Consider the following 55836-nt stretch of genomic DNA (forward strand, 5'->3'; position numbering starts at 1 on the left):
ACCTGCCAGAGTCCCGTCACTCCGGGGCGCACCAACAGCCGGCGCTTGACCCGACCGTCGTAGGCTTCGACCTCACGCCGCAACGGCGGACGCGGACCCACCACGCTCATCTCGCCACGAATGACATTGAGGAACTGCGGCAACTCGTCGATGCTGAACCGACGCATCACCTTGCCGATACGGGTGACCCGCGGATCGTCCTTCATCTTGAACAGCGGACCGGCACCCTCGTTCTGCGCCAGCAACGTGTCGACCATCTTGTCGGCATTGGTCACCATCGAGCGGAACTTGATCATCCCGAACGGCGTGCCGTCGATGCCGATACGCTCGGCCTTGTAGAAGATCGGACCCCGATCCTCGAGCTTGATGAGCAGGGCGACGACCGCGAACACCGGAGCCAACGCCAGCAATGCCAGGCTTGCGAACGCCAGGTCGAAGATCCGCTTCCCCGAGCGCTTGGCCCCGTGGTAGCTGGGCTTCTCCACGTGGATCAGCGGCAGACCGGCGACCGGGCGCATCTCGATCCGCGGACCGGCCACATCGACCACACCGGTGGCGACCACCAGGTCGGTGTCGAGCGGCTCGAGCTGCCAGACCAGATCGTGCAACCCCTCGCTGCCCAGGGTTTCGGTGGCGGTGACCACCACCGAGTCCGCCCCCGACAACTTGAGTGCTTCGACGACGGAGTGTTCGTCGCCGTAGATGGTGATCTCCCGGCCGTCGACATCGATCACATCACCGGGGGCACCCGAATAACGGGGCACACAGACACCGACGACGCGGTAGCCCTCGCCGTCCTTGCGGGAGAAGGTGCGGGTCATATGCCGCACCGCTCGCGCGCCACCCACAACGAGTACCGACGTGTGGAAGTCGCCCCGAGCACGCTTGCGCGCGATCACCTTCCGCCACACCCAGCGCGACAGCAGCAAACCGGCAAGACCCACCGGCAGAGCGATGGCAAGAAAGCCGCGCGCGATCTGCTCGTTGGTGATGAGCGCGATGATGGCGATGGTGCCGAACATGGCGAGCGTCGCCGAGATGACCCGCTGATACTCGTCGTAACCGGCACCGATGACGCGACGCGACCGCGTGCGGAAGAGGCTCAGTGCGCCCAACCACGCAACGATGATGGTCGCGGAGGTCAACGAGTACTCGAGTTCTGCGCCCTCCCCGGCGAGCAAGAGTTCCTCGGATCCGAACCGCACCCACTGCGCCAGCAGCACGGACAACACAACGACGAGCGCGTCCGTGACGTAGAGCCGCTTCACGTAGGCGTTCTGCCACTTCCACCGATTGACGCCGGTGCCGGGCAACGCGTCCGCGGGGGCACGTTTCGGTGCACCCCGCGGAGCGTCGGACGGGTCGAGCCCTCGATCATCGACCGTCGTCATCCCGCAGTCCTCCCCATAAGTGGTGTCTCCTCCCCGAGACAAAACTTTCCCGACGAGTCCAGGCCCCGGCGCTGGAACCGGACTCGAGCGAGCGTTACCCGAACTATCCCTAAGAAATAGCTGAGCGTTACGTGTGAATTGAAGTCTTGTCGCAGATCAGCCGGGAAATCCAGACTCTGTTCGGTAGCCGGTGATGCGGTCGCGTCGTGTGTTCGGTTGAATCCCTTGGGCTTCGAGTCCGTCCACCTGGGCGTAGTCCGATCGATGGAAATACCCAGAGTGATGATCATCACGTTTATGTGAAGTTCTTCTCCAACCCGGAACCCGATCGATTCACCAGGATCGAGGAGAGCCGGGCGCCGAATAGTGTTACTTCGAGTTTGCGAAATATCAAGCGCCCTCTGCCGGGTGGTGAGGACACCACGCGGCCCGCGCAGCCCGACCGTTCGCCTATCAAAGGTGAAAGGCTGACGCGCCGAAGCGGGACTCGCCCGGCGTGTTGCAGGGGCGAGCCTCGTTTCAGCGCGCGAGGGTTCGGCCGACACCCGGAACCGTGCTGCCGGACGCCCGCTCCATTCATGCCGATAGCCGGAGATATGGTCGGGATAGGCTTCGGTATCGCTAGCGAGAGCCCTGAGGAGAACTGTTGAGCACCCTCCAGACCCTTGATCGCGGTCTACGTGCGCTGGACATCGTGTCCCAGCGACCAGGGGGGATTTCGGTCGCGGAACTCTCGGCCGAACTGGAGGTCGCTCGGGCCATCGGCTATCGAATCGTCGCGACGCTCGAAGCACACTCGCTCGTAGCCCGAATGCAGGACGGCCGGATCAGACTGGCGGTGGGAGCCGCACTACTCGGTTCGCGCTTCCGTCCCCGCTTGCGCGAGGTGACGCAACCGCTCCTGCGAGACCTGGCTCAGCAGACATCGGCCACTGCTTTCCTGTCGACCCTCGAGGGCGACGAGTGCGTAGTGATCGCGGTGGCCGAACCCGATTCGGGCATCCTCCGGGTGGGCTACCGAGTCGGCACCAGACATCCCGTGTCCAAGGGCGCGGCCGGTATCGCCATCCTTGCCGGTCGCCCCGCATCGGAGTCCGACACCGACGCGATCCGACGCGCACGCGAGGACGGCTTCAGCATCACCGCCGGCGAACTCGAACACGGCGCTGTCGGCGTGGCAGCCGGCGTGCGCTCTCCCGTCGACCATGAGGGCATGGGATTCGAGGCGAGCGTCGGCGTTGTCGCGATCGAAGGTCTCGATACCGACGTTGCGGCAGCCGCCGTTGTGGCGACCGCCGCACGGATCAACAGCCTGCTCGATACCTGACCAGTACAGCCGCACTCGAGGACGCCCGCTGCGGGCGTCCTTTTTTTGTGCCCTCAGCACAGAGATCCAACCCCGGCGTTGACGTCGAGTGTGACCACCGTTACCGTCTTAGTGTGCGTTCAACGAACAAATGTGTTCGTTAAAAGTAAATCCGCAGTTCGCAGATGGAGAGCATCATGACGAGTCAGTCGATCGGCACCGCCCTCGACACCCCGCAACCCGCCGCGGAGAGCCGCTGCCCCATCGACCACACCGCCTTCACCTCCCCTACCGGCTGCCCCGTCTCCCCACGCGCCGCCGCCTTCGACCCCTTCACCGGGCCGTACCAAGTGGACCCGGCCGCATCCCTGCGCTGGTCCCGCGACGACGAACCCGTCTTCTACAGTCCCGAACTCGACTACTGGGTGGTCACCCGCTACGAAGACGTCAAAGCCGTCTTCCGCGACAACGAACTGTTCTCGCCCGCGATCGCGCTCGAGAAGATCACCCCGACCTCCGAGGAAGCGAACGCCGTCCTCGCCCGCTACGGCTATGCCATGAACCGCACCCTCGTCAACGAGGACGAACCCGCGCACATGCCGCGCCGCCGTGCGCTGATGGAACCGTTCACCCCCGCCGCGCTTGCGCACCACGAGCCGATGGTGCGCCGCCTGACCCGTGAGTACGTCGATCGTTTCATCGACACCGGACACGTCGACCTCGTCGACGAGATGCTCTGGGAGGTTCCGCTTACCGTCGCACTGCACTTCCTCGGGGTGCCCGAAGAAGACATGGACACCCTGCGCGAATACTCGATCGCGCACACCGTCAACACCTGGGGGCGCCCGGCTCCCGAGCAGCAGGTCGCCGTCGCCGATGCCGTCGGTAAGTTCTGGCAGTTCGCCGGCACCGTTCTCGACAAGATGCGCAAGGATCCCAACGGGCACGGCTGGATGCCTTTCGGAATCCGCGTTCAGCAGGAACAGCCGGACGTCGTCACCGACTCCTACCTGCACTCGATGATGATGGCCGGCATCGTCGCCGCGCACGAGACCACCGCCAACGCCTCCGCAAATGCCTTGCGGCTGCTGCTCGAACATCGCGACGTGTGGGAGGAGATCTGCGCCGACCCGAGCCTGATCCCCAACGCGGTCGAAGAATGCCTACGTCATTCCGGATCGGTAGCGGCGTGGCGGCGTCTCGTCACTGCGGACACCACGATCAACGGTGTCGCCATTCCTGCCGGGGCGAAACTGCTGATCGTGAACTCGTCCGCGAACCACGACGAACGGCACTTCGACCAGGCCGACGACTTCGACATCCGGCGCGACAACGCCAGCGACCATCTCACCTTCGGGTACGGCAGCCACCAGTGCATGGGAAAAAACCTCGCACGCATGGAGATCCAGATCTTCCTCGAAGAACTGACCCGCCGCCTGCCACATATGGAGCTGGTCCCGGATCAGGAATTCACCTATCTGCCCAACACCTCGTTCCGCGGACCCGATCATGTGTGGGTTCGCTGGGATCCGACGCGCAACCCCGAACGAGCCGATCCGGAATTGCTGTCCCTTCAGCAGCCGGTCAAGATCGGCGAACCGTCGAAGAACACGATCGCTCGCACGATGGCCGTGACCGACCTCGAACCCGTTGCCGACGACACCCTGCTGATCACCATGCGCGACACGAGCGGGCGGCCGCTGCCGAAATGGTCCGCCGGGTCGCATATCGACGTCGACTGCGGTGCAGTGTCGCGACAGTACTCACTGTGCGGTGACCCGAACGACCGCAACACCTTCCAGGTGGCCGTTCTCCACGATCAGGAGAGTCGGGGCGGGTCCCGGTGGATCCACACCGAACTTTCCGTCGGCGACACGCTTCGGGTGCGGGGTCCCCGCAACCACTTCAAGCTCGACCCCGACGCGAAACGGTATGTCTTCGTCGCCGGTGGCATCGGCATCACCCCGGTGATCGCGATGGCCGATCAGGTCAAGGCCGCCGGAGGCGACTACGAGATCCATTACGCCGGACGCTCACGCACCTCGATGGCATTTCTCGACCGTCTCGCACGCGACCACGGCGATCGGGTCCGGCTCTATCCCGGCGACGAAGGCACCCGCATGGACCTTCCCGCTCTCTTCGCCGACCCGGAAGAGGGCACGCAGGTGTACTCGTGCGGTCCCGAGCGTCTGCTCTCCGCACTCGGCGAGGCCACCGCACATTGGCCCGACGACACCCTGCACGTCGAACATTTCTCATCCACGCTCGAAGAACTCGATCCCTCCAAGGAGCACGGCTTCGAGGTAGTGCTGAAGGATTCCGGCATCACCGTCCCGGTCGCTGCCGACCAGACAGTGCTCCAGGCACTTCGAGCCGCCAACATCGACGCGCAGAGCGATTGTGAGGAAGGCATCTGCGGCGCCTGCGAGGTACCTGTCCTCGGCGGCGAGGTCGACCACCGCGACCTGGTCCTCACCAAGGCCGAGCGCGCAGCCGGAAAAACCATGATGACCTGCTGCTCCCGCGCATGCGGCGACAAGCTGACCCTCCAGCTGTGACACAGCAACCCTCGAAACTGATCCGAAAGGCACGACATGACCACCATCGAGCAGTCGGGTACGCCGTCCGTCCCACCGGACTCCGGCACACCGACCACCAGAACCCCGTTCAAACGGGTTCTGGCCGGCAGCATGGCCGGCGCCGTCCTCGAGTGGTACGACTTCGCGATCTACGGCATCCTCGCCGCGACCGTCCTCGGCCCTCTGTTCTTCCCCAGCGGCAACCCGGTCGCCTCCTTGTTGATGGCACTGGCGACCCAAGGCCTCGGGTTCGTCGCCCGGCCCCTCGGCGGCATCGTCTTCGGTCATCTAGGTGACAAGTTCGGACGCAAACCCATTCTGGTTGCAACGTTCCTGATGCTGGGAGGCGCGACCGCCGCGATCGGACTGCTCCCCACCTACGGCCAGATCGGGATCTGGGCCACCGTCGCCCTGGTCGTCCTGCGCATGATCCAGGGCTTTGCCCTCGGTGGCGAGTTCGGCGCCGCAGTGATCCTGGTCAGCGAATACGGCGAACCCAAACGACGCGGATTCTGGGCGGCGTGGCCGCAGTCCGGAGCGCCGGCCGGTACCGTCCTGGCCACCGTCACGGTCGGCATCCTGGCGGTCGTCTTCCCCGGGGACGCATTCGACAACTGGGGCTGGCGCGTCGCCTTCCTGCTCGCCGTGCCCCTGCTCATCATCGGCTTTCTGATCCGACGGGGTGTCGAGGAATCTCCGGTCTACCAGGCCGCACAGGCGAAGGCCGAGTCCGCCGAGGACAAGGCTGCACGCAAGGAATCGTCCAGCATCATCGAGGCGCTGCGTAAGCCGCGCCCGTTGCTCCACGGCCTCGGCATGCGCCTGGGCGAGAACATTGCGTTCTACGTCTACACGATCTTCGTCATCGCGTACGCCACGACCTATTTCGACTACACCCGCGGCGCGATCGTCACCACCGTCGCCTTCGCATCGGTGTGCCAGTTCCTCGGCATGATCGGCGGCGGATGGTGGTCCGACCGGGTGGGACGCAAAATCGCGATGCTCGTCCCGGCCGTCTCGCTCATCATCTGGGCGCCGATCTTCTTCTCCCTGGTGCACACCGAGAACATGACCGCGCTCGGTGTGGGTGTGTGCGTCGGCGCATTGCTGCACGGCATGCTTGCGGGTCCCGAAGCCGCATGGATCACGGAACTCTTCCCCACCAAGTACCGCTTCGCCGGTTCGTCGCTGGTGTTCCAGGGCTCGTCGATCATCGCCGGGGCTCCTGCCCCGTTCATCGCGGTGTGGCTGGTCGACCGCTTCAGTGCCACCGCAGTCATCGTCTATCTGGTGATCACCATGTCGATCACCGTGATCGCCGTGGCCACCAGTCGCGAGACGAAGGGTGTCGATCTCGACAAGCTCGACGATCTCTACTGAGCACGCCTCATCGAGAATTGGCACGCTGAAACGAGGTTCGCGTCGGCAACACGCCGCGCGAGCCTCGTTTCGGCGCGTCAGCTCGGATCTGGGGTTCTTTTCAGGAAGCTGAAGAAACCGGGCGTGTGCACCTCACGCAGACGCGTGAGTTTGCGGTAGGAGATCAGCCAGACACCGTCGACCTTGCGGTACTCCTCGTGGTAGTGCCCCCAGCCGTGCAGCGACTCCTCGACGCCGTCGTTGTCCCACCACAACTCGTCCTCCATCGCCCAGACGCCGCGCGCGCTCGTGGCTGATTCGAGGACGATCTCGGGGCAGTGGCCGTGGTGCGCCGAGGTGATCGACACGGGTCCGTCGAGGAAGTTGCTGATAGCGCGTGTGAGTGCCTCGCGTCCGACTACACGGCCGGGCTGTTCGCCGGTGCGGGGCTGCTTGTCGCTGGGGAGTCCGCCCCACGTCTCGCTCACCACGTCCTCGGTGTGCAAGGTGGGGTACAGCTCCCACTGCTTGGTGTCCATCACCCGCAGCCGGGCCGAGAAGACCTGCTGGATCTCGTGGACGGCGAGAAGCTGTTCGGCCGCAGACAGGTCGCTGGTCGGGCGGTCCGTGGTCTCGGTCATGGCGATCCTTCCGGAGCGGGCGGTCACCTCCCCTGCCTACCGGTCCTCGGACGGAAACTCCTGCGACGTCCCGTTGATCGGAACAACCGGCATCCTCGCGCGGTGAAACGGGTCCGGCGCGGCGTGTTGCAGGGGCGAGCCTCGCTTCATGGCGTCAACATGAGCGCGGGACCCCTCCGAGTTGCCCAGGATGTTCCGTTCAACGGAAACACCGGTGCGCGCTCACATCACAGCTGGGACTGTTCGACACGCCACACCTGCACAGCGCAGGTCGCTCCGATTCGCGGAGCACCCCTCCACGTAGTCCCGGCTCGTCAGCAGCCGATTCCCAGGAAGAGTCACCGTCATGGGTCAGGTATTGGACAGGATCATGCAGCACGCGGACGAGATCCGCAGTGAAGGCCTCGTCGGCGACGAACAGATGCGGCTGTCGGACATCTCGGCGAAGCACCTGCGCGATTCCGGCATCATCCGCATGTTGCAGCCGAAGGAGTTCGGCGGCTCGGAAGCACACCCCCGCGAGTTCGCCGAGACCGTCATGTCCCTCGGTGCTCTCGACGGTGCGACCGGCTGGGTGGCCGGCATCGTCGGTGTGCACCCGTGGGAGCTCACCTTCTTCGACACGAAGGCCCAGGAAGAGATCTGGGGCGACGACAACGACATGTGGATGGCGTCGCCGTACGCACCGATGGGTGTCGCGGTGCCCGTCGACGGGGGTTACATCCTCAACGGTCGCTGGTCGTTCTCGTCGGGTACCGACCACTGTGGTTGGGTCATGATCGGCGCAGCAGTCGGCGACAAGGACGGCAACCGCACCGGGCAGGTCCTGCACGTGCTGCTCCCCCGCTCGGACTACGAGATCGACGCGGACAGCTGGAACGTCATCGGTTTGCGCGGCACCGGGTCGAAGGATCTGATCGTCAAGGACGCGTTCCTGCCCGAGTACCGCACGATCGACGCCGACATCGTCCTGAGCGGAAACGGCTGGCGGCACGCGGGTCGCGACGAGACGCTGTACAAGTTCCCCTTCTCGTACATCTTCCCGCTGGGCATCACCTCGTCGCTGATCGGCATGACCGAGGGTGCGCTGGCCTGCTACGTCGCCGCACAGAAGGAGCGCGTTCAGGTCACCGGTGTCCCCATCAAGGAGGACCCGTACGTCCTGTTCGCGATCAGCGAGGCAGCCGCCGAGATCTCCGCGTCGCGGCTCGCGCTCCTCGAGACCGTCGACCGGTTCTGGGACAAGACCGACCGCGGTGAGGAGATCAGCTTCGAGGAGCGCGCCATCGGCCGGCGCACCCAGATCTCGTCGGCGTGGCGTGCGGTGCGGGCGATGGACGAGATCTTCGCGCGTGCCGGTGGCGCGGCGGTGCACCTGAAGACGCCGATGCAGCGCTTCTGGCGCGACGCGCACGTCGGTCTGACCCACGCCATCCACGTGCCGGGCATGATCTACCACTCCGCAGCTCTCACTCAGCTCGGTGGCGACCCGCAGGGTCCCTACCGCGCAATGATCTGATCCCCTTCGACATTCGAGGACGACGACATGACTGAACTGAGAGGTCTCGGTTACCTCCGCATCCAGACCCAGGACGTGCCGCGCTGGCGCGCCCTGCTGCTCGACGGGCTCGGCATGGCCGAGGGAACCGGCCCCGAGGCCGACGGCTTCTACGCCCGCATCGATGAGCGCCGCTCGCGCATCCAGGTGCTGCCCGGCGATTCCGACAAGGCACTGGCCGTGGGCTGGGAGGTGCGTGACGAGTTCGCGCTCCAGCGCGTGCGTGAGGCTGTCGAGAAGTCGGGACGCACCGTAGAGGTGCTCTCGCACAAGGAAGCGACCTACATCGACGCCGAGGGCGCCATCGCGTTCGAGGATCCGGCCGGAACCCGCCTCGAGGTGTTCTTCGGTCCGGTGCTCGACCACAGCCCTGTCGTGACGCGGTTCGGTGGACGCTGGGTGACCGGCGGCCTCGGCCTGGGCCACGTCGTGCTGCCGACGGCGAACTTCGCCGAGACGTACGAGTTCTACACGCAGGTGCTCGGTTTCCTGCCGCGCGGCTCGATCCGTCTCGATGAGGACGGTCTCGTGCGCGTCCGATTCCTCGGCATCAACGAGCGGCACCACAGCCTCGCGCTGTGCCCGGCTCCGCCGAACGAGGAGCCCGGACTGGTGCACCTGATGACCGAGGTCGACACGCTCGACGCGGTCGGTCAGGCGCTCGACCGGGTGAACAAGCTCGACTTCTCGATCTCGTCGACGCTCGGCCGGCACACCAACGACAAGATGATCTCGTTCTACGTTCGTGCACCCGGAGGCTGGGACCTCGAGTTCGGCACCGAGGGCATGCTCGTCGACGAACGTCACTACACGTCCGAGGAGATCACCGCGGACGCGTACTGGGGCCACGACCAGTCGGGATCCGAGCCGTTGAAGGCGTTCCTGCCACCCACTGCCTGACACCCCTCGGTCCGTCCGACGAATGCACCGCGACTTCCGGTCGCGGTGCATTTTCGTTGTTCTGAAATTCGTTCTTCCGGGAAGCTCCGAGTGGCGCTACAGTCGTAGATACTCATTGATCGGTCGATCAATCAACGAATATGCCACGGAGAAGACCATGCCCGAAGTCCTCCCCACCCCCTCATCCGTCATGGACCGTCTCGACCTGCTGCTCGAACCGTTCCGCGACACGGACGGCCTCACCCTCACCGAGCTGTGCCGACGGACAGGCTTCCCCCGTTCGTCCGCTCATCGGATGCTTCTCCAACTCGTGCGGGTCGGGTGGATGCGTCGCAGCGGCACCACCTATCACCTCGGCCCGAAGATCGTCGAGCTAGGCGCCCTCGCGCAGGCACACGACCGCATCCACAGCGCCGCTCTCCGCTCGATGTACGCGCTGCACCGCGAGACCGGACTGGCCGTCCACCTGACCGTCCTCGACAACGATCAGGTCGTCTACCTGGAGAAAGTGAGTGGCGCGCAGGTCACCGACAGCACGTGGGCGGGCCAGCGGCGCCCTGCCGAGGACACCGTCGCCGGCCTGGCGCTGCTGGCCCGACGCGACGGAGCCCACCCCGCCCTGACGGGCAGTAACGGGCACTCGCTCGTCGGCGGTGTCGTACACGGAGGCGAGTGCTTCCGGCACGCCGTCGCCGCCTTCGCTGCGGGCGACGGCGAGATCGCCGCGCTGTCGCTGGCCGGCCCGGTCGAGGCGATAAGCGAGGACGCGGTCCGGCGGTTGCGTCGGGCAGCCGACCATCTGGAGACGACTTTGACCGCGTGACGCCACACCCCGTCAACCGATCTGCTGATCAATCGATCAGTCGATGATCTCGATGCATTGCGAGGATCCCATGACACTCGACGACGAGTTCTCCAACGCCTTCATCGCCCGCGTGGCCGGACTGCTGGACGAGTTCCACACCGGCAATCGGCTCACCCTCTCCGAGCTCTCGACTCGCACGGGTCTGCCACGCTCGTCCACCCATCGCTTGCTCACCCAACTCATCGAGCACGGCTGGGTGAGCAAGCGCGGCAAGACCTACGCCCTCGGACGCACACCCCTCGAATGGGGCGCGTTGGCACGGAGCCACGACCGTCTGCACCGAGCGGCCCATCCCGTCCTGCACGACCTGCATTCGGCGACGGGTCTCGTCGTGCATCTGGCCGTCCTCGACGGTGGCGATGTGCGCTACGTCGACAAGGTCGGCCGCGGACCTCTCGCGCTCCCCTCGCGCATCGGTGGACGGCAGCCGGCACATCGCACCGCACTCGGAAAAGCCCTTCTGGCCCACACCCGACTACACGCCTCCCATCCTGCAACAGGATGCACGTACCCCACTGCGCCCAGGGCCGAGAACTTGCTGTCCCGCAACGAGATCGCACGTATCCGCGAACGACATGTCGCGCACGAGCGCGAGGAATCGGTGCCGGGTGTCGCGTGTGTGGCGGCGCCCATCGGAAACGGGCAGACATGCGTGGGAGCACTGTCCGTGACAGGTCCCGTCGACATCGTCGACACCGTCGGCCTGGCCACCCCGGTCCGGCTCGCGGCGCGAGCGGTGTGGCGTGCCCTGTCCCCGAGCGATTCTCGGCCACATCTCGGTCGATCGGTGGGTCAGCGCACCAACGCCTGACCACCGTCCACCGGGAGTGAGTGGCCCGTGATGTAGCGGGCGGCCTCACTGCACAGGAAGACGACGGCGGGCCCGATGTCGGTTTCGGGATCGCCGAGTCGGCCGAGCGGAATCGAACTCGCGTACGCGGCCGCTTCTTCCGGCTCGCGTTCCGCCCACTCCTGCATGGCTACCGAATCGGCGAGCGGCAAAATCGAATTGACACGGATCCCGTCCGCCGCCCACTCACAGGCGGCGGTGCGGGTGAGAACCCGGATCGCCTCCTTCGCAGCGGCGTATCCGCCCGTCCCCGAGGGGTTCCACCGGATACCGGCCGCCGATCCGAGATTGACGATCGAACCACCGCCGCACAGGTGCGGATGGCATGCCCGCATCATCCGCCAAGTGGCGGTCGGACCGGACTCCATACCGTCGCGGTACACGGCTTCGGCGAGTTCCAGCAGCGTTCCCGGAGCGGGTGTTTGCGCGTTGTTGACCAGGATTGTGAGTCCACCGAACTGTGCAACCACCTCGGCGACGGTCGCATCCACGGCTGCCGGGTCGGTTACGTCGCATACGTACGGCACCGCACGACCACCCCGTGCCTCGATCTCGACCGCGGTGGCACCGATCGTCTCCGCGGTGCGCCCCACGACGGCCACCGAGGCTCCGGCGGCGGCGAGCGCGAGCGCAATCCCCCTCCCGATACCCTGACCTGCGCCGGTCACGAGAGCTGTGGCGCCTGCCAGCGGGGTAGCGGGAACGATCGGGTCCATCCGGGACACGGCCATGCATACTCCTGAAGACGTGAAGAACATGAACCCATTGATCGGTTGATCAATGGGTGTGGCAGAATACGGTCCGAACCAGGCCTGTACGGGCCTTACGAGAGGACGACGGTGGACCCGCAGGAGCGAAAGCGGCAGATACTCGACCGGTCGGCGGAGATCTTCGCCCGCAAGGGTGTCACCGCCACCACCATCCGCGAGATCGCCGATGCGGTCGGTGTCTACTCCGGAGCGCTCTACCACTACTTCCCGTCCAAGGAAGCGATCGTCACCGAGCTCATCCGCGAGTACATCACCGACCTCAACGAACGGTGCCGCGAGGTGCTCGCTCGGTCACTACCGCCGGTCGAGCGACTCGAAGCCTTCACACAGATCGCGCTGGAGACCTCCGAGGACTATCACGGCGCGACCTCCATCTGGCGACGCGAAGGCGAGTACATGCGCGAGCGCGTCGTCGAGGCCGACATGGTCTCCTCGGCCGACGCCATGGAAGTCGCATGGCGCGAGGCCATCCGGGACGGCATCGCGGAAGGGGTCTTCCGCACCGACATCGATCCCGAAGCGTTCCGGGAACTGATCTACGACGCGGTCTGGCATGCCTCCCGCTGGTACCGGCCCGGACCGAACCGCACCCTCGCCGATCTCTCGCGCACCATCGTGTCGTTGTTCGTCGACGGCTTCCGCCGACGCGACACATGATCCGTCCCGCCGCGTACGGCGGGACGGATCATCGGATCACTCCGCCGAACCGGTGAGGTTCTCCTCGACCTCCTTGTGCCACGACTCGAGCGCACGGGAGGTGTCCACCTCGAACTCGAAACGCTGGGTCATGTCCGGTGTGACGTCCTCGAGGTCGACGTAGAACTGGTTGTACCAGCGACGCAGCTGGTAGACCGGGCCGTCCTCCTCGGTGAGGAGCGGATTCTCGATGCGGGACTTGTGCTTCCAGATCTCGATGTCCTGGGCGAACTGCTCCTCGAGACCGTCGGTGAACATCGTCGCCATCTCGGCGGCCTGCTCCTCGGACATGCCCTCGATCTTCTTGACGATGGTGCCGAACTGCAGCACGAACGAATTGTTCGTCACCGGATAGTGGCAGTTGATGAGCTTCGACTCGATGGTCGTGCCTTCGGAGACCGTGTAGATGGTGTCGAGCATGAAGGACGGACCGTAGTAGAAGGCATCCGAGATGGTCTGTGCCTCCGGAAGGTCCATCTGCACACCGGTCTTGATGTCGTCGCGCCCGTAGGAGCGCATGTGCTGGCCGGCGATGTGCCCGTCGAAGACGTTCTTGAAATACTCGGGCATCTGGAAGTGCACGTAGAAGAAGTGCGCCATGTCGACGACGTTGTCGACGATCTCGCGGCAGTGCGATCCCTCGACGTGGATGGTCGTCCACGTCCAGTCGCTCCACTGCCCGTCCTCGTAGCCATCGATCTCGGGGATCGCGAGTTCGGGAGTGGGCTCACTACCCTGCGGGCAGTGCCAGACGAACAGAACGCCGTTGCGCTCCATCGTCGTCCACGCCTTGGTGCGGCCGAGCTTCGGCGTGCGGCGCGCGTACGGCACGGCCTCGCAACGGCCCTGTCCGTTCCAGCGCCAGTCGTGGAACGGACAGGCGATGGTGTCACCCTTGATCTCGCCGCGAGCGAGGTTGCCACCCATGTGTCGGCAGAAGGCGTCGAGCACGTGCAACTTTCCGGCCGTGTCGGCGAAGACCACCAGGTCGGTGCCGAACACCTTGACCTGGTGCGGCTTTCCGTCGCGGAAGTCCTTCGCGAGGCCGATGCAATGCCATCCGCGCGCGAAACGGGTGGGGTTGGTACCTGGATCGATGTTGCGGATCTCGATCCGCTCCTGAGGGACGGTCATGTTTTCTCCTGCGCTGACGAGAGGTGAAGGGGCTGACGAGGGTCGAAGGCGAACGACGGTCACCGGGCTGGGGCGACCGTTTCCGTGGAAGCGAGAGGAGCGATCGCAGGATCGATCCGGTGCCCGGTCCGGATCACACCGTCGGCCACCGCCTCGTCCACCGTGCGGTCGAGTGCCTCGCAGCGCATCACGTAAGCACCAGGATCAGCGGTTGCCGCGGCCGCGATCTCACGGCACGACTGTCTGGCCTCGTCGGACCACTGGATGCTGGTATGAGCGGGGCTGTACTTCGCGACGAGCACGCGAGCGTCACAGGTGTGACAGGCGAGCGACTGCATGTTGCCGATTCCCTTCCTCGGATACACCGAGACTAGGAACCCAGGTGTGGGCAGCGACACAGCTTTTCAGCCCAGCGGGACAATCGGGGTTCTATCGAACGCGCGGCGACTTCGGCGCGGTGAAACGGGGCTCGCGCGGCGTGTTGCAGGAGCGAACCCCGTTTCAGCGCGTCAGCGTGGAAGTAGACGGGGGATGCGTACACGGAAGGTAGAGCCGACACCCTTCTCCGACTCCACCTCCACCTTTCCGCCGTGCGCCGCGACCAGCGCAGCGACGATCGACAGGCCCAGACCACTCCCACCCGACGCGCGGGTGCGGGAGGTGTCGGCGCGGTAGAAGCGTTCGAAGACGCGCTCGCGGTCGTCGGGGTCGAGGCCGGTGCCGGTGTCGGCGACTTCCAAGATCGCATCGGTGTCCGCGGTGCCCACCCGAACGGTGACATCGGCGTCGGGTGGGGTGTGGGTCAGCGCGTTGGTGACGAGGTTGCTCAGCACCTGGCGCAGACGGGCGTCGTCGCCGAGAACCTCGGGAGTGCCTGGGCCGTCGATGATGTCGAGGGTGATGGCCCGTTCGGGCGCGACGGCACGCGCGTTGTGCACCGCGTCGGCGGCGACCGCGAGCAGGTCCACCGGGGAACGGTCGAGCGGGCGTTGTTCGTCGAGTCGCGCGAGCATCAGCAGGTCTTCGACGAGCAGGCCCATGCGGCGGGCCTCGCGTTCGATGCGTTCCATGAGCATGCCGGTGTCGGTACTCGCGCCCTGCCGGTACAACTCGGCGAAACCGCGGATGGTGGTGAGCGGGGTTCGGAGTTCGTGGCTGGCATCGGCGACGAAGCGACGCATCTTCTCCTCCGAGCGTCGCGCCGACTCCTCGGATGCTGCGGTTGCTGCGAAGGCCGATTCGATCCTGCCGAGCATGGCGTTGAAGGTCACCGACAACCGCCCGATCTCGGTTCGGGGATCGCCCTCGGGCACCCGCTCGCTGAGGTCGCCTTCAGCGATCGCGGCGGCGGTGCGCTCGACCTCGTCGAGGGGACGCAGGCTCATACGCACGACGACACCGCCGCCCACCGCCAGTGCGACCAGCACGACCGCACCGATCACCGTCTGCAGCACGACGAGGCTGTCCACCGTCTCCTCGGACTCGGCCAGGCTCATCCCGACGGTGGTTACGACACCCGACGCGTTCTCGGTGCTCATCACCCGCCAGTGCGGACCGTCGTCGCCCACGGATCCGACGGTGACGGGCCTACCCGTCGGATCCTCAGGCACATCCGGTGCGGTCGACTTGTCGTTGACGACGAACAGCACTTGTCCGTCGGCGTCGACGACCTGCACGTAGAAGGGGCTCGGCGGTCGCCGGGAGGTGGGGGCGTCCAGCGGTGGCGTCAGTGGGGGTCGGTCGGGTCGCGCCCAGGTCCGTGCGGCCTCCTCGAGGTCCCGGTCGACGCGCGACAGCAGAGAGTTCTGCAGAGCCGAGGTGACGGCAACACCCGACGCGAGCAGACCGATGCCGGCCAGGAGCACCAGGGCGGCCACCAGCGTCCAACGGAGCGGCAGCGCCCGCAGCCGGTTCATGTGCGGGGTTCCCGCATCACGTAGCCCACCCCGCGAACGGTGTGGATGAGGGGGACGTCGCCGGTGTCCACCTTGCGTCGCAGATACGACACGTACGACTCGACAACCCCGACCTCACCGCCGAAGTCGTAGTTCCACACGTGCTCGAGGATGCGGGGCTTGCTCAGCACCGTCCCGGCGTTGAGCATGAAGTACCGCAGCAGCGTGAACTCGGTCGGCGACAGCGACACGGGCGTGCCGGCCTTGAACACCTCGTGGGTGTCCTCGTCGAGTTCGAGGTCGGCGAAGGTGATGCGGGAGCTGCGTTCGATCTCGGACACCTTGCCGGCGCGGCGCAGGATCGTGCGCAGCCGGGCGATGACCTCTTCGAGGCTGAACGGTTTGGTGACGTAGTCGTCGGCGCCGAGCGTCAGGCCCGCGACCTTGTCCTCCACCGCGTCTTTCGCGGTCAGGAACAGCACGGGCGCGTCGATGCCATCGGCGCGCAGGCGGCGCAGCAGGCCCATGCCGTCCATCCCGGGCATCATCACGTCGAGGATCACCGCGTCGGGCCGGAAGCGTCGCGCCTTGTCCAGTCCTTCGGCGCCGTTGCTCGCGGTCTCCACCTCGAAGCCCTGGAACTTCAGGCTCACGGACAGCAGTTCGACGATGCTCGGCTCGTCGTCGACGACGAGCACGCGCGCTTCGGGAATCCGGTCGGTCACGACTTCGATTGTCGCGGGTAGGGCTGTCACCCCGCTCGAGGTTTCCTGGCAGATTCCTGTGAGCTTCCCGATTGTCAGGAAGTTGCCAGGAGAACTCCACGGAACCTCGAGATCACGAGTGTGTGCTGTGGGGGTGAACAACGGCTTCCAGCAGACCGCGAGCACACTGCACGCGTTCAACCGGTACGAGATCAAATACTTCGTCGACGAGATGAAGGTGCCCGAGCTGCGGCGCGAGCTCGCCGCCCGGATGGACACCGATCCGTACTCCCCGCACGGCGGATATCCGGTGACGTCGCTGTACTACGACACACCGGATCTGCGGTTCTACTGGGAGAAGATCGAGGGCCTGAAGTTCCGCCGCAAGGTACGCATGCGGCTGTACGGGGACCCGGCCGCATGCACCGACGACACTCCCGTGCAGGTCGAGATCAAGCAACGCGTCAACCGGGTGACGCAGAAGCGTCGCACCGCCCTCCCCTACGGTGTCGCCCTGCGATGGCTGAACGGACGCGAGGACATCGAGTGCGACGACTCGCAGCGGCCGTTCGTCAACGAGGTCTCCGGCCTCGTGGGGAATCTGGATCTGCGACCGATCGTGACGACCGGTTATCTGCGCGAGGCGTTCGTCGGCCGCGACGCCGACCTCGGCCTGCGCGTGACGATCGACCACAAGGTGCACGGCCGCGACCGCGACTTCCATTTCGCGTCCGGCGCCGAGAACCGCTTCATCATCCCGCCGAAGCTGGCCGTCGTGGAGCTCAAGGCCAACGAGCGGGTGCCCTACTGGGCGACGGATCTGACGGCGCGGCTGGACATGTCGGTGATCCGGGTATCGAAGTACTGCCAGTCGGTCGAGGCGTTCGGACTCGCACCCAGGTCCCGTTTCGGTGCACCGGAACTGGTGCTGCCGGACGGCTTCGATGTGCGGGTACCTGCCGATCTACTTTCCACCGAGCCGATTCCGGTTCGCTGACTCTCCCTTTCCGAAACAAGGACGGATATGAATTTCGATTTGCAGGACCTCAGTGGCACGTTCACGACCTTCGACATCGTGGTGTCACTGGCGTTGTCGTTCGTGCTGTCGAGCGTCATTGCGTGGGTCTACCGCTACACGCACAAGAACGTCTCCTACAGCCAGTCCTACGTGCAGACGCTGGTGCTGGTCGGCATGGTCATCGCGCTCATCATGCTGGTGGTCGGATCGAACATCGCCCGGGCGTTCGCTCTCGTCGGCGCGCTCTCGGTGGTGCGATTCCGCAACGCCATCAAAGAAACTCGCGATGTCGGGTTCATCTTCCTGGTGATGGCCATCGGCATGACCACCGGTACCCGCTTCTACGTGCTCGCCATCGCGGCGACCGTCGCGATCTGCCTCGTGCTGCTGATCATGAACAAGTTCAACTGGTTCAAGCTCGACGTGCAGCGTCAGGTGGTCAAGGTGCAGGTGCCGCCGGAGCCTGCCTACACCAGCACCGTCGAGGACGTTCTCATCAAGCACTGCAGTGAATACGAGTTGGTGTCCACCGAATCCGTCCGCGCCGGCGCCCTGGTGGAGCTGTACTACACGGCTCAGCTGAAGAAGGGCACGAGCTCGAACGACCTGATCGCTGCATTGAGCGCCGTCAATGCCGGCCAGCGGGTGAGCGTCCTGACCGGATACGACCAGACCGACCTGTGATGACGGCACCCACCCCGCGGCGCCGTCTGCGGCACCGGATACCGACCTCGCTGCGTCGGCACTGGAAACTGCCGGTGGCGTTCATCGCGTTCGTCGCGATCGTGGCCACGGCCTTCGGAGCGACACGCGTGCGGCCCTACATCACAGGCGACCCGACGATCATCTCCTCGGAGATCACCGAGAACGTCGCCGGCACAGTCGATCTGTTCGACACCTCCGCCACACACGAGTTGTCGCTCGAGATCGGCGACGCCGAGTACGACGACATGATCTCCGCATACGAGAAGGACGGCGACAAGGAGTGGGTGGTCGCCGATGTGGTCATCGACGGCACCCGCATCGACGACGTGGGTGTGCGCCTGAAGGGCAACTCGACGCTGCGCGGCCTGCAGGGCGAGGGTTTCGATCAGGCGCAAGGCCCGCCCGGGATGGAGGGCACGGTTCAGGTGGATCCGGAGGATCCGACCTCGTTGCCCTTGCTGATCCGTTTCGACAAGTACGTCGACGGTCGCGCGTATCAGGGCATGACAGAACTGTCGGTGCGGCCCGGCTCGCCGGTGATCAACGAGGCGATGGCGTTGTCGCTCACCGCCGAGACCGATCAACCGACCCAGCGGTACGCGTACACGGTGTACTCGGTCAACGACAGCGCCACCGCGACGCGACTGGTGCTCGAGCATCCCGACGAGCAGTACGCCAACTCGCTGTTCGACTCCCCCGGCTACCTCTACAAGGCCGATGCGTCGTCGCGGTTCGAGTACGTCGGCGACGACCAGTCGGACTACGCCGACCAGTTCAAGGAGATCAATGCCGCCGACTCCGGGACGCTGCAACCCATCATCAGCTTCCTGAAGTGGATGGACTCGGCCGACGACGCAGAGTTCGACGCGCACCTCGCCGACTGGGTCGACGTCGAGTCCTTCGCTCGGTACGTCGCCACACAGAACCTGCTCGTCAACTTCGACGACATGGCCGGACCCGGTCAGAACTACTACCTCTGGTACGACCTCGACACGAAGAAGCTCTCGGTGGTCTCGTGGGATCTGAACATGGCCATGCGGGGTGATACTTCCGCCGGCCCGGACGACTCCGTCTCCATGATGGGCGGCATGGGACCGGGCGGTCGCCCGCAGGGCATGGCGGGCGCCACGCCACCGGAGGGGATGCCTCAGGCCATGCCACCTGGAATGCCTGGAGGTGAGGGTCGCGGACCAGGCGGCGGCAATACCTTGAAGACCCGCTTCCTCGACTCCGACGCCTTCACGGAGATCTACCACCAGGCGTACCGAGAACTGTCCGAGCAGATCTACGGCAACGGTCTGGCACTCGAGGTCCTCGACGCGGTGGCGGCGTCGGTGCCGACCTCCGACGGACTCACCGCCGAGGCACTGCAGGAGAGCGTCGACTCGATGCGCTCGTGGATCGAGGAACGCACGCAGGCACAGCTTCAGTGGATCCAGCCCCGCTGAGCGGGGTCGGATCCACCGAAGTTACGGATACTGTCGGGCCATGACTTCCGAAGAGATCCTGCTCGTCGAGCAGCGCGATTCCGTCCGCATTCTCACCTTCAACCGCCCGGAGGCGCGGAATGCGCTGAGCTCGGCGCTCATCGATGCCCTGCGCACCGAGATCGCCGCCGCGGAGGTGGACGACGAGACGAACGTCGTGGTCCTCACCGGCACCGACCCGGCCTTCTGCGCCGGACTCGACCTGCAGGAACTCGGAGAAAGCGGAGGCAACCTGTCGCTGGTCTCCGGCGCCGACCTCCCTGTCGGTCATCCGTGGAAGCCCATCTCCAAGCCGATCATCGGCGCGGTGAACGGTGCCGCCATCACCGGCGGCCTCGAGATGGCGCTCGCGTGCGACTTCCTCATCGCGTCCGAGCGTGCCCGCTTCGCCGACACCCATGCGCGCGTCGGCGTCCTGCCGGGTTGGGGACTCACCCAGCGCCTGCCCGCGGCGGTGGGTCCGGGCTTCGCGCGTCGCATGAGCCTGTCCGGCAACTTCGTGGGTGCCGAGGAGGCGCTGCGTGCGGGTCTGGTGACGCAGGTCGTCGCGCACGACGACCTGCTCGACAGGGCCCTGGAGGTTGCGCGGACGATCGCCGGCAACGACCAGCCGGGTGTGCGGGCGTTGCTCGCGTCGTACCGCCAGGCCGAGGAGCATGTCGTCGAACCGGCCCTACGGGTGGAGCAGCAGACCTCGGAAGAGTGGATGCGGGAGTTCTCGCCGTCGCGGGTCGCCGAGAGGCGGGCGGCAGTGATCGAACGCGGAAAGTCCCAGAACGCCGTGAATCCCAAGTCCTGAAACGCCCATGATCAAAGGGTATTTCGGTCTAATCGGACGCTTTTATCACGGATAGATAACAACTCGTGACGTCAGGTAACAGGCTTTGACGCCTTTGCGAAGTATGGGACGGAAGTGAATTGATCTTGCGGATCTTTCACTTCCCGCGTCCGTTCGCGGGCGTGCCCATCCACAACAACATGGAGGTATTCCTATGCTGCTCGGATCTCTCGCACTGACCCTCGGTGGACTGCTCGCCGCCCTCGGCATCGTTCTCTGACAGCCGGACCGATCGACTCCGCGCCCGCACACCCCCCTGCGTGCGGGCGCGGTTCGGTCTATTCGGACGGATTCACTTCCGGCGTCCGGAAAACCGTGTCTTCGCTGCGCTTCTCGGACATCCTCTTCCCGAGTTCGTCCTTTTCGCGTTGCGCCATCTCGGGGTCGACGTCCTCACCCGGGACGGGTCCAGGATCTGTAGCCGGCGCGCCCTGACCGGGATCGGCCGCGTCGATCTCGTCGGAGCCGGTGTGCTTGATCGGGAGAAACGGTTCCATACTTGCCATGGATACGGATTCCCGACACCGATGCGCGCAAACAACTACTCCGGCAACGGAACGTTCTGCAGTCGCAGCTGACCGCGAGCGAGGACCTTGCCGCTCGCGGTGTCGGTGATGATCACCAGCCACAGCTGTTGAGTCCTTCCCTGCTGCAACGGTTCTGCCGTGACCGACGCGCGGCATCCCGTGGTCGAGCGCAGGAAGTCGGTCGAATTGTTGACGCCGACGGCGAACTGGCCGCGCTCGAGTACCGCGGCACTTGCGCCGATGCTGCCGGCAGTTTCGACGATGGTCGCGTAGAGCCCGCCGTGCACGACTCCCCACGGGGTGTGGTGGTCGGGTCCCAGGTCGACGTATCCGGTGACCTTCGTTCCGGTGGCTTCCTCGACGACGAAGCCGCTCGCCTCGACGAATCGGCTCGGCGGCTTCTGCCCGTAGTCCTCGATGGTCGGACGGGCCTCGACACTTCCGGTCATGACAACTCCTCGTTCACGCTGACTTCGATATCCACAGTTAGCCACTGCCAAGGCTGACTGTCAAGGATTAAGTCAGCTACCCTGTGGGCATGCAGTGGCTCGACTACAGCACCGACAACTGCTCGGTCCAGCGCACGATGGACGTCATCGGCGAGAAATGGACGATGATCGTTCTCCGCGAAGTGTTCAACGGCGTGCGACGTTTCGAGCAGATGCGCCGGCACACCGGCATCTCCGACCCCGTGCTGTCGGCCCGACTGCGCACCCTCGTCGAGGCCGGGATCCTCGACACCGTCCCCTACCGCGAGGAAGGCCGCCGCACGCGCAACGAGTACCGGCTCACCGACAAGGGCCGCGATCTCTACCCGATCCTCGTCGCCCTGCTCCAGTGGGGTGACAAATACTGCGCCGATCCGGAGGGTCCGTCGCTGCTCATCGAACATCGCGACTGCGGCGCGCCGGTCGAAGCGGTCGTGCAGTGCGCCCACGGCCACGGTCCGCTGGGGCCGAGCGAATCGCAGACCCGGCCGGGGCCGACCGCGCGAAAGCTCTCCGAGAGCACGAAAACATAACGAAGTGGATTTCTGGTCCTCGAGAGAGTTTCGTCTCGAAGCAACGGGTATTCCTCCGTCAGCGTCCCGGTGCGGACGCAGTCCGGATAACCGAACGACAGGAGGAACACATATGCACTTCGGATCTCTTGCGCTCCTCGGCGGACTGCCCGCAAAACCAGGCATCGCCCACTGAGCCAGCGCACGCCGCGTCCGCATCCGTCATGGGTGCGGACGCGGTCGTATGTGCGATGAATTTCTCGGGCGCCGCGGGTCGGTATGGTCACCGACCCAGAAGGAGCCGACATGCCCGAACCCGTCACCCGCACGATCGACGTCCCCGGCGCGACTCTCGTCTACGACGTCCGAACCGTCCCCGGCGACGCCACCCCACTGCTGCTCGCCGGATCCCCGATGGACGCGAGCGGCTTCACGAGCCTCGCCTCCTTCTTCGACGACCGGACGGTGATCACCTACGACCCGCGCGGCACGGGCCGCGGTACGCGCACCGACACGTCGATGCAGTCCACCCCCACCCTGCACGCCGACGACCTGCACCGGATCCTCGTCGAACTCGATCTCGGTCCCGTCGACGTCTTCGCCAGCAGCGGCGGCGCGGTCAACGCGCTCGAACTCGTCACGCTCCACCCCGAGCAGGTGCGCACGCTGGTCGCGCACGAACCGCCGATCATGGAACTGTTGCCCGATCGCCTCGGGGCCGAAGCGGTGCGCGACGACATTCGCGACACCTATCAGCGCAGCGGTCTCGGACCGGCCATGGCGAAGTTCATCGCCCTGGTCGGCTACGAAGGTGAACTGACCTCCGACTATCTCGACCGGCCCGCTCCGAGCCCGTCCGACTTCGGACTGCCCAGCGAGGACGACGGGACCCGCGACGACGTGCTGCTGGGTCAGAACTGGATGTCGTGCACGGGCTACCACCCCGATCTCGACGCTCTGGCGAACGCATCCACGCACATCGTCGTCGCAGGTGGTCGCGAGTCGGTACGCCAGCTGTGCGGCCGTGCCTCGGCAGCGCTCGCCGATCGGCTCGGTACCACCCCGACGCTGTTCCCCGGCGATCACGGTGGCTTCATGGGCTCCGCGGAGGGCATGCCCGGCGATCCGGAAGCCTTCGCCGCCGTGCTCCGCGACGTGCTCCAACCGAGCCGCGTGTAACCCGTCCGATCCGCTCCCGCGCGCGTCGCGGTTCCTGCTTTCCGGAGGTCACCATGACCGAACCGCATTCCGGCCGTCCACCCGTGGTCGACCTCGCGACCTGGCAGGCCGCGCGCGACGAACTCCTCGTTCGGGAGAAAGCCCACACGAAGGAGGGCGACGCCATCGCCGCGGCCCGCCGACGACTCCCGATGGTGGAGTTCGACGGAACGGTCGAGGTGGTCGGGCCCGACGGCCCGGTCCCCTTCCTCGACCTCTTCCAGGGGCGCAACGAACTCGTCGTCTACAAGCACATGTGGTACGACGGTGCACCCCCGCAAGGACAGTGCGAGGGATGCACCACCACGGCCTGGCACGTCCGCGACGCCGTCTACCTCAATGCTCGCGGGGTGTCGCTCGCGTTCGTCACCACCGGCCCGTGGGAGGAGGTGGCGGCGTTCGTCGAGTTCATGGGTTACACCCAGCCCTGGTATTCGGTGCGCGACGTCGACGAACCCGTGGGCGGAGCGATGGGTTATCTCACCTCCTACCTCCGGGACGGAGACCGGACCTTCCTCACCTACTCCACGACGGGTCGCGGCACCGAACGGGCCAACAGCTCCGCCGGCCTGCTCGACATGACCCCGTACGGGCGCGGCGAGAGGTGGGAGGACAAACCCGAGGGGTGGCCGGAGGGAGACGACCCGTGCTGGTTCTGGCGCGCCGACGCCGACGGCAAGGCGACATGGGATGAGACGAGCCGCCCGGTGCCGCAGTGGACCCGGCCCGGTGCGACTCCCGTCGAGACCCTCGGAAGGAAGAGCGACTGGCACTGATCACACCGACGGTGCCGCGCGCCTACCGTGGAACGAGGTGTTCCCGACGAAGGAGTGTGCGTGGCGGAATCGTCCGGGTCGAATCGTCCCGAGTCCGAATGGAACGGCCGGGATTGGTATGTGAACTTCGGTGAGCGCAGCCCCTCACGGAATTGGGACGACGGCCGCCGCTACGGATTCCTCGCCGCGGGCGGCGGCCGTTGGTATTCGGATTCCTTGCAGGAGTTGCCTGTCGGTGGCCACGTCTTCGTCTACATCCCGAAGAGCGGGTACGTGGGCATCGGCGTCGTGACCGGGCCGGCGGCTCCGGCCGACGAGGCGACGCTCGTCGTCGACGGTCGCCCGGTGCCGTTCCGCAGCCTCGACCTGAAGGCGCCGTATGTCCACGAGAGCGAGGGCACGGACCCGCACGAGGACCACCGCGAGTGGATCGTGCCGGTGCAGTGGGCGCACACCGTCGCGCGCGAGGATGCCTTCCGCATCCCGGGCCTGTTCGCGAACCAGAACTCGGCGTGCCGTCTACGTCACCGCTTCACCGTCGACACCGTGACGTCGTTCTTCGAGAGTGTTCCCGACAGGGATGGGTGACAGCAGAAGCTTTTTCGCACGATCACTCCGTGTCGCGTAGCGCGCTCCTGCGTTCGACTCGGCGCCGATCGGCCAGGTGGGCGTCGCGCAGCACTTCGAGCAGACGCGGCGTGGTCCGCTCGCCGGGTTCGACGACCGCGACCCATCCCAGTGAGCCGTAGAGCGGATGAGGGATGAAGACGTCGGCCTCGGCGAAGTCGATCGTCGAGGGGTCGACGGACCGGGGTGGGTAGCCGAGCAACTCGGTGAACAGCTGCGTCCCGGCATGTGCGTTCATGCGCCATCGGCCCGGCTCGTCGAGGCGTGAATCCCCATCGTTCGGATAGTTCTTCGTCACGATCGTCGCGTAGGGCTGCCGATTGTGCGGGACCTCGCCGTCCGGGGCGTAGTAGAAGAAATGGTCGCCCCACGAGATCTCGGGGTGCCCGCTTCCCTCCTGGGGCGCGAGCTCGAGGACACCGCTGAAGCTTCTGATCTCCGCGAGGATCTGTTCCATGGTCATACTTCGAGTGTCACCTTGAAGTCCTTATGGAGGGTTCGAGCAGTGGAGCACACGATGACGACGGGGCGTCTGGCGGCAGCCGCCGGATACTCCGTGCAGCAGGTGCGCGATCTCGAACGCCTCGGAGTGATTCCTCCCGCCGTACGAATGCCCAACGGCTACCGCAGATTCGGTCCCGAACACGTCACGGCCTTGCGTGCGTACCGCGCACTGGCTGTCGCGGTGGGTCCCGTCGAGGCGCGCAGCGTCATGCACGATGTGCAGGTCCTCCCCTACGACGTGGCGCTCGCCCGTGTCGTCGAACTCCACAGTGGGCTCGCGCGGGCACGCGCCGAGAGTCTCGCCGCGTTCCGCGCACTCGACGTGATCGGGGACGAAGCCGCCCACGACGCACCTCCGCTACCTGGCGACGCCATGAGCATCACCGAACTGGCGAACGCCATCGGAGTGCAATCGTCCACCCTGAGGTTCTGGGAGAAGGAGGGATTGGTCGCGCCCGAACGGATCGACCGCACCACTGTTCGGAGCTATTCACCCTCTGCGGCGCGGGATGCGCGGATCGTTGCCGCACTACGCGCGGGTGGCTACCGCATCCCGGCGGTCCGGACGGTGATGGCAGTGATCGGAACCGACAATGACACCGATACTGCTCGGGACGCACTCCACGAGCGCCTGCACACCATCGCAGTGCAGTCCGAAACGTTGCTGCGAGCCGGTACAGACATCGCGAACCTGATCGAGAACCGGACTCCGCGCTCGCCTAACTCGAATCCGAAGAGTGCAACCGCCACGGCACACTCGTCACCATCACCCCGGGTTGGAACAGCAGACGACTCTTGAGCCGCAGCGCGCTCTGATTGTGGAGCAGATTCTCCCACCAGTGCCCCACGACGTATTCGGGGATGAAGACGGTGACCACGTCGCGCGGCGAGTTGCCACGCACCCGTCTGACGTAGTCGAGTACCGGTCGCGTGATCTCTCGGTACGGCGACTCCAGCACCTTCAACGGAATCGTGATGTCGCTGGCTTCCCACTCGCGCACGAGAGCGCGGGTGTCCTCCTCGTCGACGTCGACGGTGATCGCTTCGAGGGTGTCTGGGTGGGTGGCCGAGGCATACGCGAGCGCCCGACGTGTCGGATGGTGCAACTTGGCCACGAGCACGATCGAATACGTACGGCTGGGCAGTAGACCGTCCCACTTGCCGGCGTCGAGTTCGGCCGCCACGCGTCGGTAGTGATGGTTGACGGCCCGCATCGTCACGAAGACGGTCACCATGGCGAGGATCGCGATCCATGCGCCGGCAACGAATTTCGTGATGAGCACGATGATCAGGACTGTCCCCGTCATCGCCAGGCCGACACCGTTGACGACGCGCGAGCGTTGCATCCTCCGGCGGTGTCGCGGGTCGGTCTCGGTGACCAACAGGCGGGTCCAGTGGCGCACCATGCCGGTCTGGCTCAGCGTGAAGGAGACGAACACCCCGACGATGTAGAGCTGGATGAGATGGGTGACCTCGGCGTCGAACACCCAGACGAACAGGATCGCCGCGAGGGCCAGGAAGACGATGCCGTTGCTGAACGCGAGCCGATCACCTCGGGTGCGCAGCTGCGTCGGCAGGTGTTTGTCCTGCGCCAGCACCGACGCGAGCACCGGGAAACCGTTGAATGCCGTATTGGCGGCGAGGACGAGGATCAACGCGGTCACAGCGGTGACGAGGTAGAAGCCGAGCGGGAAGCCGGTGAAGACCGTCTCGGCGACCTGCGCGACCAACGTCTTCTGGTGGTACCCCTCGGGTGCCCCGAGCAGTTGCGTTGCAGGGTCCGCAGCGACGACGACCCCCAGTCGCTCGGCGAGCACGATGATTCCCATCAGCAACGTGATCGCGATGGCACCCAGCATCAGCAGGGTGGTGGCGGCGTTGTGCGATTTCGGCTTCCGGAAGGCCGGCACCCCGTTGCTGATGGCCTCTACTCCTGTCAGTGCCGCACACCCCGACGAGAACGCGCGGGCAAGAAGGAACGCGAAAGCCAGTCCGGCCAGGTGGGATTGTTCGGCGGCGAGTTCGTAGTGCGACGACTCGGCGCGCAGAGGGGCGTCGAACACGACGAGACGCACGAAACCCCAGACCAGCATCACCCCGATGCAGAACATGAAGGCGTAGGTGGGGATGGCGAAAGCCGTGCCCGCTTCGCGGAGTCCCCGCAGATTGACCGCGGTGAGGAGTGTGATCGCGGTGATGGCGAACAGCACTTTGTGGTGTTCGACGAAGGGGATCGCCGACCCGATGTTCTGGGCGGCCGACGAGATCGACACGGCGACGGTCAGCACGTAGTCGACGATCAGCGCGCTACCCACCGTCAGCCCGGCCATCGCACCGAGGTTCTTCGTCGCCACCTCGTAGTCGCCGCCCCCGGACGGGTAGGCATGTACGTTCTGCCGGTAGCTCGCGACCACCACGACCAGGACGACGGCGACGGCGAGACCGATCCAGCCGGAGAACGCGTAGGCGGACAGACCCGCCACCGACAACACGAGGAAGATCTCCTCCGGCGCATAGGCGACGGACGACAGGGCGTCGGACGCGAACACCGGCAGGGCGATACGTTTCGGCAACAGCGTGTGGCCGAGCGTGTCGCTTCGCAGCGGTCTCCCCAGCAGCACTCGTTTGGTGACGCTGTCACGGCCCTTGTGGATGGTTACGGCCACGACCACCGACTCCTGTCCGGCGCATACCCGCGCACGCAGAAGCGAACGGTACGCTTGAATTACGACGCTCGCCATAGGTGCAGATCCGGCAAGTTCACCCCGTCGATCACCCCTCGATGAGGTTGGCAGGTGAAAGAATCGTGGGTAGCGTGGAGTCGTTGTTGCTCCTCGCAACAAAGCGTGCCGTGTCTCCTCCCCTTTGACATGGCACGGACGGACCCCGTCGGCCCCTCCCCTCGTTAAGCCGACGGGGTTCTCTCATTGGTTCCCGTCCATGCCGTGGTTCACACGTTTTCGTACAGAACGGTCCGTTTTACGGATTTTGCAGCGATCCCGTACAGCGGCAGAAGAACTTGACTCGTCCACAGTGCGCGCGGTCGACTACTTTCTTTCACCACGCTCACGATCCGGAGAACCCTGATGACCGATTCCATCCTCGAGCTCTACGTCAACGACGGATTGTCCGACGAGGAAATCGATCAGCAGAGGGCCACCTACGGTCCGCTCACCGAGGACGTGCGCGAGCTGATCCAGCTCGCCCTGCAGACGCGTGTGGATGCCGACGACGTCGCGCGGGCGCGGGAGCATCTCGCAGCCGCGCGCGAGATCCTCGAACGCGACCGGGAGGACGGCCCGTACGGCACCCGGTTCAACGATTCGGGCCGATTCCGTAACTGGGGAAACGCCGCAATAGGCCTGCGCAACGCGATCGCCCCGATCGGCGACATCCACGAGGACGACGACGGACGCGTGTGGACGGACATCCACCTCGGTCCCGTCTACGAGGGGCCGGCCGGGCACGTGCACGGCGGGGTCTCCGCACTGCTGCTCGACCAGATCCTCGGCGACGCTGCGCGCATCTCGGGATATCCAGGGATGACGGGCACGCTCACCATCCGCTACCGCAAGCGCACTCCCCTCGGCGCTCTGCGCGCGGAGGCGAAACTCGACCGCGTCGAGGGACGTAAGGCGTTCGTCGTGGGGCACATCGCGGACTCGGAGGGGATCTGCGTGGAAGCGGAAGGCATCTTCATCGCTCCGGTGTGGATGGTTCAGCAGCGTGACTCGTTCGCGGAGACACCGAGACCCGAATAGGCTCACAACCGAGAAGTGAGGCTCACAACGCCCATGGTCGACCATCAGGGTTGTGAGCCTCACCTGTGCGTTGTGAACCTCCGGACGAGGTAGCCCTTCCGTCGTCGACCACAGAATGGCAATATTATTTTCATGAGCGAGAATGGCATTTCCACGAGCCTGCGGCCGTCGGTGACGATGAGCCAGTACACCTTCACCGCCGACTTCGGCCTGACGTCGCTCCAGGTGAGCAAGGAACGCGCGGTCATGCGCGTCGATCTGCACGACAAGCTGCGCAACGACGCCGGCGCCGCAGCACTCGGGATGCTCACCACCGTGGTCGACATCGTCACGTCCACCCCGGCGCTCGCCGTGTGCAGCCCGGACTGGACGGCGACCCAGGACCTCTCCATCCACACGGCCGAACCACTCACCGAGGGGCCGGTCGTCGTCGACACCCGCCTGGTGCGCGTCGGCAAGAAGACCGTGCACGTCGCCGCGGAGATCTTCGACGGGTGCGGCGTCACCGACCTCGACGAGCTCGTCGCCGCCCTCGACGACGGCGGGCTACGGCCGGCGGGGCGCGGTCTCGTCACCTTCGCGCGGCTCCCTCGCACCGCTGCGGCCGGTTCGGACTACTACAACCCCGGCGAATGGGTGGGCACCATCCGCGAATATCCCAGCGAGCACGTCGAAGGATCGATCTACTCCCGATTGGGGATGCGCACCCTCGACGCACGCACCGGGGTACTCGAACTCGACCTCACTCCGTTCGTGGCCAACATGATCGGCACCATCCAGGGTGGCGCCCAGGCGTTGCTCGCCGAGCACGCGGCGCACACCGTCCTCCCGGGTTTCGTGGCCACCGACATCCAGGCCCACTATCTGTCGCAGGTGAAGGTGGGGCCGGCGCGGTCGCACGTCACGGTGGTCCGTGAGACGAAGGACCACGCGGTCGTCGACGTCCGCCTCGTGGACGCCGGAGCCGACGATCAGGTGCTCGCCCTGACGACGGTCACCCTGCAACGCCTGAGCTGATACCCCTGTTGCGAGAGTCACGACTTGCGACTCGGTGGGTCCGGCTCCTCCGCCAGTACAGTTGATCGATATCCGGCAGGAGCGAGAGGAGTCGACCGTGCAGAATGCCGTGTTCTACTCACTCGTCGCGATGTGCTCGTTGTTCGCCGCGTCGACGTGGTGCCTCTCGCGCCCCCACCTGCTGTCGAGCTCGGCCGCGTTCGTGGCCTCCGGGCTCTGGGTGCTGATGAACGGACCTCTCGAGGGTCGCGTGCTGCACTCGGTGACGCCGAACCACGGACTGACCGAGGCCGACCTGCTCTCGGGAGTGGGCGTGTGCATCGCAGCCTGGGGCTTCTGGACGACGCGGAACCGTCGGCGCCGTCGACGTTCGCAGCGACCGGCGTCGTACCGGAGGCATCCCGACGGGTCCCGAGCCATGCCGACCCCCGTCTTTCCGGCGGGAAGCGACGTCGAAACGGGCCCCATCCGCCGCAAAGCAGGATGAGCGTCCCGGTTCGACCCCGAGAAGATTTTCCAGGTCTCGTTTCAGTATCGACCCTGGACGAGTGCCCAGCCGTCACCTAAGCTCCAAAGCGGCCACGGCGTAGGTGGCCGTGTCTCCCTAGAGTCCTCCCCGACACAGGAGATACAGCGCGAGGCCCCCGCCGGCTCCTCCCCTCGAATCGCTGGCGGGGGCCCTTCCCTGTCGGCCTCCCCGACGACAGGGGCAGATCGATGGTAATCGGGTCCCGATGTCCGGTTCGTCCTGCGTTCGGACGAAACGCCGGGTAACCCTTGTGACCTTCGTCTCTGCGGCGCTGTTCACAGCATAGAGCAATCTGCTCACTCGCGTGCATAGATCTTTCTCGAGTTCACCGAAAGATCAACTCGCAGAGTCTTTTTTGTCGCTTTCGCGCCCTTCGTATCCTTCTGTCAGGCACGGTCCGTCAGCTCGCTGTGCCCGGCCTGACGAGCACAGTGCGCGCAGCAGTAGACGGCATCCGTCGACTCCACCCCGTGCCCGAGGATGCGGCAGTGGCAGTGGGCGCACTGCGGTGCCATCGCGGTGATCGCGCACTCGAAACTGTCGAAGGTTCCCGAGACGTCCCCGCGCGTGAGCGTGAAGGTCTTGTCGTAGTCGTTGCCGCACGTGTCGCAGGTGGCCATGACTCTCCTCCTCTTACGACGTCGCGACCGGACGGAGTCCGGTCTCCTTCCGGTCGGGTACCCGCAACCGCCGCAACACACGGGTCCGNGCGGGCGGGCCCGTAGGCGATGGATCTATACCGGTTCGGGTTCCTTCGCTTCGTGCTTCGCGGCTTCCTGTTGCGCGGCCTCGAGCTTCAGGCGCTGTCCGAGGACCGACTTGCGGCGGCCGTAGACGAAGTAGATCGCCACGCCCAGGACCATCCAGACGGTGAAACGGATCCACGTCTCGACCGAGAGGTTGAGCATGAGCCAGCCGCAGGCGAGGACCGCGAGGATCGGGACCAGCGGCACGAGCGGCACCCGGAATCCGCGGGGCAGGTCGGGGCGGGTCCGACGGAGCACCATCACGCCGACGCAGACCAGCACGAAGGCGAACAGGGTGCCGATGTTGACCATCTCCTCGAGCACACCCATCGGGAACACCGCGGCGAGGACGGCCACGACACCACCGACCATCAGGGTGATGCGCACGGGCACACCCTTGTGATTCGTGACGGCGAGCTTGCGCGTGACGAGTCCGTCGCGGGACATCGCGAACAGCACGCGGGTCTGGCCGAGCATCATCACCATCACGACGGTGGTGAGGCCGGCGAGACCGCCGATGTTGATGGCCATCTGCGCCCAGGTGATGCCGTGTGCCTCGAAGGCCGTGGCCAGCGTGGCGCTGCCGTCACCGACCAGTTCGCTGCCGGTGCGCAGGTCGGTGTACTTCACCATGCCGGTGAGCACGAGCGTGACGCCGACATAGAGGACGGTGACGATCGCCAGCGAACCGAAGATGCCGCGGGGCAGTGCCTTCTGGGGGTTCTTGGTCTCCTCGGCGGTGGTGGCGACGACGTCGAAGCCGATGAAGGCGAAGAAGACCAGGCTCGCTGCGGCGAGGAGGCCGTACCAGCCGTAGGTGCTGCCGCCCGCGCCGGTGAGCGCCGAGAACAGCGACTGGTGCAGACCGGATGCGGCGCTCTCTGCCTCTTCGGCCTGCGGGACGTACGGCGAGTAGTTGGACTTGTCGATGTAGAAGATGCCGACGACGATGACGAGCAGGACCACCGCGACCTTGATGGCGGTGACGACGGCGGAGACCCGCGACGAGACCTTGGTTCCGATCGCGAGGATGATCGTGATGGCGCCGACGATGAGCAGCGACCCCCAGTCGACCGTGATCGGTCCGAGGTCGATCGATGCGTCCCCGCCGAACATGCCCCCGAGATACATCGACCATCCCTTGGCGACGACCGCGGAGGCGAGGGCGAACTCGAGGATCAGGTCCCATCCGATGATCCAGGCGACGAATTCACCGAAGGTGGCGTAGGAGAAGGTGTAGGCGCTGCCGGCGACCGGTACCGCAGAGGCGAACTCCGCGTAACACAGTGCGGCGAGACCGCACGCGATCGCGGCAAGGACGAACGCCAGCGAGATGGACGGTCCGGCGAGATTGCCGGCGGTGCGGGCGGTGAGGGTGAAGATTCCGGCTCCGACCACGACGGCGACGCCGAACACGGTCAGATCCTTGGCGGTCAGTTCTCGTCGTAGCCGCGAACCGGGTTCATCGGTATCCGCGATCGACTGTTCGACGGATTTGGTCCGCCAGATGCCGACTCCGGGCATTGTGTGCTCCTCGGGGTGATTGCGGCGCCCGCCACGCCCGGTCCGGGCGAGGGGTAGGCATGTCGCTCACTTCGCGTGCATTACGTTGCAGCAAGCCGTGTTTGCGTGAGCATTTGATGCAGCAATCATGGCACTGGCTCGTGATGTGTCAATATCTTTCTGTTCGGCTGAGCATTATGCTCGAGTGGTGACGCGCATCACAACGGAAAGGGTGTCATCGTGTTCAGTCTCGACCGGCTCGACGCAGCCCTCCTCGGAGAGCTCACGCACAACCCCCGGGCAGGAATCGTCGACCTGTCGGCGAAGCTCGGCGTCGCCCGCAACACCGTGCAGTCGCGCATCAGAAAACTCGAGGAGTCCGGTGCCGTCACCGGATACCGACCGGTCGTCGACCTGCCGAAGCTGGGTGTGCCGCTGCAGGCGTTCATCGGCGCCGAGCTCGTCCAGGCCCGGATGGGGCATGTGATCGCCCAATTGGGCCGATTCCCCGAGGTATTGGAGGTGCACGCGACGACGGGCCGGGAGGATCTCCTGATCCGGATGGCGGCGCAGTCCCAGGAGGACCTCCTGTTGGTCCTCGAACGGCTCCACGCCATCGAGGGCGTCGCGCACACCACCACGACGCTCGCGCTCACCACGCCGATCGAGTACCGGACGCAGCCGCTCGTCGAGCACATCACCCGCGATGCGGGACACGGCCGGTCGTCGTCTCCCGGCCAACCCTGACAGCACGAGAAGGGGAGGCACCTCGCGGCGCCTCCCCTTGTTCCCCTGTGCGGATCAGTTTCCCTGTGCGGATCAGACGGTATCGATGCGCCGCTCCGCGATGCGGTTGGCGGCTGCGCCCGGCGTGACGCCGAGAGTGCTCGAGACGTCGAAGATCTCGGCGGTGCGGTCGAAGATCGACTCCACCCGCTCGCGGACGACGTCGGCGGCGGATCCGTCGACCTCACCGGCGACCTGGATCAGTCCGCCCGCGTTCGCGACATAGTCGGGCACCCAGACGATTCCGCGCTTGCCCAGCAGTCCCTCCACCTCGGGCTGCGCGAGCTGGTTGTTGGCCGCACCGCACACGAGACGTGCGTCGAGGTGGGCAGCGGTGGTCGAGGTCAGCGTGCCGCCGAGGGCGCACGGGGCGTAGACGTCGGCGGACGAGGCGACGACGTTGTCGGTGACCTGCGCCGGGAACTCGTCGACCACGCGGGCGATCGCCGCGGGGTTCACGTCGGAGACGATCACCTCGGCACCGTCGGCGACGAGCAGCCTCACGAGCTCGTAGCCGACCTTGCCGAGCCCCTCCACACCGACCGTGCGACCCGCGAGAGTCGTGTGTCCCCAAACGGTCCGGGCGCCGGCACGCATGGCCTGGAAGACACCGAGTGCGGTCAGCGGCGAGCTGTCACCGGATCCGCCGGCGGCGACGGTGCGCCCCACGGCGTGGGCGGTGTGCCGGCCCACCACGTCGAGGTCCTCCGCGCGGGTTCCCACGTCGGCGGCGGTGATGTAGCGACCACCGAGCGACTCGACGAATCGTCCGTAGGCGGCGAGCAGTTCGTCGCTCTTGTCCATCTTCGGATCACCGATGATGACGGCCTTGCCGCCACCGAGGTTCACACCCGACACCGCGGCCTTGTAGGTCATCCCCCACGACAGTCGCAGCACGTCCTCGAGTGCCGACATCTCGTCCGCATAGGGGTAGAAGCGGGTGCCGCCGAGGGCGGGTCCGAGTGCGGTGGAGTGGAGCGCGACGATGGCGCGCAAGCCGGTGGCCGCGTCGTGGTGGAAGACGACCTGCTCGTGCGGACGGTCGGTCAGGCGGGCCGAGCGGCCGAACACGCCGTCGGACGTAGTGAACTCGGGGAGGTCGAGGGCAGAGGTGGTCATCGGTGGGTTCCTTTGCAGCAGAGGGTGTTCGTGCGTCAGAAGTCGGTGTCGATGCCGAGCTCGGCGAGACGGGCCCGGTACTGTTCGACGGAGCGGAGCTTGACGTCCTCGTAGCCGCGCACCATGTCGGGCAGGGCCGCGATCTCGACGGCGCGGTCGTAGGAGTCGACGTCCAGGTCGGCGGCAAGCCGCTGGATCATGGCGGTGTAGTGGGCGAGCAGAGCACGCTCGACGCGGCGGACGTGGGCGTAGCCGAAGGGATCGAGCTTCGTGCCGCGCAGACGCTTCGCCTTGGACAGAGCCTTCAGCGCGACATGCGATTTCGGTCCGAAGCCGACCTTCTTCTCGCGGCCGAGTGCGCGCAGCGCCGGCGGGTGCAGGCGGTAGGTGAGCTTGTGCCCACCGGGAACCTGGCCCTGCACCTCGTCGAGGAAGGCCGGGTCGACGAGCATGCGTGCGACCTCGTACTCGTCCTTGTAGGCGGTGAACTTGAACAGTCCGCGGGCGACGGCCTCGCTGAAGTCCGTGCGGTTCGTGACGCGGCGCTCGGCCTCCCAGGCTGCCTGCACCTGCGCGATGTAACGGGCGGCGAGGGCTTCGCTCTGGAAGTCGATCAGCGACGCGGCGCGGATCCGCACGAGCCGCTCGACCTCGCCGGTGAAGGTGGTGCCGGCGAACAGACGCTCCGGCGCGACGGTGGCGGCGCGCTCCGTGCGGGCCGGTTCGGTCGCGGCGGCGAAGGCCGCGGGATCCGCGACGGCCACCCGGCCCCAGCGGAAGGCGGCGATGTTGGTCGCGACGGCCACACCGTTGATCCCGATGGCCTCCTCGATGGCGTCGGTGGGGATCTCGAGTCCGCCGAGCTGGTGGGCGGCGCCCACGACGAGGAAGTTCGCGGCCGAGGTCTCACCGAACAGCGCCTGGGCTGCGGCGAGGGCGTCGAAGGAGACGGTCGTGCGCGTCGCGGTGTCGAGGCGGGCGAGCAGGTCCTGCTCGTCGGGGTGCCGGACCGACCGGTCGTAGACCATGTCGCCGGTGGGGACACGGCTCGTCGACGCGACCGCCACGGTCTCCTCACGGTTCGCGTAGGCGAGGTTCTTCGGCTCGGTCGCGGTGAGCAGGTCGAGCGCGAGCAGAGCGGTGGCACCGCCCGGGCCGACGCGGTTGCCGGGCTCGAGTCCGTCGGCTGCGAAGCGCAGGTGGGAGACCACCGGGCCGGCCTTCTGGCTCATGCCGATCTGGTCGAGCGACTCGACCTCGAATCCGGCGCGCAGCGCGGCCGTGGCGAGCACCTGGTTGACGGTGACGATACCGGTGCCGCCGATGCCCGCGAGGAAGACGTTGCGGGTGCCCTTCGGGGTGTCGATGGCGGCGTCCGGGATGCGCGGCGGGGCCGGAGCCTTGCGACGCTTCGGCTTCTCCGGCGACGTCTCGACGGTCACGAAGGACGGGCAGTCGCCGTCGAGGCACGAGTAGTCGGTGTTGCAGGAGGTCTGGTCGATGCGGGTCTTCGAACCGAACTCGGTGTCGACCGGCTGCACCGACAGGCAGTTGCTCTTGACGCCGCAGTCGCCGCAGCCCTCGCACACCGCTTCGTTGATGACGACGCGGGTCGTGCGGGCGGGCAGGGTGCCGCGCTTGCGCTGACGGCGTGCGTCGGCGGCGCAGTGCTGGTCGTAGATGAGCACGGTGACGCCCTCGATCTCGCGCAGCAGCTTCTGCGCCTCGTCGAGCCGGTCGCGGTGCCAGACCTCGGTGCCGCGAGCGAGGGTGCGCTTGCGCAGACGCTTCGGTTCGTCGGAGCAGATGATGATCTTGCGGACGCCCTCGGTGGTGAGCTTGTGGGTCAGCGCCGGGATCTTCAGGGCGCCTTCGGCGTCCTGCGCGCCGGTCATCGCCACGACGTCGTTGTAGAGCAGCTTGAAGGTGATGTTCACCCCGGCGGCGACGCACGCCTGCACGGCGAGCTGGCCGGAGTGGAAATAGGTTCCGTCGCCGAGGTTCTGGAACATGTGGCCGATGTCGGTGAAGGGCGCCTGGCCGATCCACTGCGCACCTTCGCCGCCCATCTGGGTCAAGCCGGTGACGGCGCTGTCCTTGCGGCCGGACAGGGTGACGAGGGTGTGGCAGCCGATGCCGCCGCCGCCGATCGAACCCTCCGGCAGCGCGGTGGAGCGGTTGTGCGGGCAGCCGCTGCAGAAGTAGGGGGTGCGCTGGGTGGACAGCACCTCGAGCGACAGCTGCGGCAGGGGTGCGGGGCCGAGTTCGACGTGGCCGCGGAGCACGCGACGCAGCGGGCCGCGCAGGCGACCGGCGGTGAGCTCACCGTCGACCGGCACGAGCGGGCGGCCGTCGGCGTCCTTCTTGCCGACGATCTGCGGGGCGTTCGCGGTGCCGTAGAGGATCTCGCGGATCTGGGTCTCGACGAAGGCGGTCTTGTCCTCGACCACGATCAGTTCGTCGAGGCCGCGGGCGAATTCGCGGACGATCTCGGGACCGATGGGGTACGGCATGCCGATGCGCAGCAGGCGGATACCGGCGCGGTGCAGCGCGGCGTCGTCGACACCGAGGTCGAGCAGGGCCTGGCGCAGGGCGTCGAAGGTGGTGCCGGTGGCGGCGAGGCCGACGCGGGCCTGCGGCGGGTCGACCTCGATCACGTCGAGGCCGTTGAGGCGGCCGTACTCCTGGACGATTTTCCAGCGCGGTCCGTATAAGTCGGCCTCGGCGATGACGCTGTCGCCGGGCGCAGCCATGGGGCGCTGCTTGTAGACGAACGGCCGCCCTTCCCATTCGATCTCGGGGACCGTGATGGGCAGGTCGGAGATGGAACCGTCGACGGACCAGGCGCCATCGGCGACGTCCGCGACGATCTTGAGGGCGACGAGGCAGCCCGAGGCACGCGACAGCGCGACGCCGTGCAGGCCCATCGTGACGATCTCGGCGGCGTTGCGCGGGAACAGGACCGGGATGCCGAGGGCGGCGAGGGACCGCTCGCTGACGGCGGGCACGGTCGACGACTTCGACGCGGGGTCGTCGCCCACCATGAGCAGCACGCCGCCGTTCGGGTTCACGCCGTACATGTTGGCGTGACGCAGTGCGTCGGTGGCGCGGTCGAGGCCGGGGCCCTTGCCGTACCAGACGCCGACGACGCCGTCGTGGGTCGGTGTGCCGGCGCCGAGCTGTCCCTGGCTGCCCCACACCGCGGTGGCGGCGAGTTCCTCGTTGAATCCGGGCACGAAGGTGATGTCGTGCTCGGCGAGGACCTTCGGCATGCCGTGGAGCATCTTGTCGAGACCACCGAGGGGGCTGCCCTGATATCCGGAGACGAAGGTCGCCACTCGGCGACCGTCCCGCATGGCCCGTACCTGCTGTTCGACGAACAGCCGGGCGATGGCCTGGACGCCGGTCAGCAGCACGGTGCCGGAGCCCGAGCGATATCGGTCGTCGAGGTCGTAGGGAAGTCGTTCGCTCTCCCGGATTACGGTCTCGGTCATTGCGTACCACCCGTCCTTCGTCGCGGCGTCCGATTGTGTCTGCGCCACTTCGATCGCGTCATTTGGTACAGCAATAGTTGATTGAGCTAGGCGAACTCGTCAACATAGGATTTTCCAGCGCATCATTTTGATCAGATGTGATGCACGACACACTAGATGGATGCGCACGGTGCTCAGTTCCGGACGATCCGGCGCATCCGCCTGGTGAGGATTCGCTCTACCGTTCACGCGGAGGTCGGGCGGTCTCGACCACTTCGACGGCAAGGTCGCGCACGAGTTGGTTGCGCTCCTGGGACAACCTGCGCAGCATTCCGAATGCGCTCTCCGCGTCGATGCCGAAGCGTTCCATGAGAACGCCCTTCGCCTGCCCGATGACGTCCCTCGAAGCCAGAGCCGCGCGGAACTGCTCCTCGCGCACCGCGGCTACCGCGGCGAAGGCCGCATGCGTCGCCAGGGTCGAGGCGATGTCGACGCTGCCGTCGTCGAACGCACCCACCTGCGAGCTGTGCAGATTGAGGGCTCCGATCGTGTCGTCCGTCGTGTACAGCCGGACCGCAAGCATGGAGCGAGCACCCAGACGGGCCGCTCGGGAAGCGAACGCGGGCCATCGGTCCTCGTGCTCCATGTCGTCTACACGGATCGTCTCCTTCTCCCAGATGGCCTGCACACACGGGCCGTCCTGCATCTTGTACTGGAGTTCGTCGATCCTGCTCGGCAGAGCGGACGTCGCAGCCTTGGACTCGAACCTCGAACCCCGGGCGGCCAGCGTGATCCCGGCATGTTCGGCACCGGGTACGAGCTCAACCGCCGCTCGGGTGATCACGTCGAGCGTCTTCGTCAAGGAGCCATGCTCGTCGTGCATCTCACGAGCGAGTTCCTCGATGGATTCTCGCAATTGTCGCTCGAACCTCACCGAGTTCGCACTACGAGCGTCGCGGCCTTCACCGGTGTCCATACTGCATCGTGGCATCGAAACGGCGACGGGGTTGCAGCGTTCGACCGAGGGGTATTGCCCTCGGTAGCCGGAATCGGTGTCCGGACGCCGCACCCGGTGAGGTGCTGCCGGTTCAGACATGCAGCCGGCAGCACCGTCCGGGTCCCGTATACCCGGGTTACTGCATCCCGGGCTACTGCACCGTCAACGCGAACGGTCCATCAGGCCGGTTCCCATCGCAGCCGCGGCCACGCCCAGGACGAACACGATCGCACCCACGATGACGTGGGACCAGATCATGGACGTACTGGTATCTACTCCGCTGACCAGCCACGGCGAGACGAACAACCACAGACCGAGCAGCGGCACGACGAACGCCAGGCCGTGGGTGCGGCCGTAGGCCGAACCGAGCGCCATGGCGAGCAGTGCGACCGCGAGGCCGCAGATCAGATTGGTGGTGGCGAGTGCCGTCTGATCGGCGAAGCCGATGATCCAGGCGGATGCCGCCGCGTACAGACCGGCAACCATCATCAATCCGTCGGTGACCTGGACTGTGGGCTGTTCGCCCATCCGGTCGTAGCGTTCGCGCATCTCGACGATGTCGGGATGGGCGTGCATTGCAGAATGAGCCGATGATGTCGACATTGTCCTCATCTCCTCGTGGGTGAGAAGTCCGAGGGGCCCTCCTGGGTCCGACACCATTATCGTCGTCCCGGGCGGGATGTTCCCGTAGGGTAGAAAGTCCCGACTTGGTGATCTCGGGCGGAGCGCACCGTATCGATCCGGACCATCAGGGGACGAGGACGGCAGCGCCGCGCACGCGGTCGCCGGCGAGATCCGCCAGCGCGCGATCGGCTTCGTCCAGCCCGTATCGCATCGTCGCGACCCTGATGCGGTGCTGCCCGGCGAACGCGAGGAACTCCCGGGAATCCTTACGGGTATTGGCGGTCACCGACCGGATCTCGCGCTCGTAGAACAGGTGCCGCTGGTAGTTCAGCTGCGGAACGTCGGTCAGGTGGATGCCGGCGATCGAGAGGATGCCGCCGCGGTCGAGTGCTTCGAGTGCGGGCGGCACGAGGTCGCCGACGGGTGCGAAGAGGATGGCGGCGTCGAGGGGCACCGGTGGTGCGTCCGCGGCTCCCTGCACCGACGCGGCCCCGAGTTCGCGAGCGAGATTCCGCGCGTCCTCACTCCTCGTCATGACGTGCACCTCGGCACCTCGCGCCAGGGCGACCTGCGCCGCGATGTGGGCGCTGCCGCCGAAGCCGTAGATGCCGAGCCTCCCGCCGTCGGGAACCGAGGCGCGCTTCAGCGCGCGGTAGCCGATGATGCCGGCACAGAGGAGCGGAGCGAGTTCGACGTCGTCGTATCCGTCGGGCAGCGGGAGGGCGTACGCCGCCGGTACGGCGACGAACTCGGCGTACCCGCCGTCCTCGTCCCAACCGGTGTATCTCGAATCCGGACACAGGTTCTCGTCGCCACGACGACAGTAGCGGCACTGCCCACAGGTCGAACGCAACCAGGCCACGCCGACGCGGTCGCCGTCGGCGAACCCTTCGACCGCCTCCCCCACTCGATGGACCACCCCGACCACCTCGTGCCCCGGGACGACACCCGCCCGGTGGACGGGGAGATCGCCCTCGGCGACGTGCAGGTCGGTGCGGCACACACCGCACGCCAGCACGCGCACCAGTAGATCGTTCGGTCCGGTCTCGGGAAGCGGGACGGATTCGAACCGCAAAGGGTGACCGGCGACGGGGCCGGGCTCCACCACGCGCCACGCTCGCATCGACTCAGGCAGAGCCGGCCGAACCCCCACCCTCCGAACCCCCGCCCTCCGAAGCTCCGCCCTCCGAAGCTCCGCCGCCCGGACCTTCGGTGTGCCAGGGCCGCACATCCGGATCGTCGTCGGCCGGCGGCTCCGGATCGCGTGCCTCGTCGGCGCGGGTCGGACGGTTGGCGCGGATCATTCCTTCGGTTTCCTCTGCGAGCGCGTCGTCCTTCCTCGGACCGTGCTTGTCGCTCCCTCGTTCCATCTCTCTGCTCCTTCCGATGGTTCGCCGAGAATCCGTCTGTAACGCAGCGGTTACTCGGTTGCGGGTGGGACGTGGTCGGGGTCGTAGTCCTCGACGCCGGCGGCAATGCGTTCCTGCTCCGTGCGGTACTCGAGATAGTCGTCGTCGACGCGGTCCGGCGACTTGCCGTGCTCGCGCCGATCCTTGGGCGCGGACTCGGTCGGGTCGATCACGTCGTCGAGATCGGGAGTGTCGTGCGGTTCGGTCATGATCTTCCTCCGAACATTTCTCGGTGAAAGGCGGTCTCCCTAGGACTACCCCCGCCCGGCTCCCCGAACCACCTACCCCAGCAGGATGCGAATCCCCGTCGGTCGCCGGAGTGTTTGCCCTCGCCGGTAGTGGTGAACCCCTTCGTACATGAGCAGCACAGACGGTTCTGCCGATCCGTACGACGCAGCCGAAGATCCCGACGCCGATCCCGACAACCTCCTCTCCAAGGCTCCGCAGCAGCCCGACCAGGCGGAGGGCGAGGACGAACCGGACGAGACCGGCGATACCGGACGATCCTGACCGTTCGAAGGAGACATCGATGACCGAAACCGCCCACGAGGGCCCGAATTCCGGCGGCACGGATGTCGTCACCATCCTCACCGAGGACCACCGGGAGATGCTCGAGCTTCTGGGCCGAGCGGAGACCACGCTCGACGCGGAGGAGCGCCGCGATCTCACCGATGCGGCGATCGCCGAAGTGATGAGGCACGCGGTCGCCGAGGAGATGTTCGTCTATCCCGAGATGGAGAAGCACGTCCCCGGCGGCACGGAAGCCGTCGAACACGACAAGGAGGAGCACGACGAGATCGTGCAGGTGATGAAGCAACTCGAGGGCGCGGAAGCATCGAGTGCGGAGTTCACGACGTTGGTGAAGAAGTTGCAGGATCTTCTGCGCCACCACGCGAACGACGAAGAATCCGAACAGTTCCCGGCGTTGAGGACGCATCTCGGGCAGGACACCCTCGTGGAGGTCGGCACCAAGGTACAGGCCGCCAAGAAGCTGGCCCCGACCCGACCGCATCCGTCCGCGCCGCATTCCGAACTGTTCCACAAGACCGTCGGACCGGGGGTCGGCATGGTGGACCGACTGCGCGACGCACTGACCGGACGCAATACCTGAGCGTCAGGACGGCGCGGCACCCCGTCACGCCGGGTCGGGTTCCTCCGGCGCGCCGTCCTGAGCACTCGTCCGGGCGAAGAAGGAGATCCTCCCGTTCGTCTCGAGCACCGCGAGGTCGATGTCGGCGAACCGCCGGATGCCCTGTTGACGCGCGGCGGCCATGAGGTCGTCGAGGGACAGACGTTCCCGTTTCAGGTTCTGCAGGTCGGGTTCACCGTCCTGGACGATCACGACGGGGACCCCGTGGGTGATCCCACGCATCCGCGGAGAGCGAGCGTTGATCGTCGAGAGGGCCAGGGTCAGCACAGCGAAGACACCGATGGTGAGGACCGCACTCGTCATCGACACGTCGTCCTGCGTGATTCCCTGCTGCACGAGATCACCCATGGCCACGAACAGCACGAGTTGGAAGGTGCTCAATTCGCCGACACTCGACCGGCCGACGAGGCGAGTGATCCCCCACAGGAACAGGAACAGGACGAGCGCGCGGATCACGATTTCCATCAGGGCACCAGCCAGGTATCGAAATAGATTGTCACTGCCGATTTCTCGCCGTCCATCACCGAGACGGAGCCCGATTCGCCCCATTGCCTCCCGGCCCGGATCCGCACGTCGAGCGCGAAGGTGAACTCGTCGCCCGGCGGCGGATCGAAGGTCAGGTACGCCAGCCCCTCGCCCGCGGTCTCCGAGGACGGCTCGGGCAGCCGGCCCCGCATCTCGAGGACCTCGAAATAGGACGTGTCGATCGCCAGGACGATCTCCCCGTCGAAACCGCCGTCACGGTGCACCGTCACCGCCCAGGGGACGTCGAGCCCGGAGCGCGCGATGCGCGGGTAGGTCAGGTCGAGCTCGTACCCGCCGCCCCGCGCGGTGGCCGTCGAACTCAGCACGCCGAGAAAACCCAGAACCCCGGCCGTCAGCACCATCACGAGCACGGTCGCCGCGGCGGTCCGCAACCGCGCCACGCCCTTGCTGCGAGCTACCTTCCCGACGTCGTCGAGGGTGGATTCCGGCCTGTTCTCCATCTCTCCACGTTGACACAACACCGGTGACAAACGGTGGATATCGACAGGGTGTTTGAGCTGCAGAAGCACGGGTAGCCGCAGGTAGCACCACGACCAACCGAGGTGGCGTCGAGACCAAGCGTCACTGGGTGTCATCAATGGGCGCGTCCTCGCGCGCGTCTCCGCACGACAATCGGCATTCGAGGAGCAACATGTTTCGTCACACAGACCATCTGCAGTTCGATGTCAAGCCCGAAAAGCCCGATCCCGTCTACGCCCGCAAGCTCCAAGAGCTGATCGGCGGCGCATACGGCGAGATGACCGTGACCATGCAGTACCTGTTCCAGGGCTGGAACTGTCGAATGCCCGGCAAGTACAAGGACATGATCATGGACGTCGCCACCGAAGAGATCGGGCACGTCGAAATGATCGCCACCATGGTGGCGCGTCTCCTCGAAGGCGCACCCGCCACCGAGTCGACCAAGAACGCCGCCGCCGACCCCGTGGTCGCAGCCGTACTCGGCGGCATGGACCCACAACAGGCCATCATCTCCGGTGGCGGACCCACCCTCTCCGACAGCAACGGTGTGCCCTGGAACGGGCGCTTCATCGTGGCCAGCGGTAACCTCCTCGCCGACTTCCACGCCAACGTCGCGGCCGAAGCGCAGGGACGGGTGCAGACCGCACGCTTGTACAACATGACGGACGATCCGGGCGTCAAGGACATGCTCCGGTTCAACCTCGCCCGCGACACCTACCACCAGAACCTGTGGCTCGCGGCCATCGAGGAATTGAAGGCCGACGGCATCGAGCCCAGCCCGATCGCACCGAACGCACTGTTCGACGAGGAGCACTCCGAGCACGCGTCGAGCCTGTGGCACCTATCCGACGGCGCGGCCGCCGATCAGGGTCGCTGGGCGCACGGCACCGGCCCCGACGGCACGACACCCATGTCGTTCCTCGCCGACCCGGTCCCGCTGGGCGATGTGGCGAGCGCACCGCCGCCGGACCCGAAGCTGTACGCGACCTACGACGGATCGCAGGGCAAGCCCCGTTCTGCCGCAATGGGAACGGAGAAGGGACTCATGGGCAAGATGAAGGACGCCCTCGACCCCGACAATCCCTGATACTTCCATCCGATGCAACTGCCCCGGCTCCCCCGCGAGCCGGGGCAGTTGCGCGTGAAAGTACCTTCCCTGCGGTTTGTTTCGTTACCGGTTTGTTTTGTGATGCGAGGGATCGGGAAGGCTTCATCAATGAGCACCAACATCTTCGTCCCCGGACTCACCGACATCCAGCGCAAGGAGCTCGAGACCGTACGCGGCGCCGACCAGCTGAGCTTCCACGGCCTCCTCGACTACGAAACACTGGTGGAGCCCGACGAATACGTGTTCGACGATCTCCTCGACGCCTGCCGGCGCGAACTCGACGACTTCCCCGGCAGCGTGGACGGGATCATCGCCCACTGGGACTTCCCCACCAGCGTGCTCGCTCCCATCCTCGCCGCCGAACGGAACATCCCCTCGCCGTCGCTGCGCAGCATCGTCGCCACCGAGCACAAGTACTGGAGCCGACTCGCCCAGAAGGAATCGGTCCCCGAGTGCGTCCCGCAGTTCAACTCGTTCGACCCCTTCGACGACAACGCCCTCGACAGCATCGAGCTCGACTTCCCGTTCTGGGTCAAGCCTGTGAAGTCGCATTCGTCGCAACTCGGATTCGAGATCCACAACGAGCAGGAATTCGCCGACGCCCTCGTCGAGATCCGCGAGAAGATCGGACTCGTCGGTAACGCCTTCGACGAGGTTCTGCGCCGCGTCGACCTCCCCGCCGAGATCGGGAAGAGCTCGGGCACCACCTGCCTCGCCGAGCAGGTCGTCAGTGGTATCCAGGCCGCTCCCGAGGGCACGATGTTCCAGGGGCAGTTCAACGTCCACGGCGTCTTCGACATGCGCAAGGATGCCGCCGGGCACAGCTTCGAACGCCTCGACTACCCGGCGAGCACCGTGCCCGACGAAGTGCAGGCACGCATGATCGACATCACCGAGCGCTACCTGCGCCACGTCGGCTTCGACAACGGCTGCTTCAACTCCGAGTTCATGTGGGACGAGGAGAACGACAAGCTCTGGCTGATCGAGGTCAACACCCGGATCTCCCAGTCGCACAGCGAATTGTTCGCCAAGGTCGACGGCAGCTCCAACCACGAGGTGGCCATCGACATCGCCCTCGGCCGGCAGCCCCGCATGCCGTACCGGCAGGGCGAATACGCCGTCGCAGCGAAGTGCATGATCCCGCACTACGAGGACGGCATCGTCACGTCGGTGCCCTCGGAAGCCGACATCGCCCGTCTCCGCGAACGGATCCCCGGCGCCCTGGTGTGCATCGACGTCGCTCCCGGTGACCGGCTCGCCGATCTGCCCAACCAGGACGCCTACCGCTACGAACTGGGCACGATGTACATCGGCGCCGACAGTGTCGAACAGCTCGAGCAGCGGTATCGCGAAGGCCTGGAGGCACTTCCGTTCGCCTTCGATCCTGCACCCGAGAATCGGTAGGAGTTCTGCATGCACACGATCACCGATCTCCCCCACGAGGTCCGTGTCATCGAGAACGTCTTCATCACCATGCGCGACGGCGTACGGCTCGCAGCGCGGATCTGGTTGCCCGTCGACGCAGAGAAGAACCCCGTCCCTGCCGTCTTCGAGTACATCCCGTACCGCAAGCGGGATTCCACGCGTGGACGGGACGCGCTGAACCATCCCTACATGGCCGGCCACGGCTACGCCTGTGTGCGAGTGGACATGCGCGGCAGCGGCGACTCCGACGGGGTGCTGCGCGACGAGTACCTCGCCGACGAACACGACGACGCCTGCGAGGTCATCGAATGGCTGGCGTCGCAGCCGTGGTGCGACGGTTCGGTCGGCATGATGGGCATCTCGTGGGGCGGCTTCAACAGCCTGCAGGTCGCGGCGCGCCGACCACCGGCCCTGAAGGCCATCGTCAGCGCCTCGGCCACCGAGGACCTCTACGTCGACAACATGCACTACATGGGTGGTTGCCTGTTGTCCGACAACCTGTCCGAGGCGACGGTGATGTTCGCCTTCAACAGTCTGCCTCCCGATCCCGCCATCGTCGGCGACCGCTGGCGGGAGATGTGGCACGAACGTCTCGAGGGCAGCGGCCTGTGGATCGAGAAGTGGCTCGAACACCAGCACCGGGACGACTACTGGAAACGCGCCTCCGTCAACGAGGACTACTCCTCCGTGCAGTGCCCGGTCCTCGCCGTGGGCGGCTGGGCCGACGGCTACACCAACGCCATCTTCCGGTTGATGGAACATCTCGACGTCCCCAGGAAGGGACTGATCGGACCGTGGGGCCACAAGTACCCGCATCTCGGGGTCCCCGGCCCGGAGATCGGCTTCCTGCAGGAGGTCGTGCGGTGGTGGGACCACTGGCTCAAGGGCGTCGACACCGGGATGATGGACGAACCGATGGTACGCGCCTGGATGCAGGACTCCGTCGAACCGAACCCGTCCTACGCGGAACGTCCGGGCCGCTGGGTGGCCGAACCGTCGTGGCCGTCGCCGAACATCGAGAACCGCCGCTACACCTTCGACCGGTACGCGCTGCATCCCGACGACGACGGCATCCTCACCGTCGACGAGCGTCCCCTGCCGCTCCGATCCCCGTTGAGTGTCGGCATGTTCGCCGGCAAGTGGGCGTCCTACGCCGCGACTCCCGACCTGCCGTCGGATCAGCGCGAGGAGGACGGCGGTGCGCTCGTCTTCGAGACCGAGGCGCTCGACACCACGACGGAGGTTCTCGGCCGTCCCGAGCTGGAGCTCGAGGTCTCGTCCGACAGACCGGTGGCGATGCTCGCCGCCCGGCTGTCCGACGTCGCGCCCAACGGCGAGGCGACACGCGTGACCTACGGGTTGCTCAATCTCACGCACCGCGACAGCAGTGAGAAGCCGGAAGCCCTCGAGCCGGGACGGCGCTACCGCGTCCGGATCGAGCTCAACGGCATGGGCCACGTGTTCCCGGCCGGGCACCGTCTGCGCCTGTCGCTGTCCACCTCCTATTTCCCGCTGGCGTGGCCGTCGCCGACACCCGCGGAGGTCACGGTGTACACCGGTGGTGGTCTGCATCTGCCGGTGCGCCCGCCCCGGCCGGAGGACGCACATCTGCGCGAGTTCGGGGAACCGGAAGCTGCTCCGGAACTCGGGATCACCCTGCTGCAGCCGGGTGAACACCATTGGCGGACCACCCGCGACCTCGCGACCGGCGTGTCGACCCTCGACATCCTCGACGACCAGGGGTCGTTCCGGATCGACGAGACCGGTACGGTCATCCGGCGTCGCACCCAGGAGTGGTTCAGTTTCGGAGGCAACGATCCCAACTCGGTGCGCGGCGAGACGCAGACCCTGCGCCGCTACGAGCGGGACGACTGGCGCACCGAGGTCCGCACCCGCACGATCCTCACGTCCACCCCGGAGGAGTTCGTGATCAACGCCGAGCTCGACGCCTTCGAGCTCGACGACGACCACGGAGATCGACGGGTCCACTCGGAGAGCTGGCAGCGCCGGATCCCGCGTGACCTGGTCTGACGACAACCGCGACGGAAGCTCACTCCGCGACGTGCGGGGTGGGCTTCCTCCTTTGCGCGCGAACGGTACTCAAGCACTCTTGCGCGAGTCGTTGCCGACATCGAAGTGCTCGTCGTACCACCTCTTCGCCTCGTCGAGCACGCCCCTGCTCAGCCGGGCGTGGGGCCGGACATCGACGAGGAGCGGCTCGTGGTCGGGACCACGCCCGACCATCCTGCCGGTCAGAAGCCACGCGAACCGCCCGTCCTCCTCGGCGAGTTCCGAGTACTTGCAGACGCGACGGGCGACCCAGTCCTTGACGGGCCGTCGCCACCACGGCTCCGGAGCGAGAGTCGTGGCCGAGAGCCCCGGCAGGGTCACGTTCGCCTCGTAGTCGCGGCTCGGTCCGTCCTCGGCGTCCGCCGCCGGCCCCTTCGAGTACCGCAGATAGAGCAGCGGATCTGTCGCCAGGTCGGCGAGTTGGTCGAGTGAGGTGATCAGCGGGATGTCGTCGGGATCGGGATGGAAACTTCGGACGGACGTGCTCACCCTTCTCCTCCTCCTGCCGATACTCCAGGACGAATTCGAAGAGTTCCCCGCTCCTCTGCCGCGAAACCCCGCACCGCGGTCGGGTCAGTAGGCGCCGTCGCTCGCGAGCACCGCGCGCACCGTCTTCACGACGATGAGCAGATCCTGCACCATCGACCAGTTCGCCACGTAGAACAGGTCGAGGCGGATGCGGTCGGCCTCGGACAGATCGGACCGGCCGGAGACCTGCCACAAGCCCGTCATGCCGGGTCGCACGAGGATGCGGCGCGGAACGAAGCCCGGGATCTTCTCTCAGAACGTCGGCACGGGGAAGGTGCGGACCAATTCGTCGAGTACCTTCTCCGAATCTCCGTCACGCGCGATCCATTCGTGCACCAGGATTCGGGCACAGCCATCCCTCCGAAAACCTCGAGTCGATCGGGAGGGTACTTTATGAGCCTGCCGGCGCCGAGAGGTAACGGGTCGGCACGACCATTCGATACGAATGCGTCCGAACGGCAAGAAGATTGAAGGTCCGAGATGGGGTAGGGAAATCACCCTCTCTTTCACCCTCGACAGTGGAGGTCACAGAGTGGATGTGCGACACGCGTCGTGGTTCGGCGACCCCGCCTCCCCACGCCTCGGCCACGTCCACCTTCCCGCCGACCGCTCCGCACGCACGGTGGCGACCTGTTTCGAGAGCTTTCCCCTCGACGTCTATTTCTGGTTACTGTTAGGAACTGTCGGATGCGCACTGACGCAACACTGGCCACCTCACCGAAGCTCGCTCACCGCATCGGATTCGGCGCCCTCGCACTCCGTCCGTCCGGCAGCGGAGTCCAGACCTACGTCCGCGAGCTGCTGACCGCGCTCGACCCGCTGCTCCCTTCGGCTGCGCTGCGCGCGACGGTGCAGTGCGATGCCACGGGTGAACTGCCCCCACGCGTGACCCCGTCGGTGCGGCCGGTCGCCGACGGGGTGCGACGGATGCTGTACGCCAAGATGCCCGTCCGCGGGGTCGACCTGTTCCACAGCCTCGACGTCGACCTGCCCGCCCTGTGTTCCGGTGTCACCGTCTCGACGTTCCACGATCTCGCCGTCTTCGACACCCCGTGGGCGTTCAACAAGTACCGCGCCGCCGGTGAGCGTGCACTGCTGCGCGATGCCATGCGGCGGGCCGACGTGCTCGTCGCGGTCTCGAACTTCACCGCCGAACGTCTCCACACGCTGTGCGGCCGCGACGCCGTGGTCACCCCGCTCGCCCCCGCGGCGTGGGCGAAACCTCCCACTCCCGAGGAGGTGCGGGACATCCGCCGGGCCTACCGGCTGCCCGAACGGTTCGTCCTGCAGGTCGGCACCGTCGAACCCCGCAAGGACGTCGCGCTCGTCGCCGACGCGTGCCGCATCCTCGACATCCCGCTGGTGCTGGCCGGAACCGGATCCACCGGACCGCACGCACCGGCCGGTTCGATCGGTCTCGGTTACGTTCCCACCGCGCATCTCCCCGCGCTGTACGCCGCGGCGACCGCCGTCGCATACGCCTCGTGCTACGAGGGTTTCGGGTTACCGCCCCTCGAGGCGATGGCGTGCGGTGGGGCGGTGGTGACGAGCGCCGTCGGCGCACTGCCCGACGTCGTCGACGACGGAGCGCTGCTCGTCACCGAACACACCGTGACGTCGTGGACCGCGGCCCTGCGCGTCGTCGTCCACGACCGCGACACCGCGGAGGCGCTGTGCACCCGAGGACGCGAGGTCGCCGCGACCTCGACATGGACGCGCACCGCCGAACTCACGCGCGAGGCCTACCGCACCACGGGTCTGAGAATCTGACAGGTCTGCGCGTCGGTAGACATTCGCCGGCCGACCGCATGGCCGACCGGCGACCCCGAGCGTCCGAATCGGGGGTCTGTTCCTCTTCACCCAGACCGTGGCGATCGTGATGCTGGGTGCTGCGGTGGCCGTGTGAATGTCGCTCTTCGCGGAACGCTACGATCTTCCATGGCCCGTCACCGCTGCTCTCTCGGCTGTCTGTGTTCTGGCCGGAACCCATGTCCTTCCCATCACCGGCGGGCTCGGCCTCGCCGGTCTCGTCAAGTCCCGTTGAGGTTGCAGTGTCCCTTTCGCGGTCGATGCCGCGTCGCGTGTCGCGGTCCATGCCGCTCCGCGCCGTTCTCACCCTTGTCGGTGTGTTCGCTCTGTCGTGTACCCAGAGCACCGAGGCACGCGACTGCCGAACAGATCTGACCGCCGACAGTCTCGGGGTCGCGACGGGAGCCGGTCTCGACTCCCTCGACGCCGACGACCTCGACGCGTACATGTCGAAGGTCGCCGACAGCGGCGCCGGCTGGATCCGGTTCGACATGGACTGGTCGATCATCGAACCCGCGCGCGGACGCTTCGACTGGAGGGGCACCGACCGGGTCGTCGCCGCGGCCGACGCGCACGACCTGCAGGTGCTGGGCCTGCTCACCCACACTCCGCACTGGGCGCGGACGTCGGAGGCCGACCCCGACGATCCGCACGGGATGCCTGCCGACCCCGGCGAATTCGGGCGCTTCGCAGGCGACGTCGCCGATCGCTACTCGGACAGTGTCACGCACTGGGAGATCTGGAACGAGCCGAACCTGACGGCCTTCTTCACCCCGCAACCCGACGTCGGCGCGTACGCCGACCTGCTCGTGGCGGCGTCGGACGCGATCCGCAACGTCGACCCCGGGGCGGTGGTGATCACCGGCGGCCTGTCCCCCGGCACCGACAACGGCTCCGACATCGCCCCGACGACCTTCCTCACCGAGTTGTACGACCAGGGCGTGTCGCCGGCCTTCGACGTGGTGGGCATGCATCCCTACAGCTATCCCGCTCTCCCGTCCGACGCGTCGACCTCCGACTGGAACTCCTTCTACCGCATGCGCGAGATGCGCACCGTCATGGTCGAGCGCGGGGACTCCGACAAGCCCATCTGGGCAACGGAGTTCGGGGCACCGACGGGCACGGACACCGACGCGGTCGGGCCCACGGAGCAGGCCGACATCCTGCGCGACGGGATCACCGAGCAACGCGCGTTGGGCTTCGTCGACAAGCTGTTCGTCTACAGCCTCCTCGACCGGGGCACCGAGGTGGCCGATCGCGAACAGAACTTCGGAGTCCTCACACACGACGGGTCGCCCAAGCCGGCCTGGGACGTGCTGCGCACGGCCGCGGTCACTTCCGGTTGCCTCTGATCAGCAGCGGTTCGACGGGAGAGCATCGCGCGCCGCCAGGCGCAGGGGACGGACGAGGTCGGCTCCGAGATCCGCGGCGCGGAGGGTCCATCGGTGGTGCGGTCGCGAGGTGGGGACGGCGACGATCCGACCCGCCCGGTAATCACCGTTCGCCCACTGCTCCTTGAATTCCGATGTGCCGAGCAGATAGTCGAAGCGGTCGATGCCCAGTTCGTCGTGCCGATCCGTCAGCCGCCGATGCAGCAACTGTCCGGGCTGGTAGCGGCGCACCTCGGGATGGAAGCGGCCGATCCACATCTCCGCCGTCCTGCCGGTTCGGAACATGATCTCGTGGGCCATCCACCTGTCGCCGACGAGCAGGCCCACGACGAGCAATCTGCCGGCGCGGGCTTCGGCGTCGAGCAGCGGCCGGGTGAACGCGACGAACGGCGGCGCACAGAAGTTGTCGCCTCCGCTGTGTTCGTCGGCGACCGCAGCGACCGCGGTGACGTCGGGCCACCTCTGCGCGAGATGGTCCGGATCGCCCACCACTTCGACGGAGGTCGGGGTGCCCTGCCGTTCCAGCGAGCGTTCGAGCCGGGACAGCGTCTTCAGTGTGCGTCGACCACGCAGTGATTCGGCGCCGGCACCGGTGGCGACATCGATGGTCAGGCACCGTTCGGTTCCGACGATGTCGACGTTCCAACGAGGCGAGGCCTGCAGCATCTCCACGAGAGGGTCGGTGAGATCGATGTGATCGAGTTGCAATGCCATGTTCCGGTCGGCGATGCCGTCGAGCAGGTCGGCGAGCGCGGCCTCGTCGGTCGCGAGGAAGGTTCCTATCGTGGCGAGGCCGTGGGCCGGCAGCCGTAGGGCGGTGACCCCGAGCCGGGTGCGGGCGTGCAGGGGTGCGAGTCCGACGAGGCGCCCGCCGCGCCGGACGGTGCACACGGCCGATCGGCCGCGTCCCATCCGATTCCAGGCCAGTGCGTAGGAGGGGCGGGTCGCGACGCGCCCACCCGTCTCCTGGGCGAGGTCGTCCCATTCCGCGGAGAGCCGAAGGGCCGAGTTTTCGTCGTGGATCTCGAATCTCACGGTGCGCATGCACCGGAACCTTCGGTCCACAAATCCCGCCTCTTCCGGCCCCCTGCTCGTTAGAGTGAATTCGCGGCGTCGGTCTGCCGCTCGCTCCACCGAAAGAGTCGCAGGTCGGCGACGCGAGGTGGTCGGCATCATCGCGTACACCCCGGCATGGGCACGCGTCGCGGGTGGCGGCGACACGCACGGATATCCCGCCGATCCGGCGACCTTCGCCGGCTTCGCCCGGCAGGCGGCACAGCGCTATTCGACTCGGGTGACCCACTGGGAGATCTGGAACGAACCGAATCTGACGAACTTCTTCCGGCCCCGTCCCGATGTCGGCAGGTACGTCGAGCTGCTCGCCGCGGCCGCTCCGGCCGTCAAGTCGGTGCAGCCGAATGCCCGGATCCTCAACGGCGGCCTCGCACCGGCGGTGGACAACGGATCCGACATCTCCCCCGTCACCTTCGTGCAGCAGCTCTACGCGCGCGGGGCGCACCAGTACTTCGACCTCCTCTCGGTGCACCCCTACAGCTATCCGGCGCTGCCGTCCGATGTGAGCACGCAGAGCTGGAACACCTTCTACCGCATGCGTCTGATGCGCGACACCATGGTGCAGTACGGCGACGCCGCGACACCGGTGTGGGCCACCGAGTTCGGTGCCCCCACCGGAACCGCCTCGAACGCGGTGAGCACGCAACGACAGACCGACATCATCGCCGACGGCATCGCGGAGGCCCGCCGACTCGGCTGGGTGCAGAAGGTGTTCGTCTACTCGATGCGCGACCGCGGGACGAACCGCGCCGACGTCGAGCAGAACTTCGGGCTGCTCTACCAGAACTTCTCGGCCAAACCCTCACGCGCCGTGGTCGCTTCGGCCGCCTCGGGATGCGCGGCCGCAAACGGCACACTCGAATCCACGAACTCGCCGGCCGACCCGGTGTGATGAATGGACGTAGTGACGGTCAGGCGCCGAGCGCGTCGGTGACGCCGTCGAGGATCCGATCGAGGATCGGCTCCGACGTCGCGAAGTTGATGCGCAGGAAGTTGCGTGCTCCCGACCCGAACCGCACCCCACCATCGGCGAGGACGCGTCCCCGATCGCGGACGGCCGACACCGGATCGTCGACGCCGAGCGGCCCTGTGTTCAACCACGTCAGGTAAGTGCCCTGCGGCAAATGATGCCGCAGGGCCGGGATCCGTTCGCGCAGAACCTCGTCCACCCGTCGGCGATTCCGGTCCAGGACCTGCAGCAGGTCGCGCTGCCACGCGTCGCCCTCGCGCCACGCGGCGAGCGTCGCGACGACTCCTGGAACCGAGACCGTCCCGTACAGGTCGAACGGCTCCGCGTCCCGGCGCTTCAGCAGGGTCTCGGAACCGTAGTGCACCACCGCGCACCGCATCCCCGCGAGGTTGAACGCCTTGCTGGCCGAGGTGAGCGTGACCGTACGGGCAGCGGCCTCCGGCCCGATCGAGGCGAACGGGATGTGCCGGTGCGGTTCGTAGATCAGCTCGGCATGGATCTCGTCGCTGACGACGAGCATGTCGAACCGTTCGGCGAGATCGGCGATCCGCTCGAGTTCCTCACGCGTGAGCACCCGACCGGTGGGATTGTGCGGGTTGACGAGCACCAGCACCCGCGGACGACGACGCGCCACCAACGGCTCGAACACATCGAAGTCGAGCACCCACCCGTCGCCTCGATCGACGAACGGAAAGTCGATCTGCTGCAGTCCCATCCGTCGCAGAGACGCGAGGAACGGCGGGTAGTTCGGTGTCTGGATCGCCACCGCATCGCCGCGCGTGGTGCTCAAGTGCAACACGAGCTGCAACGCCTGGATGAGATCCGTCTGCTCGCGGACGGCATCGGGATCAGGTTCCCATCCGTAGCGCGTGCGCATGCGCTGTGCGAACTCCTCGCGCAGCGGCGTGCCGTGGAACCAATCGGGATAGCCGAGATCGCTACGGTCGACCAGCTCGTGCAGCGCACGCGCGATCGGCGGTGCGACCGGGAAATCCATGTCGGCGACCCATGCGGGGGCCAGCCCATCGGCGGCCGCCCGTGCCCACTTGGCACCGGACCGCACCGACAGAGCATCGAAGTCGAGGTCGTCGAACCCGGGCACCCCAGGACCGCCGACCGAGAGGCGCTCGTCGCGGGTCATGGTGAGAGAATCGCACGGTTCGCGGCAGTGCGCGCGGCGAAGTCAGGCGGCCGGTCGCTGGCCCGTGACGAAGAAGATCAACCGATCGGCGACGTCGATGGCCTGGTCGCCGAACCGCCCGTAGAAACGCGCGAGGAGTGCGGTGTCGACCGCGGTCCGGATGTCGCCGTCCCATTCTGGGCTCTCGAGCAGGGAGAGCAGACGCGAGTGCACCGCATCGAGTTCGGTCTCGATGGCGTGCGTGCCCTTGATCGTCTCGAGGTCGAAGTCGGTGAACGCGTCGCGCAGGATCGCGACGATCTGCGCCGCGAGTTCGGCCATCCGGCGAAGGTCGTCGCGCAAGAGGTCGGACACGAGCGACTCGGGATGGCGACGCCGTACAACGCGCGCGATGTGCAGGCTCAGTTCGCCCATCCTGGTGAGATCGCTCGTGATACGAACCGCGGAGAACACCAACCGCAGGTCGGCGGCCACAGGACCCTGCAGGGCGAGGATCCGAACCGCTCGCTCGGAACAGTCGGTGTCGAGTTCGGCGATACGCGAGTCGAGATCGAGAGCGGACTGGGCCGCGTCGAGATCGGTGTCGAACAACGCGCGAGTGGCCAGGTCGAGCCCTTCGGCGGCAACCGCCGCGAGCTCGCCCAGGCGTCCGACCAGGTCGTCGAGCTGCCCTCGGAACAACTCCCTCATGTCTCGCTCCCTCCGTCGCCCGGTTCACGGCACGTGTACCCGACCGGTCCTCGTTGCAGTCCTCGGGCGGAGCCTAACGACGCGCGTCGACGACGCTCTCTGCGGCGACGTCCTCGACGGACGATACAGAGCTCGCGCCGTCGTCCATCCGGGCGAGATGAGC

Annotated in this window: 55 protein-coding genes and 1 pseudogene; 30 read left to right on the forward strand and 26 right to left on the reverse strand. The window is 66.5% G+C overall.

Features of this window, described 5'->3' with window-relative positions:
* Nucleotides 1–1391: sugar transferase (locus ACLBYD_RS23565; RefSeq protein ID WP_447818360.1), on the reverse strand; the 1391-nt coding region annotated here is incomplete at its 3' end.
* Nucleotides 1392–2037: 646 nt separating this feature from the next.
* Here ACLBYD_RS23565 and ACLBYD_RS23570 point away from each other — a divergent pair.
* From ACLBYD_RS23570 to ACLBYD_RS23580, 3 genes are all read left to right on the forward strand, one after another.
* Nucleotides 2038–2718, forward strand: coding sequence for an IclR family transcriptional regulator (locus ACLBYD_RS23570; RefSeq protein WP_447818361.1), 681 nt, complete (start codon nt 2038–2040; stop codon nt 2716–2718).
* A gap of 176 nt (nt 2719–2894) precedes the next feature.
* Nucleotides 2895–5255 (forward strand): cytochrome P450, encoded by a 2361-nt coding sequence (locus ACLBYD_RS23575; RefSeq protein WP_447818362.1) that lies wholly within the window; start codon nt 2895–2897, stop codon nt 5253–5255.
* A 36-nt stretch (nt 5256–5291) separates the two neighbouring features.
* Nucleotides 5292–6656 carry an MFS transporter gene (locus tag ACLBYD_RS23580; protein ID WP_447818363.1) on the forward strand — a complete coding sequence of 455 codons (1365 nt, stop codon included), beginning with the start codon at nt 5292–5294 and terminating at the stop codon, nt 6654–6656.
* A 77-nt stretch (nt 6657–6733) separates the two neighbouring features.
* Here ACLBYD_RS23580 and ACLBYD_RS23585 read toward each other — a convergent pair whose 3' ends face one another.
* On the reverse strand, nt 6734–7276 hold the full coding sequence (locus ACLBYD_RS23585) for a nuclear transport factor 2 family protein (RefSeq protein ID WP_447818364.1): 543 nt from the start codon (nt 7274–7276) through the stop codon (nt 6734–6736).
* A gap of 346 nt (nt 7277–7622) precedes the next feature.
* Between ACLBYD_RS23585 and ACLBYD_RS23590 the strand changes: the two genes are divergently transcribed.
* From ACLBYD_RS23590 to ACLBYD_RS23605, 4 genes are all read left to right on the forward strand, one after another.
* The gene (locus ACLBYD_RS23590; protein ID WP_308877708.1) at nt 7623–8795 is read left to right on the forward strand and encodes an acyl-CoA dehydrogenase family protein; all 1173 of its coding nucleotides are present in this window, start codon (nt 7623–7625) and stop codon (nt 8793–8795) included.
* 27 nt (nt 8796–8822) lie between these two features.
* Nucleotides 8823–9734 (forward strand): biphenyl-2,3-diol 1,2-dioxygenase, encoded by a 912-nt coding sequence (gene bphC / locus ACLBYD_RS23595; RefSeq protein ID WP_016694848.1) that lies wholly within the window; start codon nt 8823–8825, stop codon nt 9732–9734.
* Nucleotides 9735–9891: 157 nt separating this feature from the next.
* A complete protein-coding gene (locus ACLBYD_RS23600) occupies nt 9892–10557 on the forward strand; it encodes an IclR family transcriptional regulator (protein ID WP_447818365.1) in 666 nt (221 codons plus the stop codon).
* 70 nt (nt 10558–10627) lie between these two features.
* Entirely contained in the window at nt 10628–11410 is a 783-nt protein-coding gene (locus ACLBYD_RS23605; protein WP_308877714.1) for an IclR family transcriptional regulator, read from the forward strand.
* Here ACLBYD_RS23605 and ACLBYD_RS23610 read toward each other — a convergent pair.
* Nucleotides 11392–12180 carry an SDR family NAD(P)-dependent oxidoreductase gene (locus ACLBYD_RS23610; protein ID WP_447818366.1) on the reverse strand — a complete coding sequence of 263 codons (789 nt, stop codon included), beginning with the start codon at nt 12178–12180 and terminating at the stop codon, nt 11392–11394. The genes ACLBYD_RS23605 and ACLBYD_RS23610 overlap by 19 nt on opposite strands.
* 108 nt (nt 12181–12288) lie before the next feature.
* Between ACLBYD_RS23610 and ACLBYD_RS23615 the strand changes: the two genes are divergently transcribed.
* The gene (locus tag ACLBYD_RS23615; protein ID WP_088897944.1) at nt 12289–12876 is read left to right on the forward strand and encodes a TetR/AcrR family transcriptional regulator; all 588 of its coding nucleotides are present in this window, start codon (nt 12289–12291) and stop codon (nt 12874–12876) included.
* A gap of 36 nt (nt 12877–12912) precedes the next feature.
* On the opposite strand, the gene ACLBYD_RS23620 is transcribed toward ACLBYD_RS23615, so the two are convergent.
* The 3 genes from ACLBYD_RS23620 to ACLBYD_RS23630 all read right to left on the reverse strand — a co-directional run bounded on the left by ACLBYD_RS23620 (nt 12913) and on the right by ACLBYD_RS23630 (nt 16669).
* Complete coding sequence (locus tag ACLBYD_RS23620) at nt 12913–14049, reverse strand: Rieske 2Fe-2S domain-containing protein (RefSeq protein ID WP_447818367.1); 1137 nt, start codon at nt 14047–14049, stop codon at nt 12913–12915.
* A 509-nt stretch (nt 14050–14558) separates the two neighbouring features.
* Entirely contained in the window at nt 14559–15965 is a 1407-nt protein-coding gene (locus tag ACLBYD_RS23625; RefSeq protein WP_447818368.1) for a sensor histidine kinase, read from the reverse strand.
* A complete protein-coding gene (locus ACLBYD_RS23630; protein WP_447818369.1) occupies nt 15962–16669 on the reverse strand; it encodes a response regulator transcription factor in 708 nt (235 codons plus the stop codon). Before ACLBYD_RS23630 ends, ACLBYD_RS23625 begins: the two co-directional genes overlap by 4 nt.
* A 133-nt stretch (nt 16670–16802) precedes the next feature.
* On the opposite strand from ACLBYD_RS23630, the gene ACLBYD_RS23635 reads away from it, so the two are divergent.
* The 4 genes from ACLBYD_RS23635 to ACLBYD_RS23650 are packed head-to-tail and all read left to right on the forward strand — an operon-like array spanning nt 16803 to nt 20657.
* Nucleotides 16803–17645 (forward strand): VTC domain-containing protein, encoded by an 843-nt coding sequence (locus ACLBYD_RS23635; protein ID WP_447818412.1) that lies wholly within the window; start codon nt 16803–16805, stop codon nt 17643–17645.
* Between the two features lie 27 nt (nt 17646–17672).
* Nucleotides 17673–18350, forward strand: a complete 678-nt coding sequence (locus ACLBYD_RS23640) for a DUF4956 domain-containing protein (protein WP_447818370.1) — start codon at nt 17673–17675, stop codon at nt 18348–18350.
* The gene (locus tag ACLBYD_RS23645; RefSeq protein WP_447818371.1) at nt 18350–19819 is read left to right on the forward strand and encodes a CotH kinase family protein; all 1470 of its coding nucleotides are present in this window, start codon (nt 18350–18352) and stop codon (nt 19817–19819) included. Before ACLBYD_RS23640 ends, ACLBYD_RS23645 begins: the two co-directional genes overlap by 1 nt.
* Before the next feature lie 40 nt (nt 19820–19859).
* Nucleotides 19860–20657 (forward strand): enoyl-CoA hydratase, encoded by a 798-nt coding sequence (locus tag ACLBYD_RS23650; protein WP_447818372.1) that lies wholly within the window; start codon nt 19860–19862, stop codon nt 20655–20657.
* A gap of 317 nt (nt 20658–20974) precedes the next feature.
* Here the strand turns inward: ACLBYD_RS23650 and ACLBYD_RS23655 are convergent, their stop codons facing one another.
* Both ACLBYD_RS23655 and ACLBYD_RS23660 read right to left on the reverse strand, forming a co-directional pair.
* Nucleotides 20975–21193, reverse strand: coding sequence for a hypothetical protein (locus ACLBYD_RS23655; protein ID WP_447818373.1), 219 nt, complete (start codon nt 21191–21193; stop codon nt 20975–20977).
* Nucleotides 21194–21237: 44 nt separating this feature from the next.
* Complete coding sequence (locus tag ACLBYD_RS23660; protein WP_447818374.1) at nt 21238–21672, reverse strand: PaaI family thioesterase; 435 nt, start codon at nt 21670–21672, stop codon at nt 21238–21240.
* A gap of 89 nt (nt 21673–21761) precedes the next feature.
* Between ACLBYD_RS23660 and ACLBYD_RS23665 the strand changes: the two genes are divergently transcribed.
* The 4 genes from ACLBYD_RS23665 (at nt 21762) to ACLBYD_RS23680 (ending at nt 24805) form a co-directional block, all read left to right on the forward strand.
* The gene (locus ACLBYD_RS23665) at nt 21762–22244 is read left to right on the forward strand and encodes a winged helix-turn-helix transcriptional regulator (protein WP_037191720.1); all 483 of its coding nucleotides are present in this window, start codon (nt 21762–21764) and stop codon (nt 22242–22244) included.
* Between the two features lie 285 nt (nt 22245–22529).
* The gene (locus ACLBYD_RS23670) at nt 22530–23402 is read left to right on the forward strand and encodes an alpha/beta fold hydrolase (protein ID WP_447818375.1); all 873 of its coding nucleotides are present in this window, start codon (nt 22530–22532) and stop codon (nt 23400–23402) included.
* A 53-nt stretch (nt 23403–23455) separates the two neighbouring features.
* Nucleotides 23456–24217: a DUF899 family protein gene (locus ACLBYD_RS23675; RefSeq protein ID WP_447818376.1), complete on the forward strand. Its 762-nt coding sequence runs from the start codon at nt 23456–23458 to the stop codon at nt 24215–24217.
* Nucleotides 24218–24277: 60 nt separating this feature from the next.
* Entirely contained in the window at nt 24278–24805 is a 528-nt protein-coding gene (locus tag ACLBYD_RS23680) for a hypothetical protein (RefSeq protein ID WP_447818377.1), read from the forward strand.
* A gap of 22 nt (nt 24806–24827) precedes the next feature.
* Here ACLBYD_RS23680 and ACLBYD_RS23685 read toward each other — a convergent pair whose 3' ends face one another.
* Nucleotides 24828–25307, reverse strand: coding sequence for a DUF6194 family protein (locus ACLBYD_RS23685; RefSeq protein WP_447818378.1), 480 nt, complete (start codon nt 25305–25307; stop codon nt 24828–24830).
* Between the two features lie 54 nt (nt 25308–25361).
* On the opposite strand from ACLBYD_RS23685, the gene ACLBYD_RS23690 reads away from it, so the two are divergent.
* Nucleotides 25362–26147: a MerR family transcriptional regulator gene (locus ACLBYD_RS23690; RefSeq protein WP_447818379.1), complete on the forward strand. Its 786-nt coding sequence runs from the start codon at nt 25362–25364 to the stop codon at nt 26145–26147.
* Here the strand turns inward: ACLBYD_RS23690 and ACLBYD_RS23695 are convergent.
* Entirely contained in the window at nt 26068–28014 is a 1947-nt protein-coding gene (locus ACLBYD_RS23695) for an APC family permease (RefSeq protein ID WP_447818380.1), read from the reverse strand. The genes ACLBYD_RS23690 and ACLBYD_RS23695 overlap by 80 nt on opposite strands.
* A gap of 420 nt (nt 28015–28434) precedes the next feature.
* Here ACLBYD_RS23695 and ACLBYD_RS23700 point away from each other — a divergent pair, with 420 nt between their 5' ends.
* The 3 genes from ACLBYD_RS23700 to ACLBYD_RS23710 all read left to right on the forward strand — a co-directional run bounded on the left by ACLBYD_RS23700 (nt 28435) and on the right by ACLBYD_RS23710 (nt 30613).
* Nucleotides 28435–29109 carry a PaaI family thioesterase gene (locus ACLBYD_RS23700; RefSeq protein ID WP_447818381.1) on the forward strand — a complete coding sequence of 225 codons (675 nt, stop codon included), beginning with the start codon at nt 28435–28437 and terminating at the stop codon, nt 29107–29109.
* A gap of 132 nt (nt 29110–29241) precedes the next feature.
* Nucleotides 29242–30126, forward strand: coding sequence for a PaaI family thioesterase (locus ACLBYD_RS23705; RefSeq protein ID WP_447818382.1), 885 nt, complete (start codon nt 29242–29244; stop codon nt 30124–30126).
* A gap of 97 nt (nt 30127–30223) precedes the next feature.
* Nucleotides 30224–30613, forward strand: a complete 390-nt coding sequence (locus tag ACLBYD_RS23710) for a hypothetical protein (protein WP_064256189.1) — start codon at nt 30224–30226, stop codon at nt 30611–30613.
* Between the two features lie 428 nt (nt 30614–31041).
* Here ACLBYD_RS23710 and ACLBYD_RS23715 read toward each other — a convergent pair whose 3' ends face one another.
* The gene (locus tag ACLBYD_RS23715) at nt 31042–31275 is read right to left on the reverse strand and encodes a hypothetical protein (protein ID WP_447818383.1); all 234 of its coding nucleotides are present in this window, start codon (nt 31273–31275) and stop codon (nt 31042–31044) included.
* Nucleotides 31276–31389: 114 nt separating this feature from the next.
* Nucleotides 31390–32925, reverse strand: a complete 1536-nt coding sequence (locus tag ACLBYD_RS23720; RefSeq protein ID WP_447818384.1) for an amino acid permease — start codon at nt 32923–32925, stop codon at nt 31390–31392.
* A 219-nt stretch (nt 32926–33144) separates the two neighbouring features.
* Between ACLBYD_RS23720 and ACLBYD_RS23725 the strand changes: the two genes are divergently transcribed.
* On the forward strand, nt 33145–33651 hold the full coding sequence (locus ACLBYD_RS23725) for an Lrp/AsnC family transcriptional regulator (RefSeq protein WP_447818385.1): 507 nt from the start codon (nt 33145–33147) through the stop codon (nt 33649–33651).
* A 72-nt stretch (nt 33652–33723) separates the two neighbouring features.
* Here the strand turns inward: ACLBYD_RS23725 and ACLBYD_RS23730 are convergent, their stop codons facing one another.
* The 7 genes from ACLBYD_RS23730 to ACLBYD_RS23760 all read right to left on the reverse strand — a co-directional run bounded on the left by ACLBYD_RS23730 (nt 33724) and on the right by ACLBYD_RS23760 (nt 41521).
* A complete protein-coding gene (locus ACLBYD_RS23730) occupies nt 33724–34809 on the reverse strand; it encodes a Glu/Leu/Phe/Val family dehydrogenase (RefSeq protein ID WP_447818386.1) in 1086 nt (361 codons plus the stop codon).
* Nucleotides 34810–34844: 35 nt separating this feature from the next.
* The gene (locus ACLBYD_RS23735) at nt 34845–38303 is read right to left on the reverse strand and encodes an indolepyruvate ferredoxin oxidoreductase family protein (protein ID WP_447818387.1); all 3459 of its coding nucleotides are present in this window, start codon (nt 38301–38303) and stop codon (nt 34845–34847) included.
* A 217-nt stretch (nt 38304–38520) separates the two neighbouring features.
* Nucleotides 38521–39144 (reverse strand): GAF and ANTAR domain-containing protein, encoded by a 624-nt coding sequence (locus ACLBYD_RS23740; RefSeq protein WP_447818388.1) that lies wholly within the window; start codon nt 39142–39144, stop codon nt 38521–38523.
* Nucleotides 39145–39441: 297 nt separating this feature from the next.
* Nucleotides 39442–39855 carry an SPW repeat protein gene (locus tag ACLBYD_RS23745; protein WP_447818413.1) on the reverse strand — a complete coding sequence of 138 codons (414 nt, stop codon included), beginning with the start codon at nt 39853–39855 and terminating at the stop codon, nt 39442–39444.
* Between the two features lie 172 nt (nt 39856–40027).
* Entirely contained in the window at nt 40028–41026 is a 999-nt protein-coding gene (locus ACLBYD_RS23750) for a zinc-binding alcohol dehydrogenase family protein (RefSeq protein WP_447818389.1), read from the reverse strand.
* A 4-nt stretch (nt 41027–41030) separates the two neighbouring features.
* A complete protein-coding gene (locus ACLBYD_RS23755; protein WP_447818390.1) occupies nt 41031–41273 on the reverse strand; it encodes a hypothetical protein in 243 nt (80 codons plus the stop codon).
* 50 nt (nt 41274–41323) lie between these two features.
* Nucleotides 41324–41521, reverse strand: a complete 198-nt coding sequence (locus tag ACLBYD_RS23760) for a hypothetical protein (RefSeq protein WP_271037998.1) — start codon at nt 41519–41521, stop codon at nt 41324–41326.
* Between the two features lie 148 nt (nt 41522–41669).
* Between ACLBYD_RS23760 and ACLBYD_RS23765 the strand changes: the two genes are divergently transcribed.
* Nucleotides 41670–41822 (forward strand): hypothetical protein, encoded by a 153-nt coding sequence (locus ACLBYD_RS23765; RefSeq protein ID WP_019290944.1) that lies wholly within the window; start codon nt 41670–41672, stop codon nt 41820–41822.
* Between the two features lie 19 nt (nt 41823–41841).
* Nucleotides 41842–42423 carry a hemerythrin domain-containing protein gene (locus ACLBYD_RS23770; RefSeq protein ID WP_447818391.1) on the forward strand — a complete coding sequence of 194 codons (582 nt, stop codon included), beginning with the start codon at nt 41842–41844 and terminating at the stop codon, nt 42421–42423.
* 24 nt (nt 42424–42447) lie between these two features.
* Here ACLBYD_RS23770 and ACLBYD_RS23775 read toward each other — a convergent pair whose 3' ends face one another.
* Both ACLBYD_RS23775 and ACLBYD_RS23780 read right to left on the reverse strand, forming a co-directional pair.
* Entirely contained in the window at nt 42448–42927 is a 480-nt protein-coding gene (locus ACLBYD_RS23775) for a YetF domain-containing protein (protein ID WP_120280319.1), read from the reverse strand.
* Nucleotides 42927–43448: a hypothetical protein gene (locus ACLBYD_RS23780; protein ID WP_447818392.1), complete on the reverse strand. Its 522-nt coding sequence runs from the start codon at nt 43446–43448 to the stop codon at nt 42927–42929. Before ACLBYD_RS23780 ends, ACLBYD_RS23775 begins: the two co-directional genes overlap by 1 nt.
* A gap of 191 nt (nt 43449–43639) precedes the next feature.
* Between ACLBYD_RS23780 and ACLBYD_RS23785 the strand changes: the two genes are divergently transcribed.
* The 3 genes from ACLBYD_RS23785 (at nt 43640) to ACLBYD_RS23795 (ending at nt 48031) form a co-directional block, all read left to right on the forward strand.
* The gene (locus tag ACLBYD_RS23785; RefSeq protein ID WP_447818393.1) at nt 43640–44554 is read left to right on the forward strand and encodes a manganese catalase family protein; all 915 of its coding nucleotides are present in this window, start codon (nt 43640–43642) and stop codon (nt 44552–44554) included.
* Between the two features lie 129 nt (nt 44555–44683).
* Nucleotides 44684–45979, forward strand: coding sequence for an ATP-grasp domain-containing protein (locus ACLBYD_RS23790; RefSeq protein WP_447818394.1), 1296 nt, complete (start codon nt 44684–44686; stop codon nt 45977–45979).
* A gap of 9 nt (nt 45980–45988) precedes the next feature.
* Nucleotides 45989–48031 (forward strand): CocE/NonD family hydrolase, encoded by a 2043-nt coding sequence (locus ACLBYD_RS23795; protein WP_447818395.1) that lies wholly within the window; start codon nt 45989–45991, stop codon nt 48029–48031.
* A 69-nt stretch (nt 48032–48100) separates the two neighbouring features.
* Here ACLBYD_RS23795 and ACLBYD_RS23800 read toward each other — a convergent pair whose 3' ends face one another.
* Both ACLBYD_RS23800 and ACLBYD_RS23805 read right to left on the reverse strand, forming a co-directional pair.
* A complete protein-coding gene (locus tag ACLBYD_RS23800) occupies nt 48101–48559 on the reverse strand; it encodes a DUF6098 family protein (RefSeq protein WP_447818396.1) in 459 nt (152 codons plus the stop codon).
* 84 nt (nt 48560–48643) lie between these two features.
* Nucleotides 48644–48850: pseudogene (locus ACLBYD_RS23805) on the reverse strand (sugar transferase); the annotation flags it as partial.
* Nucleotides 48851–49285: 435 nt separating this feature from the next.
* Here ACLBYD_RS23805 and ACLBYD_RS23810 point away from each other — a divergent pair.
* From ACLBYD_RS23810 to ACLBYD_RS23820, 3 genes are all read left to right on the forward strand, one after another.
* The gene (locus ACLBYD_RS23810; protein ID WP_447818397.1) at nt 49286–50368 is read left to right on the forward strand and encodes a glycosyltransferase family 4 protein; all 1083 of its coding nucleotides are present in this window, start codon (nt 49286–49288) and stop codon (nt 50366–50368) included.
* 136 nt (nt 50369–50504) lie between these two features.
* On the forward strand, nt 50505–50642 hold the full coding sequence (locus ACLBYD_RS23815; protein WP_447818398.1) for a hypothetical protein: 138 nt from the start codon (nt 50505–50507) through the stop codon (nt 50640–50642).
* Between the two features lie 82 nt (nt 50643–50724).
* Nucleotides 50725–51759, forward strand: a complete 1035-nt coding sequence (locus ACLBYD_RS23820; protein ID WP_447818399.1) for a cellulase family glycosylhydrolase — start codon at nt 50725–50727, stop codon at nt 51757–51759.
* Here the strand turns inward: ACLBYD_RS23820 and ACLBYD_RS23825 are convergent, their stop codons facing one another.
* A complete protein-coding gene (locus ACLBYD_RS23825) occupies nt 51760–52842 on the reverse strand; it encodes a GNAT family N-acetyltransferase (protein WP_447818400.1) in 1083 nt (360 codons plus the stop codon).
* 118 nt (nt 52843–52960) lie between these two features.
* On the opposite strand from ACLBYD_RS23825, the gene ACLBYD_RS23830 reads away from it, so the two are divergent.
* On the forward strand, nt 52961–53764 hold the full coding sequence (locus ACLBYD_RS23830) for a GH39 family glycosyl hydrolase (RefSeq protein ID WP_447818401.1): 804 nt from the start codon (nt 52961–52963) through the stop codon (nt 53762–53764).
* 19 nt (nt 53765–53783) lie between these two features.
* Here the strand turns inward: ACLBYD_RS23830 and ACLBYD_RS23835 are convergent, their stop codons facing one another.
* Both ACLBYD_RS23835 and ACLBYD_RS23840 read right to left on the reverse strand, forming a co-directional pair.
* Nucleotides 53784–54983, reverse strand: a complete 1200-nt coding sequence (locus ACLBYD_RS23835) for a MalY/PatB family protein (RefSeq protein WP_447818402.1) — start codon at nt 54981–54983, stop codon at nt 53784–53786.
* Nucleotides 54984–55025: 42 nt separating this feature from the next.
* On the reverse strand, nt 55026–55673 hold the full coding sequence (locus ACLBYD_RS23840; protein ID WP_120280333.1) for a PhoU domain-containing protein: 648 nt from the start codon (nt 55671–55673) through the stop codon (nt 55026–55028).
* Between the last annotated feature and the right edge of the window lie 163 nt (nt 55674–55836).

This window comes from Rhodococcus sp. C26F (assembly GCF_053345925.1).

What these genes read in the sequence shown, in the direction of transcription:
- ACLBYD_RS23750 (WP_447818389.1), bottom strand. Translation starts at nt 41,026, where the DNA reads ATGCGAGCGTGGCGCGTGGTGGAGCCCGGCCCCGTCGCCGGTCACCCT.
- ACLBYD_RS23670 (WP_447818375.1), top strand. Translation starts at nt 22,530, where the DNA reads ATGCCCGAACCCGTCACCCGCACGATCGACGTCCCCGGCGCGACTCTC.
- ACLBYD_RS23810 (WP_447818397.1), top strand. Translation starts at nt 49,286, where the DNA reads ATGCGCACTGACGCAACACTGGCCACCTCACCGAAGCTCGCTCACCGC.
- ACLBYD_RS23625 (WP_447818368.1), bottom strand. Translation starts at nt 15,965, where the DNA reads ATGAACCGGCTGCGGGCGCTGCCGCTCCGTTGGACGCTGGTGGCCGCC.
- ACLBYD_RS23590 (WP_308877708.1), top strand. Translation starts at nt 7,623, where the DNA reads ATGGGTCAGGTATTGGACAGGATCATGCAGCACGCGGACGAGATCCGC.
- ACLBYD_RS23605 (WP_308877714.1), top strand. Translation starts at nt 10,628, where the DNA reads ATGACACTCGACGACGAGTTCTCCAACGCCTTCATCGCCCGCGTGGCC.
- ACLBYD_RS23790 (WP_447818394.1), top strand. Translation starts at nt 44,684, where the DNA reads ATGAGCACCAACATCTTCGTCCCCGGACTCACCGACATCCAGCGCAAG.
- ACLBYD_RS23660 (WP_447818374.1), bottom strand. Translation starts at nt 21,672, where the DNA reads ATGACCGGAAGTGTCGAGGCCCGTCCGACCATCGAGGACTACGGGCAG.
- ACLBYD_RS23700 (WP_447818381.1), top strand. Translation starts at nt 28,435, where the DNA reads ATGACCGATTCCATCCTCGAGCTCTACGTCAACGACGGATTGTCCGAC.
- ACLBYD_RS23655 (WP_447818373.1), bottom strand. Translation starts at nt 21,193, where the DNA reads ATGGAACCGTTTCTCCCGATCAAGCACACCGGCTCCGACGAGATCGAC.
- ACLBYD_RS23775 (WP_120280319.1), bottom strand. Translation starts at nt 42,927, where the DNA reads ATGGAAATCGTGATCCGCGCGCTCGTCCTGTTCCTGTTCCTGTGGGGG.
- ACLBYD_RS23620 (WP_447818367.1), bottom strand. Translation starts at nt 14,049, where the DNA reads ATGACCGTCCCTCAGGAGCGGATCGAGATCCGCAACATCGATCCAGGT.
- ACLBYD_RS23840 (WP_120280333.1), bottom strand. Translation starts at nt 55,673, where the DNA reads ATGAGGGAGTTGTTCCGAGGGCAGCTCGACGACCTGGTCGGACGCCTG.
- ACLBYD_RS23690 (WP_447818379.1), top strand. Translation starts at nt 25,362, where the DNA reads ATGACGACGGGGCGTCTGGCGGCAGCCGCCGGATACTCCGTGCAGCAG.
- ACLBYD_RS23730 (WP_447818386.1), bottom strand. Translation starts at nt 34,809, where the DNA reads ATGACCACCTCTGCCCTCGACCTCCCCGAGTTCACTACGTCCGACGGC.
- ACLBYD_RS23765 (WP_019290944.1), top strand. Translation starts at nt 41,670, where the DNA reads ATGAGCAGCACAGACGGTTCTGCCGATCCGTACGACGCAGCCGAAGAT.
- ACLBYD_RS23705 (WP_447818382.1), top strand. Translation starts at nt 29,242, where the DNA reads ATGAGCGAGAATGGCATTTCCACGAGCCTGCGGCCGTCGGTGACGATG.
- ACLBYD_RS23755 (WP_447818390.1), bottom strand. Translation starts at nt 41,273, where the DNA reads ATGGAACGAGGGAGCGACAAGCACGGTCCGAGGAAGGACGACGCGCTC.
- ACLBYD_RS23585 (WP_447818364.1), bottom strand. Translation starts at nt 7,276, where the DNA reads ATGACCGAGACCACGGACCGCCCGACCAGCGACCTGTCTGCGGCCGAA.
- ACLBYD_RS23785 (WP_447818393.1), top strand. Translation starts at nt 43,640, where the DNA reads ATGTTTCGTCACACAGACCATCTGCAGTTCGATGTCAAGCCCGAAAAG.
- ACLBYD_RS23780 (WP_447818392.1), bottom strand. Translation starts at nt 43,448, where the DNA reads ATGGAGAACAGGCCGGAATCCACCCTCGACGACGTCGGGAAGGTAGCT.
- ACLBYD_RS23675 (WP_447818376.1), top strand. Translation starts at nt 23,456, where the DNA reads ATGACCGAACCGCATTCCGGCCGTCCACCCGTGGTCGACCTCGCGACC.
- ACLBYD_RS23580 (WP_447818363.1), top strand. Translation starts at nt 5,292, where the DNA reads ATGACCACCATCGAGCAGTCGGGTACGCCGTCCGTCCCACCGGACTCC.
- ACLBYD_RS23665 (WP_037191720.1), top strand. Translation starts at nt 21,762, where the DNA reads ATGCAGTGGCTCGACTACAGCACCGACAACTGCTCGGTCCAGCGCACG.
- ACLBYD_RS23735 (WP_447818387.1), bottom strand. Translation starts at nt 38,303, where the DNA reads ATGACCGAGACCGTAATCCGGGAGAGCGAACGACTTCCCTACGACCTC.
- ACLBYD_RS23575 (WP_447818362.1), top strand. Translation starts at nt 2,895, where the DNA reads ATGACGAGTCAGTCGATCGGCACCGCCCTCGACACCCCGCAACCCGCC.
- ACLBYD_RS23815 (WP_447818398.1), top strand. Translation starts at nt 50,505, where the DNA reads ATGTCGCTCTTCGCGGAACGCTACGATCTTCCATGGCCCGTCACCGCT.
- ACLBYD_RS23685 (WP_447818378.1), bottom strand. Translation starts at nt 25,307, where the DNA reads ATGACCATGGAACAGATCCTCGCGGAGATCAGAAGCTTCAGCGGTGTC.
- ACLBYD_RS23745 (WP_447818413.1), bottom strand. Translation starts at nt 39,855, where the DNA reads ATGCACGCCCATCCCGACATCGTCGAGATGCGCGAACGCTACGACCGG.
- bphC (WP_016694848.1), top strand. Translation starts at nt 8,823, where the DNA reads ATGACTGAACTGAGAGGTCTCGGTTACCTCCGCATCCAGACCCAGGAC.
- ACLBYD_RS23825 (WP_447818400.1), bottom strand. Translation starts at nt 52,842, where the DNA reads ATGCGCACCGTGAGATTCGAGATCCACGACGAAAACTCGGCCCTTCGG.
- ACLBYD_RS23645 (WP_447818371.1), top strand. Translation starts at nt 18,350, where the DNA reads ATGACGGCACCCACCCCGCGGCGCCGTCTGCGGCACCGGATACCGACC.
- ACLBYD_RS23650 (WP_447818372.1), top strand. Translation starts at nt 19,860, where the DNA reads ATGACTTCCGAAGAGATCCTGCTCGTCGAGCAGCGCGATTCCGTCCGC.
- ACLBYD_RS23760 (WP_271037998.1), bottom strand. Translation starts at nt 41,521, where the DNA reads ATGACCGAACCGCACGACACTCCCGATCTCGACGACGTGATCGACCCG.
- ACLBYD_RS23835 (WP_447818402.1), bottom strand. Translation starts at nt 54,983, where the DNA reads ATGACCCGCGACGAGCGCCTCTCGGTCGGCGGTCCTGGGGTGCCCGGG.
- ACLBYD_RS23640 (WP_447818370.1), top strand. Translation starts at nt 17,673, where the DNA reads ATGAATTTCGATTTGCAGGACCTCAGTGGCACGTTCACGACCTTCGAC.
- ACLBYD_RS23795 (WP_447818395.1), top strand. Translation starts at nt 45,989, where the DNA reads ATGCACACGATCACCGATCTCCCCCACGAGGTCCGTGTCATCGAGAAC.
- ACLBYD_RS23720 (WP_447818384.1), bottom strand. Translation starts at nt 32,925, where the DNA reads ATGCCCGGAGTCGGCATCTGGCGGACCAAATCCGTCGAACAGTCGATC.
- ACLBYD_RS23770 (WP_447818391.1), top strand. Translation starts at nt 41,842, where the DNA reads ATGACCGAAACCGCCCACGAGGGCCCGAATTCCGGCGGCACGGATGTC.
- ACLBYD_RS23600 (WP_447818365.1), top strand. Translation starts at nt 9,892, where the DNA reads ATGCCCGAAGTCCTCCCCACCCCCTCATCCGTCATGGACCGTCTCGAC.
- ACLBYD_RS23715 (WP_447818383.1), bottom strand. Translation starts at nt 31,275, where the DNA reads ATGGCCACCTGCGACACGTGCGGCAACGACTACGACAAGACCTTCACG.
- ACLBYD_RS23610 (WP_447818366.1), bottom strand. Translation starts at nt 12,180, where the DNA reads ATGGCCGTGTCCCGGATGGACCCGATCGTTCCCGCTACCCCGCTGGCA.